This window comes from Tolypothrix sp. FACHB-123, from assembly GCF_014697075.1.
Lineage (GTDB): Bacteria > Cyanobacteriota > Cyanobacteriia > Cyanobacteriales > Nostocaceae > Aulosira.
In genome coordinates this window covers 115,344-173,014 of the sequence record NZ_JACJRE010000007.1, presented here as the reverse complement: position 1 = coordinate 173,014, position 57,671 = coordinate 115,344, and the positions used below count along the sequence as shown (strand labels likewise).

The 57,671-nt window shown below is 41.6% G+C and carries 36 protein-coding genes (2 of these 36 cut by a window edge); 17 read left to right on the top strand and 19 right to left on the bottom strand.

Annotated elements, in window-relative coordinates:
* From thrC to dxs, 4 genes are all read left to right on the top strand, one after another.
* Positions 1-977, top strand: partial view of a threonine synthase gene (gene thrC, locus H6G41_RS07440; RefSeq protein WP_190745050.1) — the 3' portion only. The gene continues 328 nt to the left of window position 1, outside the view; 977 of the gene's 1,305 nt are visible here — the last part of the coding sequence; its start codon lies beyond the left edge, outside the window; the stop codon is at positions 975-977.
* A 73-nt stretch (positions 978-1,050) separates the two neighbouring features.
* Entirely contained in the window at positions 1,051-1,326 is a 276-nt protein-coding gene (locus tag H6G41_RS07435; protein WP_190745048.1) for a MoaD/ThiS family protein, read from the top strand.
* 291 nt (positions 1,327-1,617) lie between these two features.
* Entirely contained in the window at positions 1,618-3,918 is a 2,301-nt protein-coding gene (locus H6G41_RS07430) for a cation:proton antiporter (RefSeq protein WP_190745045.1), read from the top strand.
* A gap of 660 nt (positions 3,919-4,578) precedes the next feature.
* Positions 4,579-6,486, top strand: coding sequence for a 1-deoxy-D-xylulose-5-phosphate synthase (gene dxs, locus H6G41_RS07425; RefSeq protein ID WP_190745043.1), 1,908 nt, complete (start codon positions 4,579-4,581; stop codon positions 6,484-6,486).
* A 390-nt stretch (positions 6,487-6,876) separates the two neighbouring features.
* On the opposite strand, the gene H6G41_RS07420 is transcribed toward dxs, so the two are convergent.
* The 5 genes from H6G41_RS07420 to H6G41_RS07400 all read right to left on the bottom strand — a co-directional run bounded on the left by H6G41_RS07420 (position 6,877) and on the right by H6G41_RS07400 (position 15,782).
* Complete coding sequence (locus H6G41_RS07420) at positions 6,877-7,317, bottom strand: hypothetical protein (protein WP_190745041.1); 441 nt, start codon at positions 7,315-7,317, stop codon at positions 6,877-6,879.
* Between the two features lie 84 nt (positions 7,318-7,401).
* Positions 7,402-11,247 carry a hypothetical protein gene (locus tag H6G41_RS07415; RefSeq protein WP_190745039.1) on the bottom strand — a complete coding sequence of 1,282 codons (3,846 nt, stop codon included), beginning with the start codon at positions 11,245-11,247 and terminating at the stop codon, positions 7,402-7,404.
* Between the two features lie 217 nt (positions 11,248-11,464).
* Positions 11,465-13,309, bottom strand: coding sequence for a serine/threonine-protein kinase (locus tag H6G41_RS07410; RefSeq protein WP_190745038.1), 1,845 nt, complete (start codon positions 13,307-13,309; stop codon positions 11,465-11,467).
* Positions 13,310-13,475: 166 nt separating this feature from the next.
* Positions 13,476-13,898, bottom strand: a complete 423-nt coding sequence (locus tag H6G41_RS07405; RefSeq protein WP_190745036.1) for a hypothetical protein — start codon at positions 13,896-13,898, stop codon at positions 13,476-13,478.
* A 261-nt stretch (positions 13,899-14,159) separates the two neighbouring features.
* The gene (locus tag H6G41_RS07400) at positions 14,160-15,782 is read right to left on the bottom strand and encodes a CTP synthase (protein WP_190745034.1); all 1,623 of its coding nucleotides are present in this window, start codon (positions 15,780-15,782) and stop codon (positions 14,160-14,162) included.
* 193 nt (positions 15,783-15,975) lie between these two features.
* Between H6G41_RS07400 and H6G41_RS07395 the strand changes: the two genes are divergently transcribed.
* Both H6G41_RS07395 and H6G41_RS07390 read left to right on the top strand, forming a co-directional pair.
* The gene (locus H6G41_RS07395) at positions 15,976-17,808 is read left to right on the top strand and encodes an N-acetylmuramoyl-L-alanine amidase (RefSeq protein ID WP_190745032.1); all 1,833 of its coding nucleotides are present in this window, start codon (positions 15,976-15,978) and stop codon (positions 17,806-17,808) included.
* A gap of 62 nt (positions 17,809-17,870) precedes the next feature.
* On the top strand, positions 17,871-19,649 hold the full coding sequence (locus tag H6G41_RS07390) for an N-acetylmuramoyl-L-alanine amidase (RefSeq protein ID WP_190745030.1): 1,779 nt from the start codon (positions 17,871-17,873) through the stop codon (positions 19,647-19,649).
* Positions 19,650-19,809: 160 nt separating this feature from the next.
* Here the strand turns inward: H6G41_RS07390 and H6G41_RS07385 are convergent, their stop codons facing one another.
* Both H6G41_RS07385 and H6G41_RS07380 read right to left on the bottom strand, forming a co-directional pair.
* The gene (locus tag H6G41_RS07385) at positions 19,810-23,067 is read right to left on the bottom strand and encodes an EAL domain-containing protein (RefSeq protein ID WP_190745028.1); all 3,258 of its coding nucleotides are present in this window, start codon (positions 23,065-23,067) and stop codon (positions 19,810-19,812) included.
* Positions 23,068-23,091: 24 nt separating this feature from the next.
* Positions 23,092-23,286, bottom strand: coding sequence for a hypothetical protein (locus H6G41_RS07380; RefSeq protein WP_190745026.1), 195 nt, complete (start codon positions 23,284-23,286; stop codon positions 23,092-23,094).
* Between the two features lie 655 nt (positions 23,287-23,941).
* On the opposite strand from H6G41_RS07380, the gene sbcC reads away from it, so the two are divergent.
* From sbcC to H6G41_RS07365, 3 genes are all read left to right on the top strand, one after another.
* Positions 23,942-26,968 (top strand): exonuclease subunit SbcC, encoded by a 3,027-nt coding sequence (gene sbcC, locus H6G41_RS07375; protein WP_190745025.1) that lies wholly within the window; start codon positions 23,942-23,944, stop codon positions 26,966-26,968.
* A 1,367-nt stretch (positions 26,969-28,335) separates the two neighbouring features.
* Positions 28,336-30,315 (top strand): bifunctional diguanylate cyclase/phosphodiesterase, encoded by a 1,980-nt coding sequence (locus H6G41_RS07370; protein ID WP_190745116.1) that lies wholly within the window; start codon positions 28,336-28,338, stop codon positions 30,313-30,315.
* A gap of 222 nt (positions 30,316-30,537) precedes the next feature.
* Positions 30,538-31,308 (top strand): class II glutamine amidotransferase, encoded by a 771-nt coding sequence (locus tag H6G41_RS07365; protein WP_190745023.1) that lies wholly within the window; start codon positions 30,538-30,540, stop codon positions 31,306-31,308.
* Between the two features lie 162 nt (positions 31,309-31,470).
* On the opposite strand, the gene H6G41_RS34995 is transcribed toward H6G41_RS07365, so the two are convergent.
* Complete coding sequence (locus H6G41_RS34995) at positions 31,471-32,802, bottom strand: response regulator (RefSeq protein WP_242037829.1); 1,332 nt, start codon at positions 32,800-32,802, stop codon at positions 31,471-31,473.
* 734 nt (positions 32,803-33,536) lie between these two features.
* Here H6G41_RS34995 and H6G41_RS07355 point away from each other — a divergent pair.
* The 3 genes from H6G41_RS07355 to H6G41_RS07345 all read left to right on the top strand — a co-directional run bounded on the left by H6G41_RS07355 (position 33,537) and on the right by H6G41_RS07345 (position 35,471).
* Positions 33,537-34,685: an alanine--glyoxylate aminotransferase family protein gene (locus tag H6G41_RS07355; RefSeq protein ID WP_190745021.1), complete on the top strand. Its 1,149-nt coding sequence runs from the start codon at positions 33,537-33,539 to the stop codon at positions 34,683-34,685.
* 253 nt (positions 34,686-34,938) lie between these two features.
* Positions 34,939-35,169 (top strand): addiction module protein, encoded by a 231-nt coding sequence (locus H6G41_RS07350; RefSeq protein WP_190745019.1) that lies wholly within the window; start codon positions 34,939-34,941, stop codon positions 35,167-35,169.
* Positions 35,166-35,471 carry a type II toxin-antitoxin system RelE/ParE family toxin gene (locus H6G41_RS07345; RefSeq protein WP_190745017.1) on the top strand — a complete coding sequence of 102 codons (306 nt, stop codon included), beginning with the start codon at positions 35,166-35,168 and terminating at the stop codon, positions 35,469-35,471. Before H6G41_RS07350 ends, H6G41_RS07345 begins: the two co-directional genes overlap by 4 nt.
* A 42-nt stretch (positions 35,472-35,513) precedes the next feature.
* On the opposite strand, the gene H6G41_RS07340 is transcribed toward H6G41_RS07345, so the two are convergent.
* From H6G41_RS07340 to atpD, 4 genes are all read right to left on the bottom strand, one after another.
* Positions 35,514-35,984, bottom strand: coding sequence for a GNAT family N-acetyltransferase (locus H6G41_RS07340; RefSeq protein ID WP_190745015.1), 471 nt, complete (start codon positions 35,982-35,984; stop codon positions 35,514-35,516).
* Positions 35,985-36,409: 425 nt separating this feature from the next.
* A complete protein-coding gene (locus H6G41_RS07335; RefSeq protein WP_190745013.1) occupies positions 36,410-38,503 on the bottom strand; it encodes a flotillin family protein in 2,094 nt (697 codons plus the stop codon).
* A 225-nt stretch (positions 38,504-38,728) separates the two neighbouring features.
* Positions 38,729-39,142: an ATP synthase F1 subunit epsilon gene (gene atpC, locus H6G41_RS07330; protein ID WP_190745011.1), complete on the bottom strand. Its 414-nt coding sequence runs from the start codon at positions 39,140-39,142 to the stop codon at positions 38,729-38,731.
* A gap of 151 nt (positions 39,143-39,293) precedes the next feature.
* On the bottom strand, positions 39,294-40,742 hold the full coding sequence (gene atpD / locus H6G41_RS07325; RefSeq protein ID WP_096643570.1) for a F0F1 ATP synthase subunit beta: 1,449 nt from the start codon (positions 40,740-40,742) through the stop codon (positions 39,294-39,296).
* Between the two features lie 366 nt (positions 40,743-41,108).
* Here atpD and gap point away from each other — a divergent pair, with 366 nt between their 5' ends.
* The 3 genes from gap to H6G41_RS07310 all read left to right on the top strand — a co-directional run bounded on the left by gap (position 41,109) and on the right by H6G41_RS07310 (position 45,242).
* A complete protein-coding gene (gap, locus tag H6G41_RS07320) occupies positions 41,109-42,143 on the top strand; it encodes a type I glyceraldehyde-3-phosphate dehydrogenase (protein ID WP_190745008.1) in 1,035 nt (344 codons plus the stop codon).
* Between the two features lie 237 nt (positions 42,144-42,380).
* Entirely contained in the window at positions 42,381-43,811 is a 1,431-nt protein-coding gene (pyk, locus tag H6G41_RS07315) for a pyruvate kinase (protein ID WP_190745006.1), read from the top strand.
* 423 nt (positions 43,812-44,234) lie between these two features.
* Positions 44,235-45,242: a transaldolase gene (locus tag H6G41_RS07310; protein WP_190745004.1), complete on the top strand. Its 1,008-nt coding sequence runs from the start codon at positions 44,235-44,237 to the stop codon at positions 45,240-45,242.
* A 236-nt stretch (positions 45,243-45,478) separates the two neighbouring features.
* On the opposite strand, the gene H6G41_RS07305 is transcribed toward H6G41_RS07310, so the two are convergent.
* The gene (locus H6G41_RS07305) at positions 45,479-45,880 is read right to left on the bottom strand and encodes a DUF4278 domain-containing protein (protein WP_190745002.1); all 402 of its coding nucleotides are present in this window, start codon (positions 45,878-45,880) and stop codon (positions 45,479-45,481) included.
* A 318-nt stretch (positions 45,881-46,198) separates the two neighbouring features.
* On the bottom strand, positions 46,199-47,098 hold the full coding sequence (locus tag H6G41_RS07300) for a hypothetical protein (RefSeq protein ID WP_190745000.1): 900 nt from the start codon (positions 47,096-47,098) through the stop codon (positions 46,199-46,201).
* Positions 47,099-47,229: 131 nt separating this feature from the next.
* Here H6G41_RS07300 and H6G41_RS07295 point away from each other — a divergent pair, with 131 nt between their 5' ends.
* Positions 47,230-48,144 carry a metallophosphoesterase gene (locus tag H6G41_RS07295; protein ID WP_190744998.1) on the top strand — a complete coding sequence of 305 codons (915 nt, stop codon included), beginning with the start codon at positions 47,230-47,232 and terminating at the stop codon, positions 48,142-48,144.
* A gap of 445 nt (positions 48,145-48,589) precedes the next feature.
* Positions 48,590-49,273, top strand: a complete 684-nt coding sequence (locus H6G41_RS07290; protein WP_190744997.1) for a carbonic anhydrase — start codon at positions 48,590-48,592, stop codon at positions 49,271-49,273.
* A gap of 403 nt (positions 49,274-49,676) precedes the next feature.
* Here the strand turns inward: H6G41_RS07290 and H6G41_RS07285 are convergent, their stop codons facing one another.
* The 5 genes from H6G41_RS07285 to hoxE form a co-directional block, all read right to left on the bottom strand.
* Positions 49,677-51,263, bottom strand: a complete 1,587-nt coding sequence (locus tag H6G41_RS07285) for a GMC oxidoreductase (RefSeq protein WP_190744995.1) — start codon at positions 51,261-51,263, stop codon at positions 49,677-49,679.
* A gap of 31 nt (positions 51,264-51,294) precedes the next feature.
* On the bottom strand, positions 51,295-52,284 hold the full coding sequence (locus H6G41_RS07280) for an aldo/keto reductase (RefSeq protein ID WP_190744993.1): 990 nt from the start codon (positions 52,282-52,284) through the stop codon (positions 51,295-51,297).
* A 698-nt stretch (positions 52,285-52,982) separates the two neighbouring features.
* Positions 52,983-54,608, bottom strand: coding sequence for an NADH-quinone oxidoreductase subunit NuoF (gene nuoF, locus H6G41_RS07275; RefSeq protein ID WP_190744992.1), 1,626 nt, complete (start codon positions 54,606-54,608; stop codon positions 52,983-52,985).
* Positions 54,609-54,742: 134 nt separating this feature from the next.
* The gene (locus tag H6G41_RS07270) at positions 54,743-57,472 is read right to left on the bottom strand and encodes a tetratricopeptide repeat protein (RefSeq protein WP_190744990.1); all 2,730 of its coding nucleotides are present in this window, start codon (positions 57,470-57,472) and stop codon (positions 54,743-54,745) included.
* Between the two features lie 122 nt (positions 57,473-57,594).
* Positions 57,595-57,671: the end of a bidirectional hydrogenase complex protein HoxE gene (gene hoxE / locus H6G41_RS07265; RefSeq protein WP_190744988.1), read on the bottom strand. It continues 472 nt past the right edge of the window; 77 of the gene's 549 nt are visible here — the last part of the coding sequence; its start codon lies off the right edge, out of view; the stop codon is at positions 57,595-57,597.

Genomic DNA, 57,671 nt, shown 5'->3' with positions numbered 1-57,671 from the left:
AAAACGATGCTGTGAATATGCCCACCCTCAGCTTCAAAGACCGGGTGGTTTCTGTGGCTTTAACAAGAGCTAGAGAGTTAGGTTTTACTACTGTTTCTTGTGCTAGCACTGGTAACTTGGCTAATTCTACAGCCGCGATCGCAGCTCACGCCGGTTTAGATTGCTGTGTATTCATCCCCGCAGATTTGGAAGCTGGGAAAGTTATGGGTAGCTTGATTTACAGCCCCACATTAATGGCTGTTAAAGGTAACTACGATCAGGTCAATCGTCTCTGCTCGGAAGTTGCAAATACACATGGCTGGGGTTTTGTCAATATCAACCTCCGCCCCTACTATTCAGAAGGTTCTAAGACTTTAGGTTTTGAAGTAGCTGAACAATTAGGTTGGGAATTACCAGACCACATCGTTGCGCCTCTAGCATCTGGTTCCTTATTTACAAAAATTTATAAGGGATTCAAAGAATTTGTCGAAGTTGGTTTAGTAGAAGATAAGAAAGTCCGGTTTAGTGGCGCGCAAGCTGAAGGTTGTTCGCCCATCGCCCAAGCTTATAAAGAAGGACGGGACTTTATTAAACCAGTTAAACCCAATACTATTGCGAAATCGATTGCGATCGGTAACCCAGCAGATGGTGTTTATGCTGTGGAAATAGCTAACAAAACCAACGGTAATATCGAATCTGTCAATGATGCAGAAATCATTGAAGGTATCAAACTCTTAGCAGAAACTGAAGGCATATTTACGGAAACTGCTGGTGGTACAACCGTTGCCGTGCTGAAAAAATTAGTAGAAGCTGGCAAAATTGATCCAGATGAAACTACTGTGGTATATATCACTGGCAATGGTTTGAAAACCCAAGAAGCTCTTCACGGCTATATTGGCGAACCTTTGACAATTGATGCCAAACTCGATAGCTTTGAAAACGCACTAGAGCGTTCACGGACTCTCGATCGTTTGGAATGGCAGCAAGTACTCGTTTAAAGGATAAAGGTTGAACAGTTAAACTTCACCTTCCATCCTTTATATTTCATATCTCACACTTCATACTTCAACTATGTCTGTAACAGTTTTAGTTCCCACAGCTCTTCAAAAATTTACCGATAACCAAGCTGTCCTGGAATGCAATGCTAGTAATATCGCAGAATTATTCGATTCTCTAGAAACTGCTTGTCCGGGGATTAAATCCCGCTTGTGCGATGAAGCAGGCGCACCACGGCGATTTTTGAATTTATATGTCAATAGCGAAGATATTCGCTTTTTGGAAGGGATAGCTACAACTCTCAAAGATGGCGATGAAGTCAGTATTGTCCCTGCTGTTGCAGGTGGTTGACATAGAGAAGTTATCAATTTGTTAAATATTATCTTTAAGCGTGCTATAATAGTGCGCTTATATTTTGGTATAGGGCATTGGTAAATAGTCAATAGTTAAGAGAAAAACCACCAATACCCCATACCCCATACCCCAAGTCGGCGGGCGGTGCTTCATCCCACAAAGAAGCAGTGAACTTCCCCGGCGACTTTACGCAAATTTTGTCTTCTCTGCACCAATAACTTGAGCATAGATATATAAAAATTTGTATGCTGAGGTTAATAGGTCTTAATAGTTCTTTTTTTTAAACTGGTGCAAGAAGATTTTAGGTTAATTGTTGATTTAGTTTTAGTTCTCGCCGTTGCTGCTGGTGGCGGACTGTTGGCGGCGCTGTTACGACAGCCTGTGTTGTTAGGGTATCTCATCGGTGGTATGGTGGTGGGGCCTGCTGGGCTGGGATTGATTAAAGAAGTAATTCAAGTAGAGACTCTGGCTCAGTTTGGGGTCGCTTTCTTGTTATTTGCTTTGGGCGTAGAATTTTCTTTTGCCGAACTGAAGAAAGTAAAAGCGATCGCTCTGGGTGGTGGTGGGCTACAAATTGCGCTGACAATTTTGATCACAGTCGCGATTTGTGGCGTCACTGGTGCTTGGGGCGCTTTACCTGCTAAGGGCGTCTTTTTGGGGTCAATTCTGTCTTTATCTTCCACCGCCGTTGTCCTTAAGTGCTTGATGGAAAGCAACGAAACGGAAACCCCTCACGGACAGGTAATGCTGGGTATTTTGGTAGTCCAAGACTTAGCCTTAGGACTCATGCTAGCAGTCTTACCCGCCCTGCATGAGCCGGGTGAAGCCATTGGAATTGCAGTGGTGACAGCACTAGTCAGAATTGGCTTATTTGCCGCTGGTGCAGTTGTAGCGGGAATTTGGTTAATTCCGCCGTTATTGCGACTTCTTGCCCGGACGGAAAGCAAAGAGCTATTTTTATTAGGTGTGGTTGCACTGTGCTTAGGAATTGCACTGCTAACAGAATATTTAGGCTTATCCATTGAAATGGGGGCGTTTGTCGCCGGCTTAATGATTTCTGAGGTGGAATACGCCGACCAAACTTTAACTTATGTAGAACCACTCCGAGATATCTTCGCCAGTTTATTTTTCGCCGCTATTGGCATGTTAATTGACCCAGTGTTTTTGTGGAAAAACCTGGAATTAATTTTAGGTTTAGTGGCAATAGTTTTCATTGGTAAATTTTTAATCATCACACCGTTGGTGAAATTATTCCGCTATCCCTTAAAAACAGCTTTAATTGCGGGGCTGGGACTAGCGCAAATTGGGGAATTCTCCTTTGTATTGGCGAGTGAAGGGCAAGCACTGGGCTTAGTTTCGCGTTCAGTATATTTACTAATTTTAGGAACTACAGCGGTAACACTTGTCTTAACACCATTTGTGTTACGATTAGTGCCATTTTTATTTACTTTGGCAGAATCGATGCCTTGGCTGAAACCTTATTTAGAAGAAGTACAGCCGCGAGATGTGGCTGAAGATTTGCCATTAAAAGACCATGTGGTAGTTTGTGGTTATGGGCGAGTAGGTAAAAATTTAGTCAAGTTATTGCAGCAGCATCAGTTACCTGTAGTCGTTATCGATCAATCGGAAAGTCGGATTCAGCAATTACGGGATGCTGGCGTGGCTTATGTATATGGTAATTGCGTGAGTTTACACGTTCTAGAAACGGCTGGAGTGAACCACGCTAAAGGAATGGCGATCGCACTTCCCGATCCAATTAGTACCCGGCTTTGTCTCAAACGCGCCTTGGAATTGTGTCCAGAACTCGATTTAGTTGTCCGCGCTACCCAAGATAAAAATATTGAAGTGCTTTATCAACTGGGAGCTAGAGAAGTTGTACAACCAGAGTTTGAAGCCAGTATAGAAATGGCAACCTATTTATTAACAGGTTTAGGTTTGCCAGCAAACGTAGTGCAACGGGAAATGCAGCAAATTCGCAAGGATCATTATTTAGACTTGCGCCCAGAACAAACTGCATTGGAAGTTGCTCGCGATTTACAGCAAGCTACCCGCGATTTAAATCGGCGCTGGTATCCCCTACCTTCTGGTTCCCCCCTCATTGGCATGAGCTTAGAAGAAGCGGATATGCGTTACTTAATTGGGGTAAGCTTAATGGCAATTCGTCGCGCTAATGGCGAAGAGATAGATTATCCCAGTAACGAAACTAAATTAGAAGAAGGCGATCGCTTGTTGGTAGTGGGAGCCGATGAAGAACTCGCAGCTTTAGCAGAATTTGCTATTGGCAGAACGGCTGTACCGGGAGAAGATAGCGCTTGTCAGTGGCTGACAATTAATGCCGAAACTCCGGTTTTAGGCAAAACTCTCAAAGATTTAGATATTAGCGATAAATATGGCGTTAAAGTCGAAGCGATTCGGCGCGATGGTAAGTTTATCCGCACTCCCGATAGCCATATGGACTTGAAAGATGGCGATCAAGTATTGTTGTGTGGGGGTTTGGCGAATTTGAATCAACTACAACCGTTGTTTACTGCACCCGACACCGTACCCTTAACTTTGCCCATAGTCCAAAGCGATCGCATAGAAGCCTGAAAACAGTTTCTACCTGTAAATTAGCTGGTGGGCACTGCCCACCCTACAGGTATAGAGATTTCTTATCAAAACATGGGATTTTTATATGCACAAATTTAGTTCATTTTGTGCTTAATCGATAATTTAATTTGGCGATTTTATCAAATGTTAAACCAAGTAAATTTAATTAAAAAAATGATATTAACAGATAAATTTTGACACCATATATGCAGATGGTAATTCTTAATACAAAATCTTAAATACCCAATAGGATAATTTTATCGATTATCAAATCTAAAAAATTTGGGACTCTACCAAGTTTCCATAACATTTTTATTACAATTTGTTACATTAATAGAGGCAAATCAATCCTACTTCTCTCAGGAAAAGTATGAAGTGAATTTTACCTGCAAAAATGAGGCTAAAAAATCCTCATACTACTAACTCAGAGGAGGATTTTTTATTTGTGAAGCAGGGTGCGCAAGAGCAAAAAATTAACAAATGATTTTTGCGAATCGGCAGTTGCGACAACGGGGGTAACCACCACAACGCACTGCCTCAACTTTGCGCTGTTTGATTGTGAGAATACAACTTATTTCAACTATGGTTCTGTAAGCAACATTACCGTGGGAAAATCAGAGAATATTCAGAAGTAGAGATTAGAGAGGAAAACCCTATAATATGCATCTGAGCGAAATCACCCATCCCAATCAGTTGCACGGTTTATCGATTCGGCAGCTGCAACAAATTGCCCGTCAAATCCGCGATAAGCACCTACAAACGGTAGCAGCAACTGGGGGACACCTGGGGCCAGGTTTGGGTGTTGTAGAGTTAACCTTAGGGCTTTACCAAACACTGGACTTAGATCGGGATAAAGTTATTTGGGACGTAGGACACCAAGCTTATCCCCATAAACTAATTACAGGACGCTACAGCAACTTCCATACCCTTAGACAGAAAGATGGTGTTGCTGGTTATCTCAAGCGCTGTGAAAGCAAGTTCGATCACTTTGGTGCGGGACATGCTTCCACCAGTATTTCCGCAGCTTTGGGTATGGCTTTAGCCCGCGATTTAAAGGGGGAAAAATTTAAAGCCGTAGCTGTGATTGGTGATGGTGCTTTAACTGGCGGGATGGCGTTAGAAGCAATCAACCATGCAGGACACTTACCCAAAACTAACCTACTAGTTGTCCTCAACGACAACGAAATGTCCATTTCGCCCAACGTAGGCGCAATTCCTCGCTATCTCAACAAAATGCGCCTCAGCCCACCCGTACAGTTTATTAAAGATAATTTTGAGGAACAATTCAAACACATTCCTTTTGTGGGCGAATCTTTGTCTCCCGAACTGGGACGGATTAAAGAAGGGATGAAGCGTTTGGCTGTTCCTAAAGTGGGTGCAGTATTTGAAGAACTAGGCTTTACCTATATCGGGCCAGTAGATGGGCATAATTTAGAAGAATTAATTGCTACCTTCCAACAAGCACATCAAATACCAGGGCCAGTTTTGGTACATGTGGCTACTACCAAAGGTAAAGGCTATGAACTAGCAGAACAAGACCAAGTAGGCTACCATGCCCAAAATCCATTTAATCTAACAACAGGTAAAGCGATTCCTTCGAGTAAACCCAAACCCCCAGCTTACGCCAAAGTTTTTGCCCACACCTTAGTTAAACTCGCCGAACAAAACCCGAAAATTATCGGGATTACAGCAGCGATGGCGACAGGTACAGGTTTAGATAAGCTCCAAGCTAAATTACCCAATCAATATATTGATGTGGGAATAGCCGAACAACACGCCGTTACCTTAGCGGCTGGTTTAGCTAGTGAAGGAATGCGCCCTGTAGCGGCAATTTACTCGACCTTCCTACAACGAGCTTACGATCAGATTATCCATGATGTCTGCATTCAAAACTTGCCAGTGTTCTTCTGCTTAGACAGAGCGGGCATTGTTGGCGCTGATGGCCCCACCCATCAAGGGATGTATGACATCGCTTATCTGCGTTGCATTCCCAATATGGTGTTAATGGCTCCCAAAGACGAAGCCGAACTGCAACGGATGATCGTCACTGGAGTTAACTATACCAAAGGCGCGATCGCTATGCGTTTTCCCCGTGGTAACGGTCATGGCGTACCCTTGATGGAAGAAGGCTGGGAACCTTTGGAAATCGGTAAAGGGGAAATTCTCCGTACTGGTGATGATGTATTACTGGTTAGCTATGGCACAATGGTTTACCCCAGTATGCAAGCCGCAGAAATTCTCAGCGAACATGGTATTGAAGCAACCGTAGTTAATGCCCGGTTCGCTAAACCCTTAGATACGGAGTTAATTTTACCTCTAGCTCAGAAAATCGGCCGCGTTGTCACCTTAGAAGAAGGCTGCATCATGGGCGGCTTTGGTTCGGCGGTAGCGGAAGCTCTACTTGATGCTGATGTTGTCGTTCCCGTGAAGCGCATCGGTATCCCAGATATCTTAGTAGATCATGCGACACCAGACGAATCTAAGGCGGAATTAGGTTTAACTAGTCGTCAAATCGCCGAAAGAGTTTTGCAAGCTTATTTTCAGCGTCAACCATCGGCTGTTGGCTAGTTAATTATTCAGCAATAATCTATGAAAATACACTTAACAGCGCGGCTGTTGGGTGTATTTTTTATCATGGTGAAATTAAAAGTGTGCTCATAGAAATGTGTAACAAGACTCGCGCAAAAATTTCCCAAATCATTAATTTATGGAACCGCCAAGACGCCAAGAACGCCAAGAATTCTTAGAGTGTGCGTAAGTCCTATATAGTTTTATGGAAATCAGGGATTGTCACCTATCAGAGAGATTTAATCAACGAGCCACATTCGACGAAGTCGTCCCCGCAGGGTAGACACAAAGGTAAGAGGGTTTAAAAGGGTTCTTGCATCAGTCTTATCTATGATTTTGCAAAATTCGGATGCTCCGATTAAAAGTGCGATCGCCATCTCGCCCCCTCTGCTAATTCGTTCGCTGTTCGATTTGCACTGTGGCGTCGGCAAATGCACCCCACCAAGGTTCCTGAGTTATCGGCAAATTCAGCGATTCTGCACGATCCAAGACTACACGAAAATAGCGACTCATCAAACGGTCAAACGCACCATCGCTCAAGGTAATTGTATCCAGGGGGTCGAACATTTGCACACCGTCAAAAGGTTCGTCACCAGGCTCCAAATCTTCCGGGAACAAAAAGCCGCTTTCGTCTGATATTCGCCCTGAGCGTTCCAGTACACCGGAGAAGATAAACCGGATGCGGTTTCCCCAGAAAGGCGTGTTGAGAAAATCACGGATTACCCGCGCTTCTGGAGGCACATTGGCAATATAGGGTTTTGGTGGCGAATTTTGATCGTCCCATTCCACCGTCAATGCGTCGATTACCGCATCATCAATTTGCCCATTCATCTCAGCACCTCTTTATTCCCGTTCTCTGTCAACTTGCACTTTTCTCTTGGCGTACTTGGCGTACTTGGCGGTTCATTAAAAATATTAAAAGTTCACAAACACAGTTTGGATCTTTTTACCACGGAACCAGCCTGTCCATCCTAAGCCGTTACTGGCTACACCTGTAAAGCTGCCATCTCCTGTTGGGAAAGTCAACGAGTTAATCGCCTGATCTGCGGCTTGGTTAGCTGAAGCTTGCCAAGGTGCTGGGTTTGAGGCTAGCCCGTTGATCGTTGTTTTTTCCAGTTGGGTGGCTTTTGGTGTAAGTGGATTGACTAGACTACCTTTACCATCTTGCGCCCACATTTGGTAAGGGTACTTCTTGACACCAGGATCGGATGGGTGGACGCTGGGAGTACCCACAGGCCCTAAACCAGAACCGGGGGGCGCTTTGACACCGGAAGGCTGTTTTGCCATTTCCGCTAGGAACATAGCTTCATCGTGACAGCCTGTGATTCCTTTGGTTTGGGAAACGCTGACAGTGAGTAAATGGTTCATCGCATCAGTGTCCACACCTTTATAATCGCGGAAGAAGTCGGGGCCGTAATGCTTTAACGCCTGTCCGACATATTTCTTGGCAATCAGCTTAAATTTATTAGCATCATTCAAATCGGTGATAAATTTTTCGATTTCTGCTGCTGACATATCCTTGAGTAACTTCTCTAAGTCGGCTACATCTTCTACCGCATTTAACAAACGTTCCAGTTGAGCAGCATCAGTTACTTGTTCGAGAAGTTTCTCTAGTTTTTGGGTATCCTTGACTTTTTTCGCTAGCTTCAACAGTAAATCGGCATCTTTGACTTTACCGTAAAGTTCTAGAAGTTTCTTGGCATCCTTAATTTCATCTAGGAGTGCGAGTATCTTCTCGACATCTTTAATTTCGTCTACCAGCTTGAGCAGGTTTTGGATATCAGTTGATTTCTCCAGCAGCGATAGCACTTTATTGGCGTCTTTAACTGCATCAAGCAACTTGAGAAGATTTTCAATATCAGTTGTCTTGCCAAGAATAGAAAGCAAAGTTTCAATATTCTTGACTTTTTCTAACAATTGAACTGCTTTACTCGCATCGTTGACTTTTTCTAGCAGTTGCAAGACTTTCTCGCTACTCTTGGCGAGTTCTAGCAACTTCAGCAAGCTTACAATATCGGTAGACTTGTCGAGTAATTTCAGCGCTTCTTCCGCATCTTTTACCTTATCCAGCAATTCCAACAGTTTTTCGGCATCTTTTGCTTTTTCCAGCAACTTGATTACCGTTTCCACATCGCTAACACGCCGCAGCAACCGCGATGCTTTTACCAAATCACCAACCAGATCCAAAACTTTAGCAATCTGCGCCACACGCGCCATCCAACCTGTTAAACGTGCCCAAACACCAGTACCCAGGAAGGCGAGGAACACTTCAACTACAGCTTTACCGACATATTTACCACGTTCATAGGGGCTGAGGTCGGGTTTGGTAATAGCTACATATATATAGTAGATTGCAAGACCAACGCCGATGATGATGCCAATTACCAACAAAGCTTTACCAATCGCCGCCAATGCACCTGCAACTGCTGCCCAGCCAAAATAGATAATGGCAACAACAATCACGATCGCCACAATCACCACCACAATCCAAAACAGTGGTTTCTTGATTAAATCCCATAAAGCGACAAAGAAATCAATCACGTGCCAGAAAGCACCTACCACTACCCCAGCCAGGAAACTACCTACATTCTTGATGGCGTCAACGACACTGGATAGCCACGAACCCGCTTTACTGACAATTCCCGCCAGCGCACTATCGAAAGACGCGATCGCATCATCTTGTTGGCGCAAGCCATCGTCAACGCCGTGGCTGATATCATTCCGCGCCTCAGTTAAATTGCGTTCCCAACCTTCGCCCGCCCTTTGTACAGCTAGTTGCAGCTGTTTATCCAGGTCTGTACCTGGTTTTTTCATCTCTTCATCGCCTTCGGTGCGCTGTTCTTCCATTGCACTGACGACTTTACTGCTAGCCGCCGAGGCTTTGGTTTCAAATTCACTACCGACTTTAGTCACCTCAGCAATTTGCTTGGTAATAGCATCACCCAGATTAGCGATCGCATCTTTAATACCTTTACCAATGGCAGTGATGACGCTGTTTGTCAGGGTGTCTATCTCCCCGTTGTGCTGATCGACGGCTACCTGTAAATCCAACGCCGCCGTTGCAATTTGCTTACCAGCCCATTTCACCTCTGTGATTTTGTCTTGGAACCGTACCACCTCGTTATCAATCTCAGTCGTTTTGGCGTCAACTTTGGCACCAGCGTCTATGGTGGCACTGTCTACACCCGCCGCTATCGAATCAGCATTAGCACGCACCTGGGTCAATTTCTCGGTCTTTTCTGTTTGCAGGTTTTTCACCACGGCTTTAGCGTCTGCTTGCAGTTCCGTGAGCGAATCTGCGGCAGCCTTCTCAATGGCTTTAATTGCTTCGTCACGGGCACCAATGACAGCTTTGCTGGCTTTTTCAGTTGGCTCAGTGAATTTACTGGCTGCTTCCTCCCCTTCTTGTCTAAATTTTTTCGCTGCATCTGTGGCACGACTACGCGCCATCACTGCCAAATCCCCAGCCGATTTATTAAAGTTAGCAATGACTTTCGCCGCTTCTTGTTGAATTTCGGCTGCTAGTTGTGCACCATTATCTTTACCTTGGACTTCCGCAATTTTACTATCCTTGAGCTTGTTAGCTTTGTCCACACGTATCTTGCTACCGTCTTGGGCGCGTTTGGCTTCACTTTCCCCAAAAGCTTCAATATTTAAAGCCTTTTGTTCCGCCACTCGCTTAACTTCTGCTTGTTTATCTTGATTGATTTTCGTCAGGTTATCGAGTTCGCTTTGGGCGGTAGTCTTGACTTTAGCGATTTTCGCTGCTCTATTCGTGGTAATTTCTGTTTTGGAATTAGCGATCGCAGTATTTACTTGAGCGATCGCATTATCATAGGCAGTACTCAGGCGAGTTGCTTCTACCTCTACTTGCTTGCTGATACCTTGCTTTTCTTGCTCTGCACCTTTAGCGATCGCTTCTTTTTTAGTCTGTGCATGATTCGCAAGAGTTTTCCGGTGCAACTGTGCTTGAGTTAAAAATTGCCCGTACTCCGGACTACCAACACCGCCATCATTGGTATTATTACTGGGCGTCGGTGCAGCTGAATCTGGGGAAGGTGAAGGAGTAGCACCGCCATCCGTTATCGGGGTATTAGTTGTTACAGGTACTCCAGGATTACCACTACTATCAGGCGTATTGGCTAAATCCGCACTCTTAGCGTCAGTAGGAGATACTTGCTCGTCTGGTGTCTTTTGAGTTGATGACTGGTTATTCCCTGACATCAATCCCGGAGAATTATCCTGTGAATTTGAAGTATTTGAAGTTACATTATTATTTGGTGTAAATCCTGAAACATCCCCATTTTTTGGGGAAGGAATAGGTGCTGGCTGTGGTTGCTGAGAAGAATTTTCTGTCCCTGAAGTCGACTTTGTTTTTTCTTCCTGGTCTGATGTAGGATTAGTTACAGGTTGACGCTGGACGACATCAGTTAATTCATGGAAAGGCAAATCATTATCCTCTGTTGTTCCCAAAGTTGATTTAGCTTGGGGACGCAGCAAAGATATACGACTAATATCGTGACTGGGCGGCTTTTCGGGAATACTTTCTAATGATGATAATTCGCGATCGCTTGAGGGAGCTTGTTGACTATCAGTTGATTCCTCAGTCACTTTTGGCGAGACAAAACCTGCTGTGGGATTCGCCAAAGTGGGAGTATTGGGTGAAACTAGCGACGGACGAGAAAAACCCGATGTATCCGCTTTTTGACTTCCTAATTTGCTCCGCAGACGCCGACTGTCTTGGCGGTGGACATCGCTCATCTCGCCCTTCCTACCTCAAAGAGGTTTAGCCCTAATTCTAAGTGTTTAGTATTATTCCCTAAAGAATTTTAGGCTTTGTTCTCAGGCGATCGCTATGGACTTAAGTCTAATCTTAGCCCGATGCTAATATCTGCAATCCTTCGTCTTTGAATAGGGGCTAGGGGAAAGATTTATTTCTCCCTTGTCCTCCTTGTCCTCCTTACTATCCCATTTGAGATTAACTACACTGTTTAGCGTCAGCAGGATTCACAAAATCATGTAAATCCGCATCCCAAATACTGATATAAATAAAATCACAGTTTTGGCGGACAATCTGACCTTTGACACCACCTTTAGAAAATTTGAAATTATCAGATTGACGCTGCTGTATTTGTCTTAATCCCTGTCTAATCTCTTCATTAGCTTGACCGCCTAACAAGCCATCTAAAGTATTTTCCATCACTTGCGGGTCTACTGATTGGGCAAAAGCTGCTTCAGTTTGTCGTAATGCGCCAGTATTGCGATCAAATAAATAACCAACATCAATTTGATTAGGTACTATTTTATAGGTAACAGCCCGCGTATTTCGCCACAGTCCTCTTAAATCTCTAGCTGGCTTACCAAGAGTAGCTTCCACTGTGCTTCTGGATGTCCCTGTAGGAAATGCGGGAACTCTTTGTCTGACGTTATTAGTAACTGATTTCGGTTGCTGAGTATTATTTTCTGGTGTAGAACGGACTTCTGGTGTCAGTACTACAGGCGGCTGATTTTGGGTATTTGGCTGTGGTGCTAATGTCGCCACTGGCGCAGGAGTATCAGTTGTAACAGGTGCTTGCTGCTGTGGCAATGTAGATGTAACTGGAGGATTAGTTTCTACATTGGGGTTAGCTTGAGGTGCAAAAGTAGAAGTTGGTGCGGGAATTTCTGCTACAGGTGATTGTGATGCAGTTGGTGAAACTTGGTCATCAATAGGACTATCAGTTGGTTCAGTATTAATAGCTGAAGGTTCTGGGGAAGGAGTAGTATTAGTGACAACTGGCGTGTCTGCTGCTGGTTGGCGGCTAAGGTTGGAAAATAATACCCCAATTAACAATCCACCAACGGCTAAACCACTAAAAATCACCGCAGGCTTTTGCCAAACTGGTGTCGGAATTACTTGGCGTTGTTGCGGAGGATATTGGGGGGAATATAAAGGCTGAGTTTGGTTAGTTGATAAACTCTGTGTCCGCGCTGAGGTAGCTTGAGGCGGGACGATATAACTAGCAGACTCCAAATCATAGAGCATTTTACTAGCTGTGGTGTAGCGATCGCTAGCATGGGGTTTAATTGCCTGATTAAGTACTTTTACTAAACCAGGAGAAACATTTGGGGCGTAATTATGCCAGAGAATTTCCCCATTTTGCTGGTCAGTTTCTATTTCTTGGGGTGATTTACCCGTCAGCAAATAAATTGCCGTTAAGCCTAAGCTATAAATATCAGTACCATAGACTGGACGACCTAAGGCTTGTTCGCTGGGCATATACTCCGGCGTCCCAATTACCAGCGATTGCGCAGGTAATCCCGGAGAACTCACTACTGAACGAATAGTTTCTTTGACAGCGCCAAAATCAATCAACACTGGCTTGCCATCAGCCGAGCGAATAATAATATTATCGGGCTTGATATCCCGGTGGATAATACCTTTGCTATGAATATACTCTAAGACAGACAAAAGACTTAAGAGGATTTCTCGAACAGATGTTTCGTTTAACTTTCCCTGAGTCTGGATCACATCTCTTAAAGTCTGTCCTTGAATCCATTCTTGAACCAAATAAAATTGCCCATGTTCCGAAAAATAGGCATAGAGTTCCGGTACTTGGTCGCTACTTTTACCCAAATATTCTAGAGTTGCAGCTTCTCTTTCAAAGCGCTGTTGAATCAATTGGTAAGTTTGCGGGTCATTACTGATGGGTTTGAGTTGTTTAATCACACAGCGACGGCGAGAAGGCATGTGAGTGTCCTCTGCCAGGAAGGTTTCGCCAAAACCACCAGCACCGAGTACCTGAATAACTTGATACCGATTGTTGAGAAGGGTTATTGTCATGCTCTATTAAAGCGTGGACGCCTAGTAGCCTGTTATAAGACACAGCCCTTTCCAATGTATACCAAATGTATGGGGCATGGGGCATTGGGCATGGGGCATTGGGCATTGATAAATCATCCCCCTTCCCTTGTCCTCCTTGTCTGCCTTCTGCCTTCTGCCTTCTGCCTTAAGACAAAGAATACCCCGTCGCCTTCTGAACGTATTGCAAAACTTTTTGATAAGATTCTGGATTACTCACGGGGTTGATGATGATGGGAATAGTACCATCAGGCAGCCAAAAAGTGATCCGTCCATTAGTCTCTTGGCAAAAAGAACTGATGCAGTTGAGATTAATTACATATTCACTATTTTCATAAATTATTTTTACCCAATGGGTATCTTCGACTTCTAAGCCTGTCACATGTTCTATATACTTCAAAATCTTCTCATAGTCTCGGGGATTACTTTGTGGGTTAATCACTATCGGAATAGCAGAGTCTGGTAGCCAAAAGGTAACTCTGCCATTTTGTTCATAACAAAAGGCGTTAATACGGTCAAAATTGACCACATATTTTTTCCTTTCGTAAAGGATTTTCACCCAGTACGCCACAACATCTCCTCAAGTACCCGTGATGTCACTCTTTAAAAAAATTCACAATTCAAATCGCAAATCAGCTGCTGTTAATTGTGAATTTTAGTTTACTGTTGTCAGCTTACACTAGTACAGCACGGTGGGAATAAAGATGCCATACTCTGTAGGTTCAGATTCAGACAATTTCAGACATTTAGAGTAACGTTCATGGGTTTATAACACGGATAACAATCCTCAGCTATCGGCTTTGACCATAATTTCGCATTCAGCCGGGCTAGATTAGTGCTGTTGTACCAAAGGGGGAATAGAATGAGCGATCGCAGCTTGAATGAATCCTTGGAATAATGGGTGAGGATTGCTAGGACGCGATTGAAATTCTGGGTGGAATTGACAAGCTAAAAAGAATGGGTGCTTGGGTAATTCGACTATTTCTACTAAGCGCCCATCGGGGGAAGTACCGCTAATCACGTAACCTGACTCTAACAACAGGCTGCGGTAATAATTGTTAAATTCATAGCGATGGCGATGACGTTCATAAATCACATCTTCTTGATAGAGTTTGAACGCCAAGGTATTGGGAAGTACGTGACAAGGATATACTCCCAAGCGCATTGTGCCGCCTAAATCGACAACATCATGCTGATCTGGTAATAAGTTAATGACTGGGGCACTGGTATAGGGGTTAAATTCGGCACTATTGGCATCTTTTAAGCCTTCAACGTTTCTCGCCCATTCAATGACAGAACATTGCATTCCCAAGCATAAACCTAAGAAGGGAATTTGGCGATCGCGGGCATATTTAATTGCCGCAATCTTCCCATCGACACCCCGAACACCAAAACCGCCGGGTACAAGAACACCATCAACGCCTTCTAGTTGGCTTTCTGCTGGTGCATTTTCTAAATCTTCAGAATTTACCCACCGCAGACGCAAGCGCCCATGAGTAGAAATAGCGGCGTGTTGTAAGGCTTCAACTACAGAAATATAAGCATCGCCCAAGCGCACGTATTTACCGACAATAGCAATTTCGATGTCGTGTTTGGGGCTGTGTAAATGCTGGACAAGATTTTGCCACTGTACTAAGTCTGGGTGGCGTTGTTCCATTTGCAGCAAATCTAAGACTTGCTCGGCCATACCTTCCCGTTCTAGCATCAAGGGGACTTCATAGATACTCTTGGCATCTTGGGAAGTGATGACACATTCTTCAGCAACATCGCAAAATTCGGATAATTTGCGTTTTAAGCCTACCGGTAGCGGGCGATCGCAACGGCAAACTAAAATATCTGGTTGAATGCCAATGGATCTGAGTTCCTTGACAGAATGCTGTGTTGGCTTGGTTTTCATTTCCCCGGCTGATGCAATCCAAGGTAACAAAGTCACATGCATATACAGCACATTCTGTCGCCCTACTTCCTTCCGAAACTGGCGAATTGCTTCTAAAAACGGCAGGGATTCAATATCACCTACCGTACCGCCAATCTCTGTAATTACCACATCTGGATTTGTATTTTGGGCTACTTTTAGTATGCGGCCTTTAATTTCATTAGTAATGTGGGGAATGACCTGTACAGTCCCACCATTATAATCACCGCGTCGTTCTCTATTAATTACAGCTTGGTAAATTGAGCCAGTGGTAACGCTGTTCAGGCGTGACATTGAAGTATCGGTGAAGCGTTCATAATGCCCCAAATCCAAATCTGTTTCTGCGCCGTCTTGGGTAACAAAAACTTCCCCATGTTGAAAGGGACTCATGGTACCAGGATCGACATTCAGATAAGGGTCTAGTTTAAGAATCGACACAGAATAATTGCGCGATTTGAGCAATCGCCCCAGACTTGCTGCTACAATTCCTTTGCCGATACTGGAAACTACGCCCCCAGTTACAAAAATAAACTTAGTCATACTAATTTGAATTTCCGGCCACTTCTAAAAATACATCCGTCATCTGAAGTATGAAGTATGAAGTATGAACTGTGAAGTGTAAAGTATGAAATTTCCACCAACATGCTTTAACCTTCATTTTTAAGCCTCAAGCTTCATCCTTTTGTGGTCATTGTGCCACAGTAACTATTGTGAAATCTTCTGTGATCTTGCTGTGAAAAAACTCGTAGGACTAGTATTATTAAGCCTTGTCGTCACCTCCCCCATAGCGTTGGCAGATTCATCTTTTGTAGTTGTCTTTCCCCAAACAAACCACCAAACAACTGCGGAAAAAATCTTCTTTCTAGGTACTGCACCAGCAAATGGCCAAGTGTTATTTAATGGTAAGCCAGTGAACCGGAGCAAGGCTGGTCATTTTGCACCAAGCTTTCCCTTGCAGCTGGGAGATAATTTGTTTACTGTTCGTCACCAAAATCGCGAACTTCAGATTAAGGTGACTAGACTTAGCACTCAGCCTCAGCTACCACAGGGTTTAGCCTTCGCCAAAGATTCGTTAACGCCAGTAGCCGACATCGCCAGACTACCGGGGGAATTAATTTGTTTTAGCGCGATCGCACCGCCTAACGCCAGCGTATCTGTCACTCTAGCCAATCAAACTGTTGTTCTTGCACCCCAACCCATCAAGGCACAACTACCAAGTAATTTGGCAGCCTTAACGGGGAAAAATCAACCTGCTAACCAGTCTATCGCAGGAAGGTATGAGGGTTGCACTATAGCCCAACAACCTGATTCCCCAATTTCCAGTCGCACGACAGTTGACGGTAACAATATTATTTCCGGTGCTGTAATTCCAGATTCCGGTAAAAATATCGATTTGGGTACACCAGAATTTAGGCTGACAATGAATGGTGAGACTGTAACGCAGTCGGGTACTGGAAAAATTCAAATTCTCTCACCCTCACAATTACCTGTTGTGGAAATTACAGCCGACTCAGGCGTAGCGCGGACTGGCCCTAGTACTGACTATTCAAGACTGACACCACTCCCCAAAGGAACAACAACCACAGTCACTGGTAAAGAAGGTGAATGGTTACGCCTGGATTATGGCGCTTGGATTAATAGTAAAGAAACCCAAGTTTTACCAAGTGCAAATTCACCAAACACAATCATTCGCAGTGTTGGTTATCGAAAACTTCCTAGTGCGACAGAGGTTGTCTTTCCCCTAGAAGTTGCCGTACCTGTGAGTGTAAAACAGGGCGATCGCAATTTCACCCTCACTCTTTACAATACAACCGCCCAAACAGATATTGTTCGCACGGATGATAGTTCCCTAATTTCTCGCCTAGATTGGCAACAGGTAGCGCCCGGACAAGTACAATACACCTTTAATCTCAAAAACTCTCAACAGTGGGGATACAAGTTGAGATATGAAGGTACGAGCTTAGTTTTAACTTTGCGTCATCCACCTGCATTTAGAGAAAAAACACGCAAACCTTTATCCGGTGTCAAGATTTTACTCGATCCCGGACATGGGGGCAAAGAATCAGGTGCCAGTGGCCCAACTGGCTATTTAGAAAAAGATGTCAACTTGGTAGTCTCCAAGTTGTTGCGCGATGAGTTGGTGAAGCTAGGCGCAACGGTGGTGTTAACCAGGGAGGACGATCGCGATGTGTCTTTAGTCGAACGGCAACAAATTATTAGTAAAGAAGAACCTGCGATCGCTCTTTCGATTCACTACAACTCCCTACCCGATAACGGTGATGCGGAGAAAACCAAGGGATTTGGGACGTTTTGGTATAACACCCAATCACACAGTTTAGCACTATTTTTGCACAATTACATAGTCAAAAATTTGAAAAAACCTTCCTATGGTGTTTTTTGGAATAACCTCGCCCTAACACGCCCCACGGCTGCGCCTGCGGTATTGTTGGAATTGGGTTTTATGAGTAACCCCGAAGAATTTGAGGAAATAGTCAACCCCCAAGAACAGAAAAAGATGGCGAAAGCTTTAGCTAATGGGATTGTTGAGTGGTTTAAGTCTAGGTGATGGGCATGGGGCATGGGGCAAATAGAATTCTTAATTTTGAATTTTGAATTGGTACAACTCTCATGCAATCATTCATCAAATTAATCGCCTTCACTTCTCTCATCACTGCCAGGGTAGCTTGGGGACAAGAAAATACAATCAAGCTGGTGTATCCGCCAACCAATCACCAAACGAAGACAGATAAAATTTTCTTACTGGGTAGCGCACCACCTAATGGACAAGTTTTAATTAACGGTCAACCCATTAAGCGCAGTCAAGCTGGTCATTTTGCGCCTAGTTTTCCCTTAAAGTTGGGAGAGAATTTGTTTACTGTGCGTTACCAAAACCAAGAATTGCTGCTGCGGGTGACAAGGTTGGCGAATCAAGCAGAAATACCACAGGGATTAGCTTTTGCCCCAAATTCTCTGACTCCTGCTGTTGATATCTCCCGCCTACCCACAGAAGAAATTTGTTTTAGTGCGTTAGCGAAGCTTCCCGAAGGGTTCGCTCCTGTAAATGCTAAGGTAGCGGTGAATATTGGCAAGCAAACTGTTGATTTATTACCGCAACCACAACAGATTTCTCTACCCAGCAATTCGGCTATCTTCATCAACAAAAATCAGCCTGTCCCAGAATTGACTCCCGGTAAGTATCGGGGATGTAGAAAATTGCAGACAGGTGGTGATTGGCAACAACCAGAATTTCAACTCACATTCAATGGTAAAACCCTAACTCAGCCTAGTTCTGGCAAGGTGCAAACCTTAACACCACATAAATTACCTATGGTGGAAGTTACAGCCGAAACTGCTGTAGCCCGCACTGGGCCTAGTACAGATTATTCGCGGCTGACACCGCTACCAAAAGGCGTTGTGGCAGCAGTGACGGCGAAAGAAGGTGATTGGTTTCGTCTTGACTACGGCGGCTGGATTAATAGCCAAGAAACGCGGCTGCTGGCGGGTACAGTTGCCACTAGTTCAGTTATTCGCAGCGTCACATCACGGCAATTATCCACAGCAACGGAGATAATTTTTCCCCTGCAAATACCCGTACCTGTCAGCGTTACCCAAGGTGATGGAACTTTTACCCTCACTCTGCATAACACTAATGCCCAAACAGACATTATTCGCCTAGATGATAACCCTGTAATTTCTCGCCTAGATTGGCAGCAAATTGCCCCAAAAACAGTGCAATATACCTTTCACCTCAAAAATAAGCAGCAATGGGGATATAAGCTTATATACAAAAATACCAGCTTAGTTTTAAGTTTGCGTCATCCACCAAAAATTGCCAAAAAGCAACAACAGCCATTATCGGGAATCAAGATTTTACTCAATCCAGGACAAGGGGGACAAGAATCGGGTGCTGCGGGGCCTAATGGTGTGTTAGCTAAAGACTTAAATTTGCAGGTGACAAAATTATTGCGGGATGAGTTGATCAAGCGGGGCGCAACGGTAGTCATGACAAGACAAGAGGATCAGGAGTTATCACTGGGAGAACGTCAGAAAATGATTGAACAAGAAGAACCTGCGATCGCTCTTACTTTTCATTATCGCTTTTTACCTGATGATGGCGATGCCGAAAATACCAAAGGTGTAAGTAGCTCTTGGTATCATCCTCAAGCACAAAGTTTGGCTGTATTGTTGCAAAATCGGCTAGTAAAAAATTTAGGTAGACCTTCTTTTGGCGTATTTTGGAATAACTTGGCGCTGACACGTCCCTATAGTGCGCCATCGGTGTTGCTGGAGTTAGGTTTTATGAGTAACCCCGATGAATTTGAGCAGATAGTCAACCAAGAAGCACAGAAAAAGAAAGCGAAAGCATTAGCAGATGGGATTGTTGAGTGGTTTAGGAAAGTAAAGTAGAACGGCGGAAATAATTAAAGATTTGAAATAATTAAATATTTGTAGTGAGGACTTTAGCCCTCAAATAAGGACTGAAGCTACACATATATTATAGAGGGCAAGGCAATGCCTTGCCCCTACTATCTATCGCATTCTTTTGTCAAATTTGTATTAACCAATATTACTGAAATTGATAAACAATGGTATTACAACATTTATTAATAAATAATGCTTCAATTTTCTGGGCAGATAGAGCAGGGGAGAATAAGTAACCTTGACCAAATTCACAGCCGAGTTCCTGCAACCATTGCAATTGTTGTTGGGTTTCAATTCCTTCTGCTACAACTGCTAATCCGAGTTGATTACTGAGAGTGATAATAGTTTTGACAAGTTGATAATTCCGGCTACCCTCTTGCATTTGATTGATAAACGAACGATCGATTTTCAAAGCATCAGCAGGTAAGCGATGCAGATAATTTAACGATGAGTATCCAGTACCAAAATCATCAATACTAATTTGAATGCCTAGTGCCTTTAATTGTTCTAAAACTGTGAGTGTTTCATTGATATTTTCAATCAGCATACTCTCAGTAATTTCTAAATTTAAACAACTACCGTCTAAACCAGTTTCTGCAAGAATCAGTTCTACATCTTTAACTAAAGAAGCTTTACGCAAATCGGTAACAGATAAATTCACATTCATCTTCAGAGGAAATAGATTTGTGCAATGATTTTGCCAGGTTGCTAGTTGTTGACAAGCGGTGTAAAGTACCCAGTTATCTAAAGGAACAATCAAACCTGTTTCTTCAGCTATAGGAATAAATTCTGCGGGAGGAACAAATCCCCAAATAGGATGTTGCCAGCGGACTAAGGCTTCAAAACCGATTAAGCGATCGCTATTGATATCAAAAATCGGTTGGTAGTAAACTATAAAGTCTTTGCGTTCTAAAGCCTTACAAAATTCATTTTCTAAATTTAGTCTGATTAGTGCTTTGGTGTGCATTTGCGCATCAAAGATTTTATAGCAGCTTTTACCTTGGGCTTTAGCTTGATACATAGCAATATCTGAATCGCGCAGCAAATCGGAAGCTTGATGGTAATTATTTGTGCCTAAAACAATACCAATGCTGGTAGTAATTAAAAATTCATAGCCATTGAGAATTAATGGGGACTGAAACTCGGTTAATATCCGCTCAGCAACAATAATTGCTTCTTCAATTCCTTCGAGATTTTCTAGTAAGATGACAAATTCATCACCACCTAAGCGCGTAGCTAAATCCATTGCCCGAATTTTAGATTTAAGTTTCTGGGCAATGATTGTGAGTAAGCGATCGCCTGCTAAATGCCCCAAACTATCATTGATGATTTTGAACCGATCCATATCGAGAAACAAAACCGCAAAATGATAATTTTCTACTCGCTGGGCGCGGTTAATGGCTAATTCTAACCGTTCCATGAGCATATTACGGTTGGGTAAGTCTGTGAGGGCATCATGGAGGGCATTATAGATTAGTTGTTCTTCTGCATGTTTGCGATCGCTAATATCGGTGATTGTGCCAACATATCCTGTGATTTTTTCGGCTGTTTCTAATTCAGCAACAGCTTGTCCAAATACCCAAGTGACTTTACCATCAGGCTTTTGAAATCGATACTCTAGCTGGAAGGGACGATGTTCTTGGATAGCAGCATACCACTCACTAGCGACTTTTTGGCGATCGTGGGGATGCAGTCTTTTTACCCACCCAGTCGCGATTGCTTCTTCGGCAGTTAATCCAGTAATTTGACACCAGCGTTCGTTAACATAAAGACAATTACCTTGAGCATCGGTGCGAAAAATACCGACGGGTGCAGCAGCAGCTAAAGAAATATAGCGTTGTTCGCTTTGCCTGAGATGGGCTTCTGTTCGTTTTCGTTCGCCTAATTCTGTTTGCAATTGCTGGTAAGCAGTAGCTTGCTGAATCGCGATCGCAACTTGAGTCGAAAGTTGTTGAATGAGTGTGATTTCTTCAGCTTCCCACTGGCGATGGGCTTCACTCTCAACGACATTCAGCAATCCCCATAAATTTTCACCTTCGATAATAGGTACCAAAATTTTTGCCCGCGTTTGCAATGATTTGAGTAACTGGCGGTGACAATCACTCATCGGTGTGGTGTAGATATCTTCGACAACGCGCGCCCGTTCTTTGCGATCACTAGTTAACCAAGTTGGCGTGTAACAAGCATCATAAATTTCTCTACCAATCAGAGAATTACAACCATTGGCGACGGATTCGGCTACTACTAAGAGTTTCCAATCGGGTTGGAATTGCCAAATAGCGGCGCGATCGCATTTTAAGAGCGATCGCACTTTATTAACTGTGGTTTGCAGAATATCCTGTAGGTTGAGGGAAGAACGAATTTGCGTTGCAATAGTAGCAATTAACTGTTCGCGTTCGGCTTTGGCTTTGAGTACGGCTGTACGCTCTTGAACTTGCTTTTCTAATTCGGCGTTACGATTTTGTAGGAGTTCTAATTTCTCGGCTTCTAATCGCAATACCCGATTTTCTAAGACTTCAACTAAATAATTTAGCTCTAAAGGATTAAGGACTTTGAGAATACTCGTCTGAGTGACAATTCCTAATAATTCTCCTTGCTTACCAACTACGACTACCCTTTTAACTAAATATTGCTGCATGATCTGCTGTACAGCTAACAGAGATTCCTCCGGAATAACTGAAAACACTGGGGTACTCATGACATCTTGAGCTTGCAGCAGTTCAAAATCTAGTTCTAAGGCTTGAAATTGCACAATATCGCGCTCTGTGACAATCCCTATTGGTAAACGGAGAGATTCTTCTGCGACAATCACCACTGAACTTACCTGATTTTCTGCCATCAAGCGGGTAATCGCCAGCATGGAAACATCGGGAGCCGCACAAATTACTTGGGATGACATGACATCATTCACCTGGCGTAGTTGTAGCAAGTCTATGGGGCGTGATAATTGTCGCAAACTTTCATGAGTTAATAGCCCAACAATTTGCTTTTGCTCGTTCAGCAACGGTAAGTGGCGGATTTGATACTGCTGGAGCAAATTAACTGTGACAAACAGATTGCTAAAAGCAGATTCTTGCCAAGTAATTACTGGATGTGTCATTACCTCCCGAATTGGTAGCTGCTCTAGCGATCGCTTTTGACAACTCAGGCGCACCACATCTCTTTCTGTAAAAATCCCTAATAACTGATGATTTTCCACTATCAGTACACAGCTCGAGCGTGCTTCCTGGTGTACGACAGCAATTTCTGTATCGGCTTCTCTAGAAGAAGAACACATCGCTCGAATCCCACTCATCTGAGCGATCGCTGCGCTCACAGATGTATCTGGCGAAACTATCAGTGGGTTACGCACAATTGCTGACTCCAGATCGGCTGCTGTCAAAGCAGTGGTAGATATCAACATTCTGGCAAGATTGTTAAGAATTTATTAAACCGTTACTGTCATCATGCCCTTCTCAGTACCGTAATTCCAACAGTAGATTTGCCAAATTTTTGATGCAGAGAATATGAAGGTATGGGGTATGGGGCATTGGGCATTGGGCATTGGGCACTTGTACTGAGCGAAGTCGTACCCTACGGGAAGCAAGCTACGCGTAGCGTCTCGCAGAGAAGTATTGGGCATTGGGCATGGAAAGAAGAATTCTTCTCATCTTGCTGTGTGATTTATATGTCAACTGTCAACAGCCCTCACGATAAATTGTGTAACGTAAAAGCAGCATAGCTTATTGACTACTGACTCTCTTCTGGAAACAAAATCTTGGGGCGGAATTTATTCTAGATCTGCCATGAATCCAGTTGACAAACTGGCAAAATTTGGGTGTGAATAGGAGAAATTTTAATTTTTCTATGATAGAAATAAAATACTTTAGCCAACTTTCACCGCTGCTGCTAAAGTAAACCGAATTTACAGTTAGTATATTTGCATTTACTCGATTTTAGCGGCTCCAGTATAAGTTTATTGGATTTTGCTGGCTCGATTGGCACAACTTTCGCCTCTTTCCCCAGACGCGACAAGGGAAGAAAATTCTCAGTTAGCAACCTATTTGTTTAACAGATGAAGAAGTTAACTATCAAAAATCTCAACCTTCCCGACTAGCAATTTTTCTTTGAGTTTGACAAAAATCATTGACCTTAGAAAAAAAATTGGTTAATTGCATTGTTAATTTTTGTAAAATGGAAGTCTTCAAGACTAGAATACTGATAAGTAGATAGCTAAACTAACAAGAAGTACATCTTTACTGTTAATCATTAAAAGTTAATGTGGCCCAATAGCCTCAATGATCCCAATACAACTAATTCTTAAAAATTTCCTCAGTTACCGTGAGGCAACTTTAGATTTTCGTGGCTTGCATACAGCTTGTATTTGTGGTTCCAATGGTGCGGGTAAATCTTCCCTTTTGGAAGCTATCACTTGGGCAATTTGGGGTGAAAGCCGCGCCGCTGCTGAAGATGATGTGATTCATACAGGCTCTAAAGAAGTTCGGGTTGATTTTACTTTTTTAAGTAATCAGCAAAAATACCGAGTCATTCGCACTCGTATACGCAATGGTAGCAGCGTTTTAGAATTTCAAATCGAAACACCTTCTGGTTTTCGTCCCTTGACTGGTAAAGGTGTAAGGGCAACCCAAGATGTGATTTTAGAACATATTAAGCTCGATTACGATACTTTTATTAATTCTGCTTACCTGCGTCAAGGTCGGGCGGATGAATTCATGCTTAAGCGTCCGACGGAACGCAAGGAAATTTTAGCAGAGTTATTAAAACTCAATCAATATGATGATTTGGAAGAAAGAGCCAAAGAATCATCTCGCCAGTTGAAAGCTAGAGCGGAGGAATTGGAACGTTCTTTAGAATCGATGAAGATTCAACTCCAACAGCGAGAAAGTACTGAAGCGCAAAGAACACAGTTAGAAGCAGAACTCAACCAACTGCAACAGGTACAAGCCTTTGAAACAATTCAATTACAAAGTTTGCAAGTGGTACAGCACCAACGACAAACGAAAGTTGAACAGCTGAGTTTTGTAAGACAACAATATCAAAATCTCACTCAAGATTGCGATCGCCTACAACAAGAGCAGTTAGCCGTTAAAAGTCAAATTGCCGATTTAGAAAAGATTTTAAGCCAAGAAGGCGAGATTCAAGCCGGATATCTTCACTATCAACATCTGCAATCCCAAGAAGAAGCTTTTGCGACGAAATTTGAAGCATATACCCGCGCTCAACAAACCCGCCAACAAAAGCAGCAGCAGCTAAGTAAACAAATTCAAGACATTGAACGCCAACTGCAACAAGCCGAAGCTCAATTGGAAGCTTTACAGCAACAAGAACGGGAAATTCAGCAAACCCTGACAAAATCGGGCGATGTGGAAGCAGGTTTAGCCCAACTCACCGCCGCGCGTCAACGGGTAGCCCATCTTGATCAATTGCAGATGCAAGTGGCTCCTTTAATCCAACAACGCGCCACTTTACAAAGCCAAATTGATAGATTTCATGCAGGTTTGGTAGCGCGCCTAGAACAGCTAACAACTACAGAAAATCAACTCCAGCGCCAGCAACACCGCCAACCCCAACTGCAACAAGCTGTAATGGATGTGGCAATTCAAATTGAAGAATTGGAGAAAAAGCGGGTTTATTTGCAACGAGTCCAAGAAAAAGGGCAAGAAAGACGACATTTTATTGAGAGATTGCAAGCACATCAACGAGATTATGAAAAACTCCTGGGAGAATTAGAGCAGAAGCTGCAAATGCTGCAAAATCCCAATGCACTTTGTCCTTTGTGCGAACGTCCTTTAGATGAGCATCACTGGAACCGGGTAATTGAGAAGACGGAGGAAGAATTAAAAGATACACAGGGTCAATTTTGGGTAGTCCGGGAACAGATGGCTGTGTCGGACAGAGAGATTCAAGTGCTGCGGCAAGAATACCGTGATATATCGCAACAGTTAGCAACTTATGATACATTACGGGAACAGAGGGGACAGTTAGCCGCCCAACTCGAAGCAACTAGCGATGTGCAACAACAATTGCAACAAATTGCCGCAGAAAGACAACATTTAGAGCGATCGCTACAATTAGGCGATTACGCCCCCGATAAACAAGCAGAACTCAGGCAATTAGACCAATATCTGCAACAACTTAATTACAATGAGCAAGATCATGCCCTAGCGCGGAGTGAAGTTGAGCGCTGGCGCTGGGCAGAAATTAAACTTCAGCAGATTAAAGATGCAATCAAGCGCCAAACTCAGTTAGCAGCGAGAAAGCCAGAGTTAGAAGCCAATATTGCCCAATTAAAACAGAGAATTCAGCAAGAACACACTGATTCTGACTGCGCCAGAGAAATCGCCGCCCTCGATCGCCATATTACAGAACTCGGTTACAGTTCCGAGCAGCACAATCAATTGCGTCTGGCTGTGCGGCAAAATCAACCTTGGCAATTGCGCCATCAACAAATGTTGTCAGCCCAGCAGCAGTACCCCCAACTGCAAATGCGATCGCAAGAATTAGCCGCTGCCAAAACTGCCAGATTGGCGGAAAGGCAAACCTTAGCCAGCCAAATCGATAGTATTCAACAACAGTTGGCAGAAACTGCTAACCCCACGGCGCAAATTCAAGCTTTAGAGCAGCAGTTGCAAGCACGCAGACGCCAACTCGACGAGCAAATCGCCAAATTAGGGCGATTAGAACAGTTAGCTGCGCAACTGGAAACCATGCAAAACCAGTACCAACAACAGCAGCAGCAATTACAAGCCACCAAGCAGCAACAGCGGGTGTATCAGGAATTAGCCCAGGCATTTGGTAAAAATGGTATCCAAGCACTGATGATAGAAAACGTGTTGCCGCAGTTAGAAGCGGAGACAAATCAACTACTTTCTCGTCTTAGCGCCAATCAGTTACACGTACAATTTATTACCCAAAAAGCCGGGAAAAGTAGTAAATCTACTAAGAAGAATGCCAAGTTAATCGATACTCTAGACATTTTAATTGCCGATGCCAGAGGTACGAGGGCTTACGAAACCTATTCTGGCGGGGAAGCCTTTAGAATTAACTTTGCCATTCGCCTCGCCTTAGCCAAATTGTTGGCGCAGAGGGCGGGTGCGGCGTTGCAATTGTTGATTGTTGATGAAGGTTTTGGTACTCAAGACGCCGAAGGATGCGATCGCTTGATTGCAGCGATTAATGCGATCGCCGCTGATTTTGCTTGCATTCTGACTGTAACCCATATGCCTCACCTCAAAGAAGCTTTTCAAGCCAGGATTGAAGTTAATAAAAATCAACAAGGTTCACAAGTACGGTTGTTAATTTAAGCCGAAAGTTCTGGGGAAAAATCAGGATACGACTTTGCGGCGAAGCATCTGCTTTTTCATGAGGGCTAGGGCGTGTTTTTAAAGTCACAGTCACCTCCTGGTGCTGCTACACATACAATAAATTGGCGTTTTAGCCCACGTAAGTGGGCTTTGTTTTTATAAGCTCAAGCTTCAACCTGAAGGCTTTTGGGGTTTGAAAATATTAGGGCTTGTGATAGCGAGTATGGGAGAGAATTTTTGGGATTGTCATTGAGATGTTATGTAGCCCTAGCCAGATAACATAAAACCCTGACAATAAAAGCCTTTCAAGTCTGTCAACAGGAGCCAGTGCGTTGGGCGGGTTTCCCGACTTGTTCGCCGGAGGCGTTCCCGCAGGGTAGCAACTAGCGTTCAACAGTCAACAGCTATACCTCTACGAAGATTACAGATTTGTATAGTACTTCAAGCTTAATTACCAGTCATTACAAGCCTATTTCGATGAACGTGAAATTTTATATTGATTTGTTTATCTTCTGAAGATCAAAGAGGCAACGGGAATTACACTCATATTTGATATGGAGAAAAAAATCTGTATACCTTGTTTTATTTTCTTTGCTTTTTTGAAGAATTACCTGTTTTTAACCATTATCAGTATGATTGTAAATCCTCAATATTCTTGTTCAAGCTTCTAGAAACTGCCTATTCCTAAAAGGCTGTAATTTTAAAAAATAAAATTAATGTTATAGCTAGGGTAGAAGTGGAAAAAATATGTTTTACAATCTATCTAAAAGAAATATTAAGTTTTGTAAAAAATATCTAAAATTAAGTGAATTATATTAAGTATTCAGCGATTGCGGATCAAAGCTTTATTTAATGTTAGAGAGATTTGGCTATAAGTTAATTTCTTTTACAATTAAGAAATTTGGAGGGAATAATATAATATTTTATTGTGCGCTAACTAACAATTAGTAAAAACACTTTTATTGGATAAATAGTCATGAGTCAGATTCTTAAAAATCATCCACTTAACAAAGGAAAGTGGTAAATCAATATTTATAGCTGTGACTGCCTATTTTCTGAATTAGACCTCTAGATAATTATTTTTAGTAGAAAGCCATAACGACATTCTGTATAGAGCTTCTAGTCAAGTAACAAAATATCTGTGACATGTGTCACACAGGCACTAATACTAAAAAACTTGGTAAGCGGGTAATTTCAATGAATCTGTAAAATATAAGGAAATGAAATATAAGTATAAAAAATACTTAAAATAATTACATACTGAGAAAGCCATATTGGCTATATATTAAGTCAGGTGATTGATTATGCAAATCACAAGAGTATTAGTAAAAATAAAAAATAACCTGTGTACCATAGCAGAGACTACCATGATTATCGTGATGGTTGGTTTATTTACCTGCTTAGGAGCAAAATTATTTGCTGTATATTTAGCAAATTACTTACTACCTAAAATCAAAAATCCATCAAATTCTGAGCCAAAAAAATTCTGCTGGGAAAGTGAATCAGCAGATAATGAGCTACAGACAGTGATGCTAAAAATTCAAAATTGTGCTTCTCAGTTAGAAAATGTATTTCAAGAACGTACTGCGGAATTACATAAAGAAATTGCTGAACGCAAGCGCATCCAAACAGAACTGGAAAAATCTCTTTCGTTACAATGTGCGACTTTAGAATCCACCGCCGATGGGATTTTAGTAGTAGATAGCCAAGGTACAGTTGCAGGTTTTAATCAAAAGTTCCTCCAGATGTGGTGCATACCGGAGTCGCTTATCGCTTCTGGGAATTATACCAAAGCGCTCAGATTAGCTATTCAACAGCTAGAAGCGCCAAGACAGTATATTGCTACTATTAGAGAATTACATTTAAACCCAGATAGACAAATTTATGATGCGATCGCATTTAAAGATGGTAGGGTATTCGAGCGCTATTCTCAACCACAATGCATAGGTGGCGAAATCGTTGGTAGAGTCTGGAGTTTTCGCGATATCACCGCTCACAAATTAGCAGAAGCCAAAATCCGCCATCAAGCATTGCATGACTTATTAACCAATCTACCTAATCGAGTATTATTCAACGAACGCCTTTCTCAAGCCTTAGCACAGGCGCAACAAAGTAATAGTAACCTAGCTGTATGTTTTTTAGACTTAGACCGATTTAAAACTATCAACGATACACTTAGTCATGGTGTCGGCGATAGATTATTGCAAAGTGTTGCTCAACGCCTCACAACATGTCTGCGAGATACTGACACCCTTGCTCGCTGGGGTGGAGATGAATTCACATTAATTTTACCAGATATCAAAGATACTACAGAAGTTGCCCAAATCCAAGACCGTATCCTGGCAGCTTTTAAACCAGTATTTGATATAGAAAACTACCAATTGCATATCAGCCCTAGTATTGGTATAGCTATCTATCCTATGCATGGAAAAGATGCAGAAACTCTGATTAAAAATGCTGATGCAGCACTATATATTGTCAAGTCTCAAGGACGCAATAACTATCAGTTTTATCACTCAGAGATTAATTCTGGTTCTTCTGAATTATTCATCTTAGAAAATAGCTTACACTCTGCCTTAGATCGGCAAGAATTTGAAATTTACTACCAACCACAAGTCAATATTTCTACAGGTAAAATTATAAAAGTTGAAGCGTTACTGCGTTGGCATCACTTAGAATTAGGTATAATTTCGCCGGAAAAATTTATTCCCATCGCTGAAGAAACTGGATTAATTTTACCTATTGGCGAGTGGGTTTTAAAAACTGCCTGTGCCCAAACTAAACTTTGGCAAGAACAGCTAAATTTACCATCACTTTCAGTAGCAGTTAACTTATCTGCTAGACAATTTCAGCAACATAATTTAGTGAATATAGTGTCGCAAATCTTAGCAGAGACCAAATTAAAACACCAGTGCTTAGAGTTAGAAATAACGGAAAGTGTTGCTATGCAAAATATGGAATTTACAAGAAAAATTTTGAGTGAATTATATAATTTAGGGGTTTCCATATCTATTGATGATTTTGGTACGGGCTATTGTTCTTTAAGTTACCTCAAAAATTTCCCCATTCATTGTTTAAAAATTGACAAGTCTTTTGTTCGCGATTTATCCCATGATAATCATGATGCAGCGATTACAACTGCCATAATTCGCTTAGCGCATGGATTGAAACTTGCAGTTGTGGCTGAAGGAGTAGAAACTGAAGCACAACGCAATTTGTTACAACTTCTCGATTGTCAGTTAATGCAAGGTTACCTGTTTAGTCGCCCCTTATCAGCAGAAGATACGACAAAATTTTTGCGCAAGTCTAAATCCCGCCGCATGAGTACATCGTTTTTAGTTGCATAGTTTTAAATCCCACACTTCCTAGCCCTATTTTTCAAGTTAGTCCCGCATGGGAAAAACCCACAACCAAACATGAAAATCTCTCTTACCTAGCCCCTAGCCCCTATTTTCAAGTTAGGTTTTGCCAAAACTGGTGATGAAATTTTAAGATTGAAGCGATCGCACCAGAATTTTGGCAGCAATCTGAAGTATCTTAATCCCAGATAATATCCTCAGGTTTTAAAAATGTGTCAACTGCTGGGAATGAATTGTAATACCCCAACAGATATTTGCTTTTCCTTTGAAGGTTTTTCTGCTAGGGGAGGAAAAACTGACGATCACTGTGATGGTTGGGGTATAGCGTTTTTTGAGGAAAAAGGATGTCGGATTTTTATTGATGATAAACCTTCTATAACTTCTCCAGTAGCCGATTTAGTGCGGCGTTATCCCATTCACTCCACCCATGTAATAGCCCATATCCGTAAAGCTACTCAAGGTGATGTAGCCCTACAAAACTGTCATCCTTTCCAAAGAGAACTTTGGGGGAGATACTGGGTATTTGCCCATAACGGTAATTTACCGGATTTTAACCCGGAGAACATGGGCTTTTATCAAGCTGTGGGTGAGACAGACAGCGAAAAAGCATTTTGTGTGATTTTAGAAACTCTGCGACAAAGTTTTCCCAAAGGTAAGCCACCGTTAGAAAAACTCTATCCTGTTTTGCGTAAAATTACTGTAAATCTAGGATTATTCGGTGTTTTTAATTATTTGCTTTCTGACGGCGAGCACTTTTTTGCTTACTGTTCAACTAAACTCAGCTACATTGTGCGTCAAGCACCATTTGCGGCGGCGCACTTAATCGATCAAGATATGACTGTGGATTTTCGTGAGTTAACTTCCCTAAGCGATCGCGTTGCGGTGATTGCTACTACTCCTCTAACGGACAATGAGGTGTGGAAAACCATCCAACCAGGAGAACTTTTAGTCTTTCAGGATGGTTTACCGCTGCAATCTTAGTGGATTCATTAAACTCGCTCACAACCTATTACCGCTTTGCGGAAGTCAAAAGTCAAAAGAATTGAATTTTGGGCTTTTTAGCCATTTTAAATGGTTTGTTTATTTACGCCGCACTGTACTATTGTAGTTAGGGCTTTAGTCCTTACTACAAACAACTTATGTTTAACAAACTGCTAACTTAGATTTTTGATGAAATGTTGATGCTGTTTTTGTACCAGTCAACTTATCTACTATCTCCAGTACCTTAGTGGGTAATACTGGTTTAGTCATAAATTCCGTAGCCCCAAATCCTTTAGAGTGAACTGGCTCAAGTAGGCGATCGCTACCTGTTAAAATTACCACGGGTATTTTGCTCAAAAAGGAACTACGACGAAGCTGAGCATAGATTTCATACCCACTTACCACTGGCATGATTAAGTCTAAAAAAATCAAGTCTGGTTTTTTCTGAATCAGAATTGGTAGAGCTTGTACTGGCTCTGAGATACCGATAAATTTCAGCCCATTATCTGTAAGAATCTTCTCCATCATTTTACAGATTTGGAGGCTATCATCTATACAAGCTATCAATGGACTGTGTGATGTTGTGGGTTGAGGAAAAGTAGATTTGTTGTTCAGGGTCAGTAAATTTGCGGAGTAATTGTTTCCTTGTTTTGATGACTCCGGGAATGTAGAAATACCACGAGAAAAAAGTTTGTCAAATTTTGCTACCGAAATTTCCTCTTTTGTTTCAACAACAGCGGCTTGAGCTTTAGCCTCTGGGAAGGGTAAGTCAGGTACTTCTACAAGTTCCGTAATTCCTTTGTTAATATAGGGAAGCAAAGAACGGGTAAGTGGTAACACACTTTGCTTCATTCTTACGGCTAATTCCCAAATGGTATATTTGCCATTAATTAACTTGACAAAGTTATTGTAAATAGCTGGGCTTACCCGCTGTTGAAGTTCTTTTGGTCTGCTCAATACAGGTGCTAAATTCGGAGAAACTGTCCCTAAGCCAGCTTGTACCCAATTGCACCAAGACTCTTGCATTTGCTTTAATGACATCTGCGCACTTGTAGAAATCATGGGTGCGTCTAGTATGACTTGGTGATTGCGATCGCAATTCCAAGAGTCATTATTTACTTGTTGAGCCAGATCAAATAAAATCTCTGCTATTGTAGTTTCCACAATAGCGTTGAGTTGTTCTTGTTTGATTTGCTGGGATTTATATAAATTTTCTAGCAATAGATAATCCCAGTACTCTATCGATGAATTAATTGTTTCTAAATGAAGATTGCCAATATCGATTTGCGGACAATTTTGAGCTAAACATCTACGCAAACGTCTATAAGGATGAGTCCCTTCTGTAGCCCACACCAACTGTCCTAGACGATAATACAAAGACCACTGTCTTCCTTGAGAATTTTTAAAATTTACTTGACCGTTGTATTGTAGTTGGGTACATTTATTCAACCCATTCAGCAATTTCTTTAGCTCTAGGGTGTTAGGGTCATTCATGATTTATTGCCTTCAAAAGTCCAGCCAATTCTACAGAAAGTCGTAATTTTAAAGAAATTAATCCTTCATACAGAAATATTAAATTTTGTCCGGATGAGCTACAACCGTAGAAATTCTGATGTTGTCGCTGTTGGTAGATACGGAACTGGATTGCTGGTATTGTGATAAATTCCGCAATCTCAAAATATTGATTATCTATATTCAGAACTAGATTTTGTTGTAGAGGTTTTATCGGGTATGGCTGAACCCTGGTTAAAACCTGGAGGTGGCTGACATTTAGAAAAGATGAACAAATCATGAACATTAGGTAAAGCACCACTTTCAAAAATCTATAGTTATGGCAGTTTAGATAACATCAAAAGAAAAGAAGCAAAAGAGAAAAATAAATCTTTCTTTAGACTGATATTTTTGCAACTTTTACTTGCTTGCTAAACAGAGCCAATCCTATATATATTTCCCTGAGAATTAAGACTGATAATAAGTAGAGAAAGTGAGGAAATTCTGAGGTTCAAAGCAAATTTTTATCAATCTAGTGTTGGATCGTAGACTAGCTTTCACCCTGTTTGCTGATGAAAGCCTGATTTGCAAAGAAAATTCGATCGGCGGCTATGGGGCTGAAGTTGTATCTCGCTGTCTTAGAGTATCCTTCTAGTTACCGTCGGTAAACAAAATCAAAAAACGGTGATGCGATCGCTCTATGATGCGGATATATACGATATAGCTCAGAACCAATCATGACATCAACAGTCTCAATCAACGATAGTCAAAGGTTGCAAATTGCACCTCTACAAGTCCCATCTCGCTTACTTTTGGGGCCAGGGCCATCCAATGCTCATCCGGCGGTATTACAAGCCATGAATACTTCACCTGTAGGGCATTTAGATCCCGCTTTTCTCGCCCTCATGGATGAAATTCAATCCTTACTGCGCTATGTGTGGCAGACAGAAAACCCCTTAACAATAGCAGTTAGTGGTACCGGTACAGCCGCAATGGAAGCGACTATTGCCAACGTTACCGAACCTGGTGATGTGGTATTAATAGGTGTAGCTGGCTACTTTGGTAATCGCCTCGTTGATATGGCGGGAAGATACGGCGCTGATGTCCGCACTATTACTAAACCTTGGGGACAAGTTTTTCACCTAGAAGAACTGCGTAATGCCTTAGAAACTCATCGTCCCGCCATCCTGGCTTTAGTTCATGCAGAAACTTCCACTGGTGCGCGTCAACCCTTAGAAGGAGTTGGCGATTTATGTCGTGAATTTGGCACTCTGTTATTAGTAGATACAGTCACTAGTTTAGGCGGCGTGCCCATATTTTTAGATAATTGGGGAGTTGACCTAGCCTATAGCTGTAGCCAAAAAGGCTTGGGTTGTCCTCCTGGTGCTTCCCCTTTTACCATGAGTCCTCGCGCCATAGAAAAATTGCAACAGCGCCGCACCAAAGTGGCTAACTGGTATTTAGATATGAACTTGTTAGGCAAATATTGGGGTAACGAACGTGTATATCATCACACAGCCCCAATTAATTTGTACTATGCACTGCGGGAAGCACTGCGTTTAGTTGCAGAAGAAGGATTAGCAAACTGTTGGCAACGTCATCAAAAAAACGTAGAGTATCTGTGGGATGGCTTGGAAGATTTAGGACTAAGTTTGCATGTTGAGCGAGAGTTCCGCTTACCAACTCTCACAACTGTCTGCATTCCCGAAGGGTTGGATGGTAAAGTAATTGCCCGACAATTACTTAACGAACATAACATTGAAGTTGGCGGTGGTTTGGGTGAACTTGCTGGTAAAGTTTGGCGCGTTGGACTAATGGGTTTTAATAGTCGCAAAGAAAGTGTCGATCAACTTTTAGAAGCATTACGCCAAGTTTTAGCTAAATAGTGTTTCTGAAAATCTTCCCTCCGCTAACCTCAAAGGGATAGCGGGGGATGATTTAACATCACTATACAAGTCTTTAAAAGAAAGTGGGTAATCAAGTGGCGTAAGTACGCTCGTACCACAAAATATTCTCTCTTCAAAATGCGATACTCTGGTAAAGTCACTGCGCGAGCGTAGTTTACCTATAAACCACAATTGCAATGCGGCTGTTAAACTTATAATTGTTAGGTCATAATTATTGACAAGACCTCAAAGTATGAGCGAAACAGCAGAAAAACTTAAACTCGAACTTTCTCAGCTATCTGCAAAAGAACGTGCTGAAATTGCCTACTTTTTAATTCATTCTCTGGATGAGGGTATAGATGATAATATAGATGCAATTTGGGACGAGGAATTAAGTCAACGTTTGGATGCAATTAATCGTAATCCTGCTATTGGTGAATCTGCGTCGCAAGTTTTTTCTGATTTAAGAAAAAAGTATTCGTGAAGTTTATTGTTATCCATACTGACGCTAGAAAAGAGCTTGATGCAGCAATAGGGTACTATGAATCTCAACAAGTGGGTTTGGGTTTAGATTTACTGTCTGAAGTGGAAAATATTCTTCTCAAAATTCAGCAAAATCCTAATTTAGGAAACCCACACAAGATTGAAGGAATACGTCGCTACGTTAATCAGCGTTTCCCCTATCAGATTTTTTATACGGAACTTGAAGAAGTAATTTGGATTATTGGCATTGCTCACAGCAGGCGCAAACCTAATTACTGGAAACAAAGAAATATTGAAAGTTAATCAATAAGCTACATAACTAATGAATGACTGCAGGAATCACTATTAATTAGTAATTAAAACCTTTTCCATTGCATAATTAATAAAAGTTTCTCCTCTACGTTCTACCTGTTGCTCAGTAATGATAGAGAAACCTTTGTTTAAAAAAAATCTCTTGGCAGTAATACTTGCTTCAACGTACAAGCGGTTAATTCCTAACTCATAAGCTTTTGCTTCAATTGCGGCATAAATTTTACTACCAACACCCATCCGTTGATAGTTTTTATGGCAATAAAAGCAGTCTATATGTCCGTTGGATTCTAACTCACCAAAACCTGCAACTATACCTTCATCTTCAGCAACATAAGTAAATCTTTGTGAACAAATTTTTGCCCAATCCCGAAAGTTAATATCATCTGGTGCCCATGCTGCAACTTGACTGCTTGAGTAGTCACGAATATTAACTTCACGTACTGTTGCGTGAAATAATTGCGCTATTTGCTCTGCATCTTGCGGCTTAAATAATCTTATTTGCATAAAATTAATATAGCAATCCCATCTGATTTGTGAAAATATTTTTCTAATGAACCGCCAAGTCGCCAAGTACGCCAAGGAAAAGAGAAAAAATGAGAATTAATAAATTTCACAAATGATTTAGGATTGCTATATTTACGCATCGTATTATTATACAATTTTACAAAAAAAGTAGTTTTATAATTTTTATACAAATTTGAAAAAGAATGCGGCAGATGGTATGGGCATGGCATTGCCATGCCCTCTAGAATATATTAATGTACCGCAAACAATATTTAAATTGGTATTATTAATCATTAATTTGATAGCGAACATATCTATAATATGGAGGGTTTAGCATTGCTAAACCCCTACAATATTGATTAATTATTTGTTGAGAATATCACCCCTGTTTGGTTAAATCAAAACAAGGGTGTATGAGTTCAACGTTACTTATCCCCAGTAAAATCAACAACTATTGGCGGAATTGTACTTTGTCCGTTTGGTTGGGTTTTAACTATTGGTTGGGGATGCAATGGTGTGGGTAATGTCTCACCGGGTTTAGCAGTTTGATTCCACAAAATTAGTGAGAGTAAACCATCAACTAAACCGTGGGTGTTGCCGTTACTACCACCAACTAGGATATCGGGAATCAGGCGGACATTGCGATCGCCGATAATTTGCATCAACTGCATCGCTGTATAACCTTGTGGCCCCAAGGCTTCCACACCAGTGCGGTAGGTTTCAGCTTTAGCGTTACCTGTGGCGCGGATACCTTCAGCTTCTGCGATCGCGCGCAGTTTTGTACCTTCGGCTTCACCATTAGCTTGCTTAATTTGCGCTTGTGCTTTCAAGTCAGCAATATGCACGCTTTGCTCTGATTTCACCATTTCTTGCTGAATATCGGCTAATGCTGTTTCCCTGACTAGTTGTTGGCGTTGGGTTTGCGCCGCTTGTTGCACTTCGTAAGTTTTGCGCTGTTCTTCAGCAATTTTCCGGTCGGTTTGGGTTTGCATCAGGGTTGCTGGCGGCTGAATATCACCTATTAAGGTGTCTATTGCTTGCACATCGTAAGCCCGGATTGCTACTTTAATATACTCAGCAGCTTCCGCTTGACGCTCGCTTCTAGCGGTGAGAAAGTCGAGTACAGTACAGTTTTGGGCTGAGTTACGGAAATAGTTACCGATAGTTGGTTCTAATACATGGTCTACAAGGTTTTGCATGGAACCAACGCGAGAAATTACTTTTGGCGCATCCAAAGCACCAACGTGGATGATTTGCGCTACTTCTAAATCAAAAGCAAACCCATCACGCGATCGCACTGTTAAAGAAGCGAGTTTTGCATCATAACTGTGGCGTTCAGTACGACCTGACCAGTTTAAAACAATATTGGTCGTGGGTACCAATTCAATTTTCATGATGCGAGAATTAAGCGGGTGCTTACCTGGATACAGTGGTTCAACCCATACACCCTTATGTCCCTGGTTCACCAAATTACCGTGGGTGAAGGCTGCACCGCTGACATCTACTTGAGCTTGACCAACGAAAGAAATTACCACACCTACATAACCAATCGGAATTTCTGTCATTGGTACTTGCTCAACCTGAACAAACCAAGGATTCAAGTTCCAAGAACCAGAAAGGAGAATCTGCTCTTGTAAACCTCGGCGTCCACCTGCATTAATGAATTTCTGTCCGTTTTGGAAGTTGTTGTGTCCCTCAATTGTCGGCCCGGCGATTTCTCCACCGGGAATTGGTAATCCATCTAAGGTAGTTACAATGCCAACTTTATCAGAGGCTACAGTGTGCACCCGCAACTGTTCGGGATTCATGCCATGAGCAGAAGCGTTCGATGCCATGATGACTTTAAATAAGGCGGTATTGATACGGTAAGTACCAGCCGTCAAAAAGCCCATTTGCCGACCTTTTTCGCCACCGTGAGTCAGGAATTTCCGCGCATCTTGGAAGTTATCACAATCGACAATTTTACCCAGGATGCGTTCTGGCGGGTTGGATGCACCATCTGCGGCGACAATCAAGGCGATTTCACCTTGAGGTACAACTACCACCGATTCTTTGCGAACGGAGTATTGCCAAGGCCATTTGCGCCAATGCCAACCTGGTGCTAGGGTATCTGCTTGCAAACCCGCCTCACCATTGAGTGCAATCAATCTTCCAGCAGGAAGTTGACGACCGGAGATGTCAAATTTTTTGACGACAATGCCAACTTCCCGTTCGCCAATTACCACCAAGCCGCCAAAGAACAAGGGGACAAATACAACCACACTTCCCAAAAGAATAATTGGGATGAGTCCCCCAGGCAGCATTTGCATTGCCTGGTATTGAGTATTACTGGTTTGTAACTGGGCAATTACAGGTTGTGGCTGTGTCGGTTTGACTGAAACTGAGGCGATATTGTTTGCTTTAAGTGTTTCTACTGTTGATGCATTAGCTAAATTGGTATAATTAACACTGCCAGCTACTGCTAATGATGCAACTAAAGATCCGGCAATCTTACCAAAAGAAGATTTAAACTTATTCATAATATGTGCCCTTCTGGGCAACTAATTATCTAACTTATCACTTCACTTGGGCGATGCCAGATTTCTTAAACTTGGTGTAATTTTTTTATAAGAAGTAAATGGGCATTGGGCATTTGTCCTCCTTGTCTCCCTAGTCCCTAGTCCCTAGCCCCTAACCCCTACTGCCCAAAAAATTAAGGGTGGACATATTGCCCACCCCCAAAAGTTGAAATATCGAGTAAGATTTTAGAGCAAACCGCCAGCAGCTTGAAACCGAGCGCGGGCGCGTTTGAAGGCTTGATTTGCCTGAATCTGAGCTTGGCGATCGCCTGCTGGAACCTGATTTAGCTTGGTTTGTGCTTCACTATATGCAGCACGGGCTTCATCGAGGTTAATAGCGCTACCACGTTCAGCACCATTTACAAGAATGGTGACTTCATCTTCTTCAACTTCAGCAAAGCCGCCCAAAAGAGCGATCGCTTGCCATTCTTGATTTTTGTCGGCACGTACCCGCATTACACCTGTATCCAGGGCGGTTAACAGGGGTGCGTGTCCGCTCAGGATACCTAGCTGACCAGTGGTGCTGGGGAGAATTACTTCTTCAGCCGCAGCATCCCACACAGTTTTATCTGGGGAAATTACACGAACGGTTAATGTCATAACTTGTGAATTGTCAGTTGTCAGTTGTCAGTTGTTAGTTGTGAGTCAGCGCGGTCTTGGGGGTTTCCCCCATGAGCGACTGGCGAACCCCGAAGGGGTCAGTTGTCAGTTGTTTTTTGCTACTGACTACTGACTACTAACCACGAACAAATTAGCCTTTGAGCTTTTGGCCTTTGGCGATCGCTTCGTTAATATCGCCCACCAAGTAGAAAGCCTGTTCTGGCAGATCGTCCAATTCACCAGACAGAATTTTTTGGAACCCTTTGATGGTGTCTTCCAACTTCACATATTTACCAGGAGAACCGGTAAATACTTCTGCCACGAAGAATGGCTGAGATAAGAAGCGCTCAACCTTCCGGGCGCGGGCTACAGTCAGACGGTCTTCTTCAGACAATTCATCTAAACCTAGAATAGCGATGATGTCTTGCAGTTCTTTATAGCGCTGCAATGTTGCTTGTACCGCACGGGCAGTGCTGTAATGTTCATCACCAACGATTTCTGGCTGAAGCATGGTAGAAGTAGAGCCTAAGGGGTCTACTGCTGGATAAATGCCCTTAGAAGCCAAACCACGAGACAGTACTGTGGTTCCGTCCAAGTGAGCGAAGGTGGTTGCAGGTGCGGGGTCAGTTAAGTCGTCCGCAGGTACATATACTGCTTGAATTGAGGTAATAGAACCTTCTGTAGTTGAGGTAATCCGCTCTTGTAATGCACCTACGTCAGTACCCAGAGTAGGCTGATATCCTACCGCAGAAGGCATCCGTCCCAACAGCGCAGATACTTCAGAACCTGCTTGTACGAACCGGAAGATGTTGTCAACAAACAGCAGTACGTCTTGTTTGTTAACATCGCGGAAATATTCGGCCATTGTCAAGCCAGACAGACCTACCCGCATTCTTGCTCCAGGTGGTTCGTTCATCTGACCGTAAACTAGAGCAATTTTTGATTCATTGAGGTTATCTTTGTTGATTACCCCAGATTCAATCATTTCATTGTAGAGGTCATTACCTTCGCGGGTGCGCTCGCCCACGCCAGCGAATACAGATACTCCACCGTGCTGAGTCGCGATGTTGTTGATCAACTCCATCATGATCACGGTCTTACCAACACCTGCACCGCCGAACAGACCAATCTTACCGCCACGGCGATAAGGAGTCAGCAAATCTACAACTTTAATTCCGGTTTCAAACACTGAAGGTTTGGTTTCCAGATCGGTGAATTTGGGAGCCTCACGGTGGATAGGCAATGTAGCCTCAGGATTTACAGGCCCTTGATTGTCTACAGGTTCGCCCAGGACGTTGAAAATCCGACCCAAAGTAGCTTTACCTACTGGCACGTTAATTGGCGCACCAGTATCTACTACTTCCAGACCACGCACTAAGCCATCGGTGGAGCTCATTGCAACAGCCCGCACCTGGTTGTCGCCCAGCAATTGCTGTACTTCGACGGTCAGGCTAATTTTCTGTCCAGCTTCGTTGGAGCCGTTGATGGTCAAAGCGTTGTAGATTTGCGGCAATTTCCCGCCGGGAAATTTAACGTCTACAACAGGACCGATGATTTGGGTAATGTAACCGATGTTTGTTTTTTCTGCGGTGGTGACCATGCTGAGCCTAATGATTGAAGCTATATTTCAGATAGGGTCGTAGACGACATAATATGAAGTAATGTCACTTTTCAGATTAACACTGAACGAACCCATTCTCTGCCATAATATTCATTCTTAAGACTGGGTTGTTGATAATTTCTTGTCTTGAGTCAGTGGAGCTAAGGCATGACGGGGATCGCAGGATGGAAGATTCAAGCTGCCAAGTTTTCCTCTGGCCAAAACCTTAAAAGATGCCAATAAAATCAGGGTTTATCTTCTGGTGACTGTAACGATCAGCTAAGTCAGACCAAAACTATCCTAGATGAATGCAGCGTTGAAGATAGGGTAATAGCCCTTTTGGGTTATCAGAACAGGAGATTAATTGTGACGAAGTTGAAAGTTGGTATCAATGGATTCGGCCGGATTGGGCGGCTTGTGCTTCGCGCTGGCATTAATAACCCCAATGTTGAATTTGTGGGGATTAATGACCTAGTACCGCCAGATAATCTCGCTTATCTATTTAAATACGATTCAACCCACGGTAAATTTAAAGGTAAGGTGGAAGCAAGGGAAGATGGCATCGTCATTGATGGACATTTTATTCCTTGCGTGTCGATTCGTAATCCAGCCGAGTTACCTTGGGGACAATTGGGTGTAGATTATGTTGTGGAATCTACAGGGCTGTTTACTGGTCAAGAGGGAGCCACAAATCACCTCAAGGCTGGTGCTAAACGGGTAGTAATTTCTGCTCCCACTAAAGACCCAGACTTGGTTCCTACGTTGCTAATGGGTGTGAATCATCACCTATTCGACCCCAGTAAACATACCATTGTTTCCAATGCCAGCTGTACCACTAACTGTCTGGCTCCAGTGGCTAAGGTAATCAATGATAATTTCGGCTTGAGCGAAGGTTTAATGACCACAGTTCACGCCATGACTGCGACTCAGCCCACTGTAGACGGCCCCAGTAAAAAAGATTGGCGTGGCGGTCGGGGTGCAGCCCAAAATATTATCCCTTCTTCCACAGGCGCAGCTAAGGCTGTGGCATTGGTGTTACCAGAATTGAAGGGTAAATTGACGGGTATGGCTTTCCGAGTTCCTACTCCCGATGTTTCTGTAGTGGATTTAACCTTTAAAACTGATAAAGCCACTAGTTATAAAGAAATTTGCGCCGCCATGAAAGCTGCGGCGGAAGGTGAGTTAAAAGGAATACTCGGCTACAGTGACGAAGAAGTAGTATCGACAGATTTTCAGGGTGACACTCACTCCAGCATCTTTGATGCGGGTGCTGGCATTGAACTCAACTCCAACTTTTTTAAAGTAGTTGCTTGGTACGACAACGAATGGGGCTACTCCAATCGTGTAGTTGACTTAATGTTGTCTATGGCACAGAAAGAGCAACTGGCTACTGTGAGTTAAGTTTGACATTGGGCATTGGGCATTGGGCATTGGGCATTGATATTGACCCCTTGTTTCTCTTCCCAGTACCCAATCTCTTGGTAAAACGACGCATAATTTTTGATAGCAAAACTAGATAGAAGAGTAATTTTACTGGGCAGCTAAGTGATATGAAGCACTTGTGAATTTGGATGCTTTAGATATCCAGGTCGCAGGTTTTGGGGAAAACCCCAGGCTATTCCTAAACCCTCAATTCCTATGCGTCGAACCAAAATTATTTGTACTGTTGGCCCTGCTACATGCGCACCTGAGCGGCTAGAAGCATTGGTAGAAGCTGGGATGAATGTGGCACGGCTCAATTTTTCTCACGGGGCCTATGAATTCCACGCGCAAACGGCTGGCTATCTGCGGCAGATTAGTTCGCGACAGCGCAAGCCGATCGCAATTATGCAAGACTTATGTGGGCCGAAAATTCGCTTGGGCAAATTACCACCGGAAGGACTGATGGTGGAAACTGGTAGCGAGGTAACTTTTGTCTTACAAGAAAAGGGCGAAAGTGTTGACGAACTACCTTTACCATTGCCGACTTTGTTTGCAATGGTGCGCCCAGGGGAACCGATTTCGATTAATGATGGTCGGGTGAAATTAGTTGTGAGCGATCGCGATGCCGATCGCATTCGCGCCCATGTGAAAATTGGTGGTTTAATTTCCACTCACAAAGGGGTAAACTTACCCGAAACTCGTTTACCCGTCAGTTCCATCACCGAAAAAGACTTGCAGGATTTGCGATTTGGCATTCAGTTGGGTGTGGATTGGGTCGCAGTCTCCTTTGTACAATCACCGCGAGACTTAGAACCAGCCCAAAGAATGATTGAAGCTGCGGGAGCAAAAATTCGGGTAATCGCTAAAATCGAACGCCCAGAAGCGGTCAAAAACTTCGATCGCATTTTGGCAGCCGCCGATGGCATTATGATTGCCCGTGGTGATTTAGGCGTGGAAATGCCAATTCACGAAGTTCCCCACATTCAAAAAGATATTATTCACCGTTGTAATCGGGCAGGAAAACCTGTGATTACTGCCACTCAAATGCTGGAATCGATGATTAGCGCCCCCGATCCCACCCGTGCCGAAGCTACAGATGTGGCTAACTCTATTTGGGATGGTACGGATGCGGTGATGCTTTCGGGAGAAACGGCTGTAGGCGAATATCCCGTTGGTGCTGTTCAGATCATGCATAATATCGCCGTGCGCACAGAACAATCGTTACAGGAAGGTAGCAGCCACGCCTGGTGTCATGAAGCGGGTAGTTTGAGCGTTACCGAGTCCGTAGCAGAAGCAGTATGTCGGATTGCCTATGAAATCGGCGCTAAAGCAATTCTTTGTAATACTTCTTCGGGAGGTACAGCCCAACTCGTATCTAAATACCGCCCATCTACACCAATTATTGCCCTCACCCCAGATGAAATAGCTTACCGTCAGCTAGCACTTTCTTGGGGCGTCATTCCCTTATTAATTCCGCCAGTTCACAACGCCGAAGAAATGTTTATGAATGTGGTGAACACAGTTGTAGACATAGGTTTAGCCAAAGAAGGCGACCAAGTAGTTATTACCTCTGGCGTGCCAATTGGTCAATCAGGAACAACTAGTTTAATTAAAGTGCATTCTATTGGACAGCCGATTTTGGCATAAGCCTTCTAGAATAGGGGCGAGGCTCAAGACAGTAAAATTACTTGCTTGGGCAAGAATTAAGAAAAGTTGCCAAAATCAGAATTGTAGGTACAGCAAAGAGTGGAAATAAAACGGTAATCGGTAAAGGAGGCAGGAGGGAATAGGGGCTAGGGGCTAGTATTTTTGAATCAGCAATCGTAGTTTTCAAGGCATTTTTTCAGGTAGCTTCACGAGAAATCCTACAACCAACACCTAGCCTTTAGCCTCTACTTACAAGTCATCCCAGTATCAACCACAATTTATGTTTCATTCTTTCTCATTCCTTCTGCCCTTCGGGTTCGTCAGTCGCTCATGGGGGAAACCCCCAAGACCGCGCTGACTCACCATCTGCCCTCTGCCTTTCCTAATGTAAATCCTAAACAAGCACACAACACGGAGCAATTTATGTCTAAGAACCTACTAGAGCAATTGCGGACAATGACTGTAGTAGTTGCGGATACAGGGGATATTCAAGCTATTGAAAAGTTTAAACCCCAAGACGCGACCACAAACCCCTCGCTGATTACGGCGGCGGCACAAATGCCTGAATATCAGGAAATTGTCGATCAGACTTTACTGCAAGCAAAAAAAGATGCAGGTACAGGTGCTAGCCAAGCACAAATTGTTACCATCGCTTTTGACCGTTTGGCGGTAGCATTTGGATTGAAAATTTTACAAATCATTCCTGGTCGGGTATCTACAGAAGTTGATGCGCGGTTATCTTTCGATACTGAAGCTACTGTCACCAAAGCTAGAGAATTAATTGCCCAATACGCCGCCGCCGGAGTTGGTCGCGATCGCGTTTTAATTAAAATTGCCACCACTTGGGAAGGTATCCGGGCTGCGGAAATTCTGGAAAAAGAAGGTATTCATTGTAACTTAACACTACTGTTTGGCTTGCACCAAGCGATCGCCTGTGCGGAAGCTGGCGTTACCCTCATTTCTCCCTTCGTCGGTCGGATTCTCGACTGGTACAAGAAAGATACCGGACGGGACAGCTACCCCTCAGCAGAAGACCCAGGCGTATTATCTGTTACCACGATTTACAACTACTACAAGAAATTCGGCTACAAAACCGAAGTTATGGGAGCTAGCTTCCGTAACATTGGCGAAATTACTGAGTTAGCTGGTAGCGATTTGCTGACAATTTCTCCTTCACTATTGGCGGAATTGCAAGCAACCGTTGGCGAATTACCCCGCAAACTCGATCCCGCTAAAGCCGCTAGCGTGGAAATTGAAAAAATCTCCATCGACAAAGCCACCTTTGACAAAATGCACGCCAGCGATCGCATGGCGACTGACAAACTAGCAGAAGGTATTCAAGGTTTCACCAAAGCCTTAGAAGAATTAGAAAAACTGTTAGCTAACAGATTGGCTACCCTAGAAGCTAAATCTGCAACTCCTGTAGCTTAGAATTTTTCTCCATTTAGTTAGCACTTTAAAACTTAATAGTTAACTCTCAAACCCGATTACTAAAAATCGGGTTTTTTATTGCGTTAAAAGATCCCCGAATTTTTCAAAAAGTCGGGGATTTTAGACTATCGATTTTTACAATCAAATAGGACTGCTATATATTTTTTTGCCTTATGTACAGACACAAACAATAAAGAAAATCAGACAAGTCAGCACAATAAAACGTTTTATGATTTCTACAGGAATAATCCACTTATTGCCTGAATGAAGCGCGATAGTGTGGGATTGGAATTGAAGAAGTTGGGGATTTGATTTTGATTATAGGAATCGGTTATTAGGGTAGACTTTGGTTTCATTGCTGTGACGCAATTTCCAGGTTGAGAGGATGTTGTAGAAACTTCTCCTGTTTGCGTTCTCTCCACAGAATAAACGATTCCTCGATACATTAATTGATAAGCTACGGTTGATGCTTGAACTGGCGTAGGCTCAATATTAGGGTCAACACGGTAAGTTGTTCCACGATAAGTCAAGTTATACGCAGAACCTTGATGGCAAACTGGCTCAAAAGGTTTTGTGCTTTTTTTAGCTACTTCAGAGGATTTATATTCGTAGGTAAGTCCGCGATAGTAGAGTTTCATTTTTTGGTAGGTGCTTACTGATTGGTACAGGTAATTTAATACCTTAGGGAACTTCCAGTAAGACATCTGGCAGCATTAGAGTTACCAGAGTAATACTGGCGTCATTGGTATATTTTTTACTTTCAACTTGCTTCTGTTGATAGCTTATATTTTTATACTTAGTCTTTTATTAGACATCGGTGATAGTTGCAATATTTATTTAAAGCTAATATAAAGCGCTTAGACGCTAAAAATCTAAATTAGACATAATAAATTCTTTAGTATATGCACTTTAACCTCTACCTCTAGCTTTAAAGCAACAGTAATTTTTCAGTCAATTTACTGATTTTTGCCGATAAAAGGTATTATTCGCCGTTTAAAGATAATCATTTTATTCCCGACAACTGGATTGCGCGCTACCAGCCTATCTTGAAAATCAACCACTTCTAAATGCGTAAAGTCCAATTCTTGCGATCGCTGTAAAATATCGGCTGCGAGTTTATCTTGTTGGGATGCAGTGAGAGTATACCAATCGTCGCTAATTTTCACCGTTAGGTTACTAGTGCGAAAATTAGCCTGAATTGATTTTATAAGTCCAGAAGCAACGCGATCGCTAATTTCTGCTACTTGATTTTCGATAGCCGCAATTAACACTTGTTCTGGAGTCAATTGCACTGCTGGCTTAGGTTCAGGCGTAGGTGTCGGTTCCGGTGTTGGCGTTGGTTCTGGTGTTGGTTCCGGTGTCGGTTCTATTTCCGGTTCCACTGGTGGAACTTCTGATGCTGGTGAAGGCGTAACTTCTTCTGGTACTGTGGGTTCTGGCGTTGCTAATTCTGGCTGAGGCGGAGTGGTTATCGTTGGCGCAGGTGTTGGCGTTGCTGCGGGAACTTCTTCAACTGGAGGTGCGATCGCTATCTCAGGCGGTTTATTGGTGAAAAATGTCGTAGTTGTCCACACTAAAACCACGGTAGTACCCGCAATAATCCCTGTCAAAGCTGTATCGGACAACTTTGCAGACAAATTCGCTGGTAAAACATTGCGGATTTTAGCCAGCAATCCACCCCAAAAACCAGGAGTATCCTCAGTTCCTGGTGGCGGTACTGTTTCCAGTTTCACCACAGCTGATTCTAACAGCCTAATAGTCCCCCTAAGAACCTGGATAATCGTAGACTTCCAAATTGGCTGGTTTCTCTGGGGGTGTTTGCGGCGACGTTGTGGATTCTGATTGTCTTGCGACATGGAACTTTTACCAAGAGCAACAAATCAAAGAAAAATCAAATACATTGTTAGCAATGTAGCTGCTTTTGTAATGTATCACTTCATTGCTCAATGCTCAGGCTAAACTGACTAGTTGTTGAATTTAATCATTTATGAACCTAAAACGCCGCCAATTTTTATTTTTAACTAGCCTTGGTTTCCTTGGTACAGGATTAACCTGGATATTCACTAAGCAAAACAGTCAAAGCATAGATTTAGCTCAATCACAAACCGCGATCGCCGCCAATCCCGCTAACAAAAACTTGCTACTCCGGTTTGTATCCGTTGCCGATACAGGCACAGGTGCGAAAGGACAGTATGCTGTAGCTAGGGCAATGACTCGTTATCACCAAAAAAATCCTTACAATTTAGTAGTTTTAGCTGGTGATAACATCTATAACAATGGAGAAATTGAAAAAATTAGCGCTGTATTTGAGCGTCCCTATAAAGATTTGCTCAAGCAAGGTGTGAAATTTCAGGCTTGTTTAGGTAATCATGATATTCGCACTGATAACGGCGATCCACAAGTTAAATATCCCGGCTTTAATATGCAGGGACGCTATTACACATTTAGCCGAGGTGATGTACAATTTTTCGCCTTAGATACTAACGGTAATGCTGACTGGAAAAACCAGCTAACTTGGTTAGAAAAACAATTAAGTCTCAGCAAAGCATCTTGGAAAATTGTCTTTGGACATCATCCAATTTATGCATCAGGAGCTTATGGTAGTAGTCCCGAATTTATTAAAACTTTCACGCCTTTATTTAAAAAATACGGCGTCCAACTTTATATCAACGGACACGAACACCATTATGAACGTACCCGTGCGATTAATGGTACAACTTACGTAGTATGTGGAGCAGGTGCAGGTAATCGTCCTGTAGGTAAAAATGAATGGACAGAATACTCTACTAGCGATTTAAGTTTTGCCGCCTATAATGTCTATTCAGACAGAATAGAATTAAGCGGTATCGACACTAATAACCGCATTTTCGATCGAGGAATTATTCCCTTAAAATCTGTTTAATTTATCCACCTTCTGATTAAATGTTGGGTAGGAATTAACCCACCACATTTTCTGGTTACACAATTATCAAAAATGTCACAGGTAAAGGTGATAAAGGCAAAATAATTGATAATTTAGAAACGCCAGCATTGCAAACGAATATGTATTAAGCGTTTGTACAGAATAACAATAATCAGAAGTAGTAACAAATCAGAAGTAGTAACAGCGATTACACCTATTTTGAAAAAAATTGGAGGTGTATGTATTGTTTCTGATGCCAAGTGGATAGCGCATTAAATAAACTGAACTAGAGACACTTGTGTAAAAATTCAAGCATCAGGGGTTAATGTAGAAAAATCATCACAGTATGATTAGTGTCTCTAGATTTTATCTTTGTTGCGGAAAGTTAGTGGCTGATTGTGAAGCTATAGAAGACTGAACATATTTTGGTGAGAGGAATTAAATTGTGCCAATAAAACGCATAATAGCAGGTTTAAATGAGTTTCATGACAACTACTTCATAACCCATAGAGAATTATTTAAACAGTTATCTCAGGGTCAAAACCCCGAAGTTTTATTCATCACTTGTTCAGATTCGCGGATTGACCCTTGTTTAATTACTCAAAGTTTACCTGGAGAATTATTTGTTATTCGTAATGTGGGTAATATTATTCCCGCCTATGGTACACCCAAGAGTGGGGAAGCAGCCGGTATAGAATATGCTGTTGAAGCTTTAGGTATTAGAGATATTGTCATTTGTGGTCATTCTCACTGCGGAGCCATGAGAGGATTATTACAAATAGGTAATTTATCTCAACAAATGCCTTTAGTTTATGATTGGCTAAAGCAATATGCTGAACCAACTCGTCGTATAGTTCTCGATAATTACAAAGATTACCCAGCCGATAAATTATTAAAAATCGCTATTGAACAAAACGTTTTAACTCAGATAGAAAATTTAGAAACTTATCCAGCAGTGCGCTCTAAATTGCATAGTGGTAAATTAACTCTTCATGCTTGGATTTATGAAATAGAAACTGGTGAGGTTTTTGCTTACGATGCCAATATTGGTCAATTTAAAATTTTAGATAACCGACCATTTCCTGTACCAAATCCTCTACTTGGCGCATATTCAGAAAATAAAGTTTAATTAATTGATTTACAGGGTTGGGTTGCGAAAACATCTAACCCTATATCTTTACAGCAGTAGTAAAGTTTGCGCGATCGCACTATACTAAACAGCATATCTTCAGTTTTCAGGACATAGCTTATGATTCTTGAGGCAGTGATGCTTCATGTCAAACCTGAAATGGAATCGGAATTTGAATCCGCTTTCAAAAAAGCTTCTAAGCTCGACTTTATCCATTTTTAGGAAAACCAAAACCCGACGCTGAAACCATTACAGGACAGTATTTTTAGTTTTTGGACTTAAGCGCAAATCAGTAACATGGAAAAAGTATTTGCCAAAAAACCAGGATTTTTGCCGGATAAGGAAAGCCAAGTTATTAATTTTGGATAAAGTCGAGCTTAGTAGCGAACGCACCTGTAAAATACTACTTCTTGTAAGATTGCTTAATATGATCGGCAAGCCTAACTGTTAACGCCACAACTGTGAGAGTAGGATTCGCATAACTAGAAGTTGTAAACACAGAACTACTAGCAATATACAAATTACTCACATCATGAACTTTGCAATTTGCATCCACAACACCTGTTTCCGGAGTGCTTGACATTCTCGTTGTCCCTAAATGATGTCCTCCTTGTGGCGCTGCTGATGTTCTAATTCCAGGAACAACCTTTCCTAAACCAGTATTTTCTACTGCTTGCTTGAGTATCTCTACAGATTTCTCCACACTAAAAATATCTAATTCACTCAGCCGCCAATCAACTTTGAGTTGATTAATGCCAAAATTATCTTTGCTCTCGCTTAAACTTACCAAACTATTGGGGTTGGGTATCTGCTCACTATCGATGCGGAATGTATACAGATTAGATTTGTTTTCTATAATTACAGAAGGTAATTTCTTATAGCTCAAAATTCTTTGGGTAATCCATTTATAAGCAAAACCCACCGTCCCTTGCGGATCAAAAATTATATTTTTGAGATGAGCCGGTAAATCTTGAGAAATGTTTTGTTTTTTCAACAAAGATTTTGCTAAATAAGTAGCCGAAAGCACGCTACTTTGATGACTAGGATCTATAAAATTGGGACGCTCGACAAAAAAACGTTGATTTAATAGTCCATCTTCCTGGCGTTTCTCTTCCCGAATGGCAATTGAGTGTTGATAGTAAAGCCCATCAGGAAAGCGTTGATAATCCCAAATTACTGGTACTTTTTCTGCAAATTTAATTTTGATATAACTATTGAGATGTCCCATGTAATATCGCCCTAGCAAACCAAAGCGATTGCCAATACCTTGTTTATGAACATCATTAGATACTAGTAATAATCTAGTAACTTCTAACCCGCCAGTTGCTAGCACATATTGTTTAGCTCGTACCTGAAAATTATTCCTTCTTAAAGAAGCAACATCTAAATAATCAACGTTATTACCTGTTTCGTCAGTGGCAATTTTCAGACAATTGGCATTTAACAGCAAAGTGATATTGGGCGCATTTTTTAAAACATTTAAGTAGCGCTTCCCAAAATCTGTAGGTGGACTAAATAAATATATTTGCTCAGTTGAGATATTGGCTGAGTTTAAACCAGGAACTATTGATTTTGTGCCATCAACAGCATAATTATAATCGCCTAGTTCACAATATTTATGTGCCAATTCATAATAAGGATCTAAATCCTTTTTTGTAATCGGCCAACCACTGTAAGGGACATGAGATTGGTATTCAAAATCAGATGCATCAAATGGTACGCATCTCCCGCCCCAGACAGTTGTTACCCCCCCTAATTGTCTGCGCCGATTTTCTTCTAAAGAACTATGAGTGGCGAGATTTACTTCTCCTTGATTTAAGACATCAAGATTTGCATCGTATTTAATTCCCCCACTTTCCAGTAACAGAACTTTTACATCCTGGTTCAAGAATTCCAAAGCTAAGGTGATACCTGCTGCACCAGCACCAACAATGCAGATATCACAATCTAAAGTTTCATTCTCGGCAATACTACGTGCATCAATAATCATTATTTGATTAACCTCACTGGAGATGAACTAGCTACAATCTCGATACCAAAGCAGCCATTTCTTCTTGAGTCAGAATTGGTGAAGAAAAAGCAGCTAAATTGTTTGCTAAATGTTGACGATTACGAGTACCAACAACGACTACAGACACTGGTGCAAATTGTAAAACGAATTGAATCGCAATTTGCGCGATCGCCTCCTTTCCTCTTTGCTTAACCAGTTCTTGCAATTGTTGGACAGTATGTTGCACCTTGATATCTTCAGTGACTTCCGGGAAGGCTTCAGGATTTTGGAGTAACTTAAACAGTTTCCCGGAAGCAAAAGCTTGTCTAGCAATTATTCCTACAGTATCTTTTTCGAGCAGAGGGAATACTTTATCGACAGCAGTTTGATTGAGTAAATTAATTTCTATTTGTAGCGAAGAACACCCAGGATAATTTAAACAAACTAAAGCATCTTCTACATTGCGACAAGCAATACCATAGTATCTAATTTTGCCTTGAGACTTGAGTTTTTCCATTGTCTCGAATACCTCACCGTTTTTAATTACCGATACGGGAGGTTCATGCAATTGAAAAATATCTAAATAATCAGTCTGCAATCTTTTCAAGCTTGCTTCTACAGCACTCACCAGATAAGCAGCCGAAAAATCCTGTTTTAATTGCGAAGATCTAGCTTGTAAAAGTGGCTGTTTTATCGGTTTAATTAAGCGAATAATTGGTTTGAGAAAAGGTTTAACCTTGGCAATAATACTACCAGTATTTGACAAACAAAATCCGGATTTACTGGCATAAATTACTTGGTCGCGTTTATTTTTAAAAGTTTTGCCTACCAGCTTTTCACTTTCTCCCTGACCATAAATATCAGCAATATCGTAAAAATTAATACCGCTATCTAGAGATTGTGACAAAGTTCTGATAATTTCCTGAGGACTTTGTTGATTAATCATCGAGCCAAAGTGTGACCCTCCAATTCCCATTTCCGAAACTACAAGGTCGGTAGAGCCAAAGTTTCTATATTTCATAATAATTCGTCATTCTCAGTGCAGATTTTCCATCCGATGTTTCACATATAGCTTATATCATTAGGCTGGGATATTGCCCATCCTACAAAAGTTAGATGATATTTTTGATAATAAACACTAGATAATTTACTTAGTATTAGTCAGCATATTTTAAACTCAGTTCACAACTAAAAATAAGCCATAAGCAATCACATATATAATTTTGTCTATGGGCAATCAAAAAAATAATATTTTTCAGGTAGATGGGTTTTAGCTCAACAATTATGGCTATTAATTAGCCGTTAATGATTCCGACTTGTTATTGACTAACTTGTTCCACCGGGCACAAAAATATTTCTGGATAATCTGAATATTTTTCTCGCCTTGAAAGCCAGAATATTAATAATACTCAGGATAATTTGGCATTTTTAATTGCTAATTATCTACAATTAATTAATTTTTTACGTATCTACTTAAGTGATAACTGATACATTATAACACAAAGCTTTTTTGCCAACAATTTACGCTGTTGCCAGTGCTTGAAGTTTAAAAAAATACAAAAAACTCTCGTCTGTGATGACAAAGAGTTTTTCAGGTAGCGGGTGAAGTTAGCCTAATATGGTTGAGTGAAGAAGCTTTATCTATTGAGGTAGGGAGAGGAGAAATCAGCAATTTCCAATGCCCAATGCCCAATGCCCAATACACGATTAATCGCGTTTCTACTGAACTAATAACGCTAAATATTCATCTCGGAAATAACGTAAGGTGCTAAATACTGGATTGGGTGCAGACTGACCAAGCCCACACAAGCTGGTATATTTCACCATGTCGCACAGTTCCTCTAGCAGTTCTAAGTCAGATGTTGTGGCTTTCCCGGCGCGAATTTTGGTTAATAATTCGTGCATTTGCACCGTTCCCACTCGACAGGGGATGCACTTACCACAAGATTCTTCCATGCAAAATTCCATAAAGAAGCGGGCGACATCTACCATATTTGTAGAGTCATCCATGACAATCATCCCCCCAGAACCCATGATGGAACCAAGTTGAGTCAGGGATTCGTAATCTACGAGACTATTAAAGGCTGATGCTGGAATACATCCGCCAGAAGGGCCGCCAGTTTGCACAGCTTTGACTACACGCCCGTTAGGTACGCCACCGCCCATTTCTGTAACAATTTGCTGTAAGGGCGTTCCCATTGGTACTTCGATTAAACCTGTGTTGCAGATGTTACCTGCAAGGGCAAAAACTTTTGTGCCTTTACTCTTGTCTGTACCAATGCTGGCGAACCAATCAGCACCTTTGCGAATAATGGGGGAAATGTTGGCGTAGGTTTCGACGTTGTTAATTAAGGTAGGTGAACCCCACAAACCAGACTGAGCAGGATAAGGGGGGCGGGGTTGAGGCGTACCGCGCTTACCTTCAATTGAAGCCATTAAGGCAGTTTCTTCACCGCAAACATAAGCACCGGCACCAATGCGGATATCAATTTTAAAATCAAACTGAGATTCAAAGATTTGGCTACCCACAAGGCCAAGACGTTGTGCTTGGCGAATCGCAGTTTGCAGGCGGCTAATGGCTACAGGATATTCAGCGCGGATGTAGATGTAACCTTGGTGCGCGCCCACAGCGTAGGCGGCGATCGCCATTCCTTCTAAAACTCGATGCGGATCGCTTTCTAAAACGCTGCGATCCATAAATGCACCCGGATCGCCTTCATCGGCGTTACAGATAACAAATTTGCGATCGCCTTTTGCCTTAGCAACTTGCGCCCATTTTAAACCTGTGGGATAACCAGCGCCACCTCTTCCCCGTAAACCACTGCGCGTCACCGTCTCGATTACTTCTGTGGGTGTCATTTCCCGCAGTACGTGATATAGAGCTTGATAACCTTCTGCTGCAATATAAGATTGAATACTTTCGGGATCGATTTTGCCGCTATTTTCTAAAACAATTGGCATTTGGTAGGTAAAAAACGGCTGGGTTAAATCGCCTTTTTGAACTGTAGTTTCTCTCCCAGTCACAGCTGCAATAATTGATGGTGCATCTTCTGGAGTCACCTTTTCATACAGCGTACCCAAATTTTCTGCTTGGTTGGTAGAGTCTGTATTTGTGGTTCCCTGAACTTCTACTAATGGCCCGTTACAACACAAGCGCATACAGCCAACGCCAGTTACTTGCACTTGTGATTCTAAACCTGCGGCGGTGACGGCTGCTTCTAAGCGCTGTTTAATGGTTTGAGAATTAGCTGAGAGACAACCAGCTGCCTGACAACAGCGAATTTGCACAGGCTTAGTAGATAATCTTTCCTTTTGGGCAATTTCCTGTAATTCAGCTAGATCCATCTTTGAGGCTGCCTCCTCTTAGATCGTTACTTTGGCTCTACCCTGAAGTTAGGGGAAAATTTTGAGGAACTTGTGAGGAAATTACTTGGTATGGACAAAAGAGTATTTGTGTAAGCCTTGTGTTAATGTTTTTGTTAATCTTTAATGTTTTTAATTACTTCTCCTATTTTTTGAATTAAAGCATTTATCGGCTGATTTTGTTCATATAAACATATTGAGATAATTTTTATATCTTTTAATATTACTTTTAACCATCCTTTTTTTACGCAATTTAGAGGATTATTAATACATAATTCAATAGCAGATACAGATGCAGCATTTTTTTCAATTCCAGCAATTACATATTTATATATCGCAACGCAAAGCTGATTATTTTGATTATTAGAAGCAATTTTCAAGGCTTTTTTCCAAGCATTGCATACTTCATCCAGCTTAAGATTAACTTTACATATTTTAATCTGAGCAAGGGTAATTAAACCAAGATTCCAGTAAATATAAGCTTCTTTATCTAAAGCAATATCAGCAGCTTTATCTATCTCTTGTCTTGCTTGTTCTAATTTTTCTCGAATCTCTCGAATCTTTTGTAAGTATTTATTTTGACTATAACTAACTTCACAAATTTCTTCATATATTTTTTGTAGGTAGTTAATATAACTGACATCAAAAATTTTTTCTGACTTTAACTCTGATAATTCTTTGTTTAATTGTACATAAGGCATATGATATACAATATGAATAGCTTGAAAAAGGTAGGTTAAAGCCAGCCCGCTGTGGACTGGATGTAATTCCTGGGACTCTTTTAGGTTTTTGTTAATCTCTTTGGCTTCTATAAATTTTTCTTCAGCCTTTTTATAGTCGGTTAAATTTTCTTCATCCCTGTATAAGTATATAAGTCCAAGGTTATGGTAAGGTTTCCAGAAATGAGAATGCCAGTAATTGTCATTTTTTTTACAAGCATCTTCATAGCTTTTACGAGCTTGTTCAAACTCTCCTAACTGAAAATATACATTACCAAGACCATTGTAAGCATAGAGAAAATCTTTATTTACCCTCTTAGCAAGCTCATATTGATTGATAGCATTATCAAATTTGTGTTGTGCGTAATATACATTCCCAATTCCAGTATAAGAATATTCGCTTTTAGGATTAATTTTTAGGGATAAATCAAAAGCTGTTTTTGCATCCTCATATAATTCTTTCTCAAAATAAGCTATGCCAATCTTATAGAATAAGCCATCAAGCTTCTCATATTTTCTTTCTGCTTGATACGCTTTATTACAATGTTCTTTAGCATTATCAAGATGTTTTTTCTCTCCAGTTTGCTGATATTGGTAGTAGCTAGAAATTGCTTCAGTGAAAAACTTGAAACCATCCCATGTTTGAGCAATAATGTCTGGTGCTAAATACATAGCAACCTTATAAGCTAAATCCCTAATTTTCTCAGTCATTGGTGCTGGATCATCTTTTTTCCACGTCACTTCCCAAGCTTTTACTTCATTGTCATAGTCTAATCTGACAAACAAACGAGTTTTTGAGTCGTAGTCTTGTAGACTTCCAGAGATTACCCTGTTTACACCTCCAAAAGGCCATAGATGTTTGAGAGTTAGAATTATGCTTCCAATAGAGAAACGAGTTTTACCAGCTTCAAAAGTCACAACATCAGTAAGATGACTCTCTATATTTTCTTGAGGATGAGTTAACCGAGGAAAGTTAAATTTTCCCAATCTCTGTAAATCAATGTTTTCTTCTCCTATACTGAGAGTCTGGGATAACTTTGTGTGAATATGACTAATTCTATGAAGTTCCTCAACTAATGAATCAGCGATCGCTTTACCCATATTAGATTTTTCTTTAAGTTTTTCTCCGGAATTGTTATTTTTTTCTTCAGATTGTGTTGCAGTTGTATCCTCGAAGAGAAGAACTACTGTACCTCCTCTACTGCTGGAGAGCCAGTGGAGTAAAACGGAAACAACTCCCAACAAGAAGATTAGACCAATAATACTTAACAGAGTAGATACATACTTTCTCAGTTCTTCTAGCTCTTCCGATTTTAAATCAAAATTATTATAGATAATTACAAATATTAGCCTAACAATTAAGAGAGCAATAAGAATAAATACTATTATTTCACTTCCTATACCTAAAGCTAAAAAAGTAATTTTTTTTATATTTTTTGCAAATTTAAATATTTGCAATGAAGATTGTTGTAGATAATCTATCCATTGTTCTCGCTGGCGTTTTCTCCATTCATTTCTAAGAGAATTCAGGCTTTTATTAAAATTAACTATCCATTGTCTATCTTTAATACGATAAAAAAATATCCAACTTATTATTATATAAATAAATGAAATGCCAATAATGTAAATTGATATTTTAATGAAATCTTGATGTTCAATATAATTACTCCAAAATATGGCAACATGATCTTTTATAGAAGGAACATATGGGTTTTTTCTATGCTTTCCAATAGAAACTTTAATTTTTATTAACCATCTCTCTGCCAAGGATTTTCTATTTATTCCTGCTGCTTTACCATCGGTATCTGTTACGGTAACAAGAATTGCCTCTCCTACCAGAATATTGTTAGTGTTATATCCTTCCTCAACTTTAATAGAATTAATTGAAATTGAATAATTGTCAGCAATATTTTGTATTTTCTGAGTAATGATTTTTGAGCGTTTTTCAGGACTATATGAACCAGAATTTGCTCTAATAGTAAATATTTCTTGCTTATCTAAGCATACGATACCACTCTGTTGGCATGAATTATTTGCTTGAGAATTAACAGATAGGGGTTTTATAAGAGTAAGAGATGCTACTAATAAGAAAGTGATAAATACAGAAAAATATCTACGCAATTTCATAGCTGACCATCCTTACTAGCCATATGTTAATTACAGGAGAAAATGTAAAAATGGTGATTTACATTTCCTAGCGGAGATTTTTTAAATTAAATTTTGATGTTCGCTAAAAAGAAAACTGAATTTTAGGAAGACGATCGCTCTTTACCCTCCAGCCATGCTTTAATGCGATCGCATACCGATTCAGCAGTTTGATTACCTA

Bases quoted from the DNA above. Each gene is read 5' to 3' on its own strand.
- dxs (WP_190745043.1), top strand. From the start codon at position 4,579: ATGCATCTGAGCGAAATCACCCATCCCAATCAGTTGCACGGTTTATCG.
- H6G41_RS07390 (WP_190745030.1), top strand. From the start codon at position 17,871: ATGCAATCATTCATCAAATTAATCGCCTTCACTTCTCTCATCACTGCC.
- H6G41_RS07380 (WP_190745026.1), bottom strand. From the start codon at position 23,286: ATGCCCAATACTTCTCTGCGAGACGCTACGCGTAGCTTGCTTCCCGTA.
- H6G41_RS34995 (WP_242037829.1), bottom strand. From the start codon at position 32,802: ATGAATGACCCTAACACCCTAGAGCTAAAGAAATTGCTGAATGGGTTG.
- H6G41_RS07350 (WP_190745019.1), top strand. From the start codon at position 34,939: ATGAGCGAAACAGCAGAAAAACTTAAACTCGAACTTTCTCAGCTATCT.
- sbcC (WP_190745025.1), top strand. From the start codon at position 23,942: ATGATCCCAATACAACTAATTCTTAAAAATTTCCTCAGTTACCGTGAG.
- H6G41_RS07295 (WP_190744998.1), top strand. From the start codon at position 47,230: ATGAACCTAAAACGCCGCCAATTTTTATTTTTAACTAGCCTTGGTTTC.
- H6G41_RS07355 (WP_190745021.1), top strand. From the start codon at position 33,537: ATGACATCAACAGTCTCAATCAACGATAGTCAAAGGTTGCAAATTGCA.
- H6G41_RS07420 (WP_190745041.1), bottom strand. From the start codon at position 7,317: ATGAATGGGCAAATTGATGATGCGGTAATCGACGCATTGACGGTGGAA.
- atpC (WP_190745011.1), bottom strand. From the start codon at position 39,142: ATGACATTAACCGTTCGTGTAATTTCCCCAGATAAAACTGTGTGGGAT.
- atpD (WP_096643570.1), bottom strand. From the start codon at position 40,742: ATGGTCACCACCGCAGAAAAAACAAACATCGGTTACATTACCCAAATC.
- H6G41_RS07310 (WP_190745004.1), top strand. From the start codon at position 44,235: ATGTCTAAGAACCTACTAGAGCAATTGCGGACAATGACTGTAGTAGTT.
- H6G41_RS07285 (WP_190744995.1), bottom strand. From the start codon at position 51,263: ATGATTATTGATGCACGTAGTATTGCCGAGAATGAAACTTTAGATTGT.
- H6G41_RS07300 (WP_190745000.1), bottom strand. From the start codon at position 47,098: ATGTCGCAAGACAATCAGAATCCACAACGTCGCCGCAAACACCCCCAG.
- H6G41_RS07270 (WP_190744990.1), bottom strand. From the start codon at position 57,472: ATGAAATTGCGTAGATATTTTTCTGTATTTATCACTTTCTTATTAGTA.
- H6G41_RS07370 (WP_190745116.1), top strand. From the start codon at position 28,336: ATGATTATCGTGATGGTTGGTTTATTTACCTGCTTAGGAGCAAAATTA.
- pyk (WP_190745006.1), top strand. From the start codon at position 42,381: ATGCGTCGAACCAAAATTATTTGTACTGTTGGCCCTGCTACATGCGCA.
- H6G41_RS07280 (WP_190744993.1), bottom strand. From the start codon at position 52,284: ATGAAATATAGAAACTTTGGCTCTACCGACCTTGTAGTTTCGGAAATG.
- H6G41_RS07415 (WP_190745039.1), bottom strand. From the start codon at position 11,247: ATGAGCGATGTCCACCGCCAAGACAGTCGGCGTCTGCGGAGCAAATTA.
- H6G41_RS07335 (WP_190745013.1), bottom strand. From the start codon at position 38,503: ATGAATAAGTTTAAATCTTCTTTTGGTAAGATTGCCGGATCTTTAGTT.
- H6G41_RS07340 (WP_190745015.1), bottom strand. From the start codon at position 35,984: ATGCAAATAAGATTATTTAAGCCGCAAGATGCAGAGCAAATAGCGCAA.
- H6G41_RS07385 (WP_190745028.1), bottom strand. From the start codon at position 23,067: ATGTTGATATCTACCACTGCTTTGACAGCAGCCGATCTGGAGTCAGCA.
- H6G41_RS07410 (WP_190745038.1), bottom strand. From the start codon at position 13,309: ATGACAATAACCCTTCTCAACAATCGGTATCAAGTTATTCAGGTACTC.
- H6G41_RS07305 (WP_190745002.1), bottom strand. From the start codon at position 45,880: ATGAAACTCTACTATCGCGGACTTACCTACGAATATAAATCCTCTGAA.
- H6G41_RS07435 (WP_190745048.1), top strand. From the start codon at position 1,051: ATGTCTGTAACAGTTTTAGTTCCCACAGCTCTTCAAAAATTTACCGAT.
- H6G41_RS07400 (WP_190745034.1), bottom strand. From the start codon at position 15,782: ATGACTAAGTTTATTTTTGTAACTGGGGGCGTAGTTTCCAGTATCGGC.
- nuoF (WP_190744992.1), bottom strand. From the start codon at position 54,608: ATGGATCTAGCTGAATTACAGGAAATTGCCCAAAAGGAAAGATTATCT.
- H6G41_RS07365 (WP_190745023.1), top strand. From the start codon at position 30,538: ATGTGTCAACTGCTGGGAATGAATTGTAATACCCCAACAGATATTTGC.